This window comes from Aquincola agrisoli, assembly GCF_036621135.1.
Lineage (GTDB): Bacteria > Pseudomonadota > Gammaproteobacteria > Burkholderiales > Burkholderiaceae_C > Aquincola > Aquincola agrisoli.
Genome location: NZ_JAZIBG010000019.1, coordinates 170,552 through 225,344 on the forward strand (window position 1 = coordinate 170,552; position 54,793 = coordinate 225,344).

The following is a 54,793-nucleotide window of genomic DNA, read 5'->3' on the forward strand; positions in this document are numbered from 1 at the left end:
ACCTGCACGGCCACCGTCAGGTCGAACACGACCGTCAGCACGAAGGTGCCGAGCAGCGTGGTGCGGTAGGCGAAGGAGAACTGCCGCAGCCGTGCGAACTCGTGCCACTCGCCCATGTTCCAGGCGACGAAGAGCAGGATGCCGGCGAGCACGGCCAGCGGCACGTACAGCGCCAGCGGCGCGGCCAGCAGCACGACGAGCAGCAGCGTGGCGGCGTGCACCATGCCGGCCACCGGCGTCGCGGCGCCGGCGCGCAGGTTGGTGACGGTGCGCGCGATGGTGCCGGTGGCGGGAATGCCGCCGAAGAACGGCGCGACGACGTTGGCCACGCCCTGGGCCATCAGTTCCTGGTTGGGATCGTGGCGCGGGAAGGCCGCGGCACCGAGGCTGTCGGCCACACGGGCGCACAACAGCGACTCGACGGCGCCCAGCAGCGCGATCGTCAGCGTGGGGATAAAGAGCTGCTGCACCGTCTGCCAGCTGAAGGCCGGGAGCGCGAAGGCCGGCAAGGCCTGCGGGATGCCGCCAAAACGCGAGCCGATGGTCTCCACCGGCAGCGCGAGCAGCGTGCTGGCGGTGGTGAGCGTGACCAGCGCGACGATCTGCCCCGGCATGCGCGCCGCGGCCATGAAGAAGCTCGCTTCGGTGAGCCGGCCTGGCAACTGCACGCCCGGCAGCACGTGGCCGCGCCGGAAGAGCCGGGGCCACAGGAAGAGGCCGAGGAAGCACAGCATGCCCAGCGCGAACGCATAGGGGTTGAAGGTGTGCAGCGCCTGGCCGAAGGCGCGCAGCTGCGAGAAGAAGTCTGCCGGCAGCTTGTCGATCTGCAGCCCCAGCAGGTCGCGCACCTGCGACAGCGCGATCAGCACCGCGATGCCGTTGGTGAAGCCGATGACGATGTTCACCGGCACGTAGCGCACCAGAGCGCCCAGCCGCAGCAGGCCCATCACGAACAGCAGCACGCCGGCGAGGATGGTCGAGATCAGCAGGTTGGCCAGGCCGTAGCGTTCGACGATGCCGTAGACGATCACGATGAACGCGCCCGCCGGCCCGCCGATCTGCACGTTGGAGCCGCCCAGCGCGGAGATCAGGAAGCCCGCGATGATCGCGGTGAACAGGCCCGCCTCGGGCTTGACGCCGCTGGCGATGGCGAAGGCCATGGCCAGCGGCAGCGCGACGATGCCGACCGTCAGGCCGGCGCCGGCGTCGGCGGCGAAGCGTTGGCGTGAGTAGCCCTTCAGGCTGTCGAGCAGCCGCGGGCGGAAGCGGTGGAGTGGAACGGGGCGCATGCGGTCTCCAGCAGGTTGGACGGGTGAACACGTTCAACGCGGGGCGCCGGAGGCCCGCAATGGTGGACACGCGCCATGAACCGCCGCCGCCGCGAGGGCGACAGCGTGCGGGAGTCGAAGGAGGCTGGGTGCGCAGGCACGCTCCGATTGTCGCAGTCCGCTTCATCGCGTGGTCACAGGCGCTGGCGAGCATCCCGGCCCGGATCCCCAACCACATGCCTGCCAGGAGAGCACATGACCCGTTTCGTTTCCATGCCCCGCCTGCGCCATCCGCTGGCGGCCGCGGCGCTGCTGCTGGCCGCTCAAGGCGCCTGCGCCGCCGTCTCGTTCGACTACATCGGCCAGGCGGTCCTGTCGACCAGTACCACCTTCGCCGGTACGCGCGTGGGCGGGCTGTCGGGCATCGACTACGACGCCGCCACGCAGACCTACGTGGCCATCAGCGACGACCGCAGCCAGTACAACCCGGCGCACTACTACCGCATGACGCTCGACTACAGCCAGTTCAGCCGTTCCAACACGGCCGGCACGGCGGGCGTACAGTTCACCGGCGTGACCACGCTGCGCGACCCGCAGGGTGAGCCCTTCGGGCTGAACCGGGTCGATGGCGAATCGATCCGCCTGGTGCGGGGCGCCAACGGTCCCACGCTGCTGTGGACCAACGAGGGCCAGCGCACCGGCGCGGGCTTCCAGAACCCGACGCTGCGCGAGGCCTACCTCGACGGCACCCACGCGCGGGAATTCAGCGTGCCGCAGACCTACCTGCCCGTCGGCACGCCGGGCGGCCAGGCGGCCGGCGACAGCGGCATCCGCAACAACCTGGCGTTCGAGAGCCTGACGCTGTCGGCCGACGGCAAATCGGCCTACGTCGCCACCGAGAGCGCGTTGGCCCAGGACGGCGGGATCGCCACCGTCGATGCCGGCACGCAGGTGCGCATCGCGCGGTTCGACTACGCCAGCGGCCAGCGCAACGCCGAGTACGTGTACCAACTCGATGCCATCCCCACCGCGCCGGTGGGCGGCGGCTCAGCCGACAACGGGCTTGTCGAACTGCTCGCCGTGGGCGAGGGCCGGCTCCTCGCCCTGGAGCGCAGCTATGCGGCCGGTGTCGGTAACAACATCCGGCTGTACCTGACGGACACCGCGGGCGCGACGGATGTGGCGGGCTTGTCCAGCCTGGCCGGCGCCGGTTTCGCCAGCATGCAGAAGACGCTGCTGCTGGACCTCGGGACGCTGGTCAATGCCGACGGCTCTGCCCTGAAGCTCGACAACGTCGAAGGCCTGACTTGGGGAGCGGACCACAACGGGGAGAAGACCTTGCTGCTGGTGTCCGACAACAACTTCTCGGGCGGCCAATTTACCCAGTTCATCGCGCTGGGCATCCACGGCGACCTGGCGGTCACGCCGGTGCCAGAGCCGTCGACCTATGCCCTCATGCTGGGGGGCGTCGCGCTGTTGGCTTGGCAACGCCGGCGCGCGGCGGTGCAGCGCTGACACAACGCGGGGAGCGGGAGGCGTGACTTGGCACACGCACTGGAATGCCTGCCGACGCCAACCGTGAAATTGTTCGAGATGCGCATCCATCCAGGGGGTGGAGCGCAGAATTGGACGTGCTTACAGTCCGGATCCTTCCTCGGGGCGCGCTATTTATCAGCCCTGATCACCTTGAAGATCTGGATTCATCAATGAACTTTCAGCCTGCCCGCCTCGTGGCCGCTCTCGCCTTGGGCCTGTCTGCACCCGCATTCGCCACGACCATCGAGGCGACGTTCACCAGGAACGAACATGCCGGCGCCTATTCCGCCACGCTGAGCAACATCCAGTACGCGGCTGGCAGCACCGGAGATCCGCTGCCGTCGTTCAGCCAGGTCATCTGCATTGACTACGGCAATGGGTTCCCGTCATCGGACACGACGCGCACCTACACCCTGCACACCGATGCCACGGGGCTCATCGCCCATCCGGATGCCGGCGCACGCGCGACCGACCTGTTCAACTACGTGGTCGACCGCTACTACGACAGCGCGGTGGTGCATGGCAGCACGGCCGACGACACCGGCTTCCAGTTCAACAAGGTACTGTGGGAAATCGCTACCGATTTCAACGGTTCGAGCGACAGTCTCAGCGCGGGCAGCGGTTGGATCTACGCTGACTATTTGCCGTTGTACGACGCCATCGTCAACGACTTGAGCACCAACTTCTCGACGATCGCCGTGGGCTACCGTTCATCGGCCTACACCGTGTCATTCCTGGACGATCAAGACGGCTACTACCAGTCGATGATGATGTTGACGCCCGTAGCCGCCGTGCCGGAGCCCGAAACCTACGCCTTGCTGCTGGGTGGCCTGGGCTTGCTGGGTGCCGTGGCCCGGCGCCGTCAGGCCCAGCCGCAAGGCTGACGCGACCGGGCGGCCTTGCTGCCGCCCGTCCGCCGGTTCAGCGCACCCGCATGCCGGGCTGCGCACCCGGGCCCGGCTCGAGCACGAAGATGCCGGGCTGGGCTTTTTCATCGGCATGCGATGCGGCCAGCACCATGCCCTCACTCACGCCGAACTTCATCTTGCGCGGCGCCAGGTTGGCCACCAGCACGGTGAGCTTGCCAATAAGATCCTCCGGCTCGTAGGCCGACTTGATCCCGCTGAAGACGTTGCGCGTGCGGCCTTCGCCGGCATCGAGCGTCAGCCGCAGTAGCTTCTCGCTGCCTTCCACGGCCTCGGCGTTCACGATCTTCGCGATGCGCAGGTCGACCTTCGCGAAATCGTCGATCTTGATCTCCGGCGCGATGTCCTCGCCGCCCGGAACGACCTTCGGCGCCAGCGGCGGAGCCAGCAGTTCGTCGAGCTGCTTCGGGTCGACCCGCTGCATCAGGTGCTGGTACTCGCCGATGCGCGTGACCTGCGACGGCCCCGCGCTGAGGTCGAATCGCACGCCCAGGAATGCCGCTGCGCGTGCGGCCGTGACCGGCAGCACCGCCGCGAGCATGCGCGTCAGCAGCTCGAACGTGCGGATCAGCGTGCTGCACACCTCGTGGAGGCGTTGCGCCTGTTCAGGCTTCTTGGCCAGTTCCCAGGGCTTGTTCTCGTCGGTGTAGCCGTTCACCACGTCGGCCAGCGCCATGACGTCGCGCAGCGCCTTGCCGTACTCGCGCTCATCGAAGAGCTTGCAGATGCCCGCCTGGGCTGCCACGAGCTGCTCGTGGATCGCGGCATCACCGGCGGGCAGCTCGGCCACCGGCAGCACGCGGCCTTCGAAGCGCTTGTTCAGGAAGCCTGCGGCGCGGCTGGCGATGTTGACGTACTTGCCGATCAGGTCGCTGTTGACGCGGGCGACGAAGTCGTCGGGGTTGAAGTCCACGTCTTCCACACGGCTGTTGAGCTTGGCAGCCAGGTAGTAGCGCAGCCACTCGGCGTTCATGCCGAGCTCCAGGTACTTCAGCGGCGACAGGCCCGTGCCGCGGCTCTTGCTCATCTTTTCGCCGCTCAGCTGCAGGAAGCCGTGCACGTTGATGTGGTCGGGCGTCTTGCGGCCGCTGAAGTGCAGCATCGCGGGCCAGAACAGCGTATGGAAGTAGGTGATGTCCTTGCCGATGAAGTGCACCTGCTCCACCGACGGGTCGGCGAAGAAGGCGTCGAAGTCGCGGCCGGTCTTGCCGAAGTAGTTCTTCAGCGAGGCGAGGTAGCCCACCGGTGCGTCGAGCCAGACGTAGAAGTACTTGTCGTCGGTGTCCGGGATGCGAATGCCGAAGTACGGGGCGTCGCGGCTGATGTCCCAGTCGGCCAGGCCGCCGTGGCCCTGCTCGTCGACCGCGAACCACTCGCTGATCTTGTTCAGCACCTCGGGCTGCAGGCGGCCGGGCGTGTGCGTCCATTCCTTCAAAAAGTCCAGGCAGCGCTGTGACGAGAGCTGGAAGAAGTAGTGCACGCTGGTCTTCATCACCGGCGTGGCGCCCGAGAGGGCCGAGTACGGGTTCTTCAGCTCGGTGGGCGAATACACGGCGCCGCACACTTCGCAGTTGTCACCGTACTGGTCCTTGGCGCCGCAGCGGGGGCATTCGCCCTTCACGTAGCGGTCGGGCAGGAACATGCTCTTCACCGGGTCGAAGAACTGCTCGATCGAGCGCTCGGCGATCAGGCCGGCCTTGCGCAGCGCGCGGTAGATGTCCTGCGCCAGCTCGTGGTTCTCGGGGCCGTCGGTCGAGTGCCAGTTGTCGAAGCCGATGTGGAAGCCGTCGAGGTACTGCTTGCGGCCCGCGGCGATGTCGGCCACGAACTGCTGCGGTGTCTTGCCCGCCTTCTCGGCCGCGATCATGATCGGCGCGCCGTGCGCGTCGTCGGCGCAGACGAAGTGCACCTCGTGGCCCTGCATGCGCTGGTGCCGCACCCAGATGTCGGCCTGGATGTACTCCATCATGTGGCCGATGTGGAAGGGCGCGTTGGCGTAGGGCAGGGCGGTGGTGACGAAGAGTTTGCGGGTCATGGTGGTGCCGCCCGGCGTTGATGGCTCCGGAACGGCCGGACATTGTAGGAAAGCGGTGCGGCCGGCCCGGGCCTACGGCAACACGCGCTGCGCCACCGGCGGCGGCGACCACTGGTAGAGCCAGGTCTCGCTCAGCGCCCGGCCCCCGCTGCGCAGGTACGCCCGCAGCGTGATCTGCTCCGTGCTGTCGTCAGGGGCGAGGTCGAACATCAGCCGGTAGCCGTTCACCGAAGCCAGCGGCCGCGCCGACGGGATCTCGATGCGCCCGCGCGACGCGGTGATCACCGGCTCCACGTCCGCCGCGTCGCCCAGCTTCGCCAGCTCGCCGCCCGCGAAGTCCACCGCGAAGCGCCACGACCAGTGCGGACGCTGGCGGCCGATCACGCCGCCGAGCCCGGTGCGGGTCGCCACGCAGCGGGCGGCCGGCGGCTGCACCGGCGGCTCCGCGCCCCAATGCAGGCGATAGGCCACCAGCAGCTCCTGGCCGGCCTTCACCGGCGCGGCCGGATGCCAGAACGCGACGATGTTGTCGAAGGTCTCGTCGACCGTCGGGATCTCGACCAGCTGCACCGAGCCGTCGCCCCAGTCGCCCTTGGGCTCGACCCACAGGCTGGGCCGTCGGTCGTAGAACACGCCGTCGTCCTGGTAGTGCTCGAAGTCGCGGTCGCGCTGCAACAGGCCGAAGCCGCGGGGCTGGCGGTCGGCGAAGGCGTTGAAGCCCAGCGAGACCGGGTTCGTCAGCGGCCGCCAGATCCATTCGCCGCTGCCGGTGTGCATGGCCAGGCCATCGGAGTCGTGGATCTCCGGCCGCCAGTCGTTGGCCATGCGACGGTCGTTCTCGCCGGTCTGGTACATGCTGGTGCAGGGCGCGATGCCGAGCCGTTCGATCGGCTTGCGCGGGTACAGCGCGGCGTCGACGTCCATCAGCAGCGTATCGCCGGGCGCGATGGCGAAGCGGTAGGCGCCGGCCACGCTGGGGGAGTCGAGCAGCGCGTACACCACGACCACGTCCGAGCGCGGGTCCGGCCGCTCGAGGTAGAACTCCGTGAAGTCCGGGAACTCTTCCGGCCGCTGCATCGCCGTGTCGATGGCCAGCCCGCGAGCCGACAGGCCGTACTGGCGCGAAGCACCCACCGCCCGGAAGTAGCTGGCACCGAGGAACGCCGCCACGTCGAGCTTGAAGTCCGTGTGGAAGTTGATGCGGAAGCCCGCGAACCCGAGGTCGGCCGGCTGCTTCTCGCCCACGAGGCCGCTCTTGCCGTAGTCGAACATCGCGGGGTCGTAGGCCAGCTCCTGGGCCTGCCCGTCGTGCACTTCGAACATGTGCACCGGTCGCTTGAAGAAGAGCCCGAGGTGGAAGAGCCGCACCTGGAAGCGCAGCGCCTCGTCGGCCCACAGCGCATGGTCGGCCTTGAACTGGATGGCCTGGTACTGGTCCCAGTCCAGCGCGGCGATGTCCGGCGGCAGCACGTTGGCGGGCGCGCGGTACGCCGCGGCGCTCAGCTGCCGGGCCCGTCCCTTGAGCCGGGCATAGTCGAACGGCGCGGCCTTGCCCAGGGGCTTCAGGCCGGCGGCCTGTGCGGCAGGCGACAGCAGCGGGAGGGCACCCAGGCCGGCGGTGGCGCCGAGGGCGCCGAGCAATGTTCTGCGTTGCATGGAGTCCTTGGTGCGAGACAGGCTCCATGCGTGGCAACACGTATGCCCGCAGGCCGCGCGGGTGTCAGAACGGGTGGAACTGGTAGAGCCAGGTCTCCGACAGCGTCTGGTCGCCGCTGCGCAGGTACAGCCGCATGTCGACCGGCGCCGTGCCTTCGGCGGTGAAGTCGAACTGCGCACGCCAGTGGCCCGGCACGCCGTTGGGCACGGCCTCGGTGAAGACGTACGAGAACTTGCCGCTGGCAGCGGACAGCACCGCTTCGGGCTTGACGCCGAACGGAAGGTCTTTCAGCGGTCCGCCGATGAACTCGACCATGAACTTGCGCACCCCCGGCGGCCGCGGCTGGCCGGGCTGGCCGCCACGGCCCAGGCGGGTCGCCACGCACTGCGCCAGCGGGGTGGGGAAGGGCTCCTTGTCGGTCCAGTGCAGGCGGTAGCGCAGCTGGTAGCTGCTGCCGGCGGTGGCGGGCGCCTTGGGCACCCAGCACGCGACGGTGTTGTCGTGGATCTCGTCGTCGGTCGGGATCTCGATCAGCTGCACCGCGCCTTCGCCCCAGTCGCCCAGAGGTTCCACCCACAGGCCGGGGCGGCGGTCGTAGGCGACGCCGTCCAGGTAGTGGTTGAAGTCGCGGTCGCGCTGCCAGAGGCCGAAGCCGCGCGGCCGCGTGTCCCCGAAGGACGAGGCGATCGTCTGCGCGGGGTTGTTCAGCGGCCGCCAGATGCGTTCGCCGCCGCCCGTCCAGAGCGCGAGGCCGTCCGAATCGTGGACTTCCGGCCGCCAGTCGATCGCGGTCGGCTTGACGGTCTCGGAGTACCAGTACATCGACGTCAGCGGCGCCAGCCCCAGCCGCGCGACGTCGCGGCGCAGGAAGAGCTGGCAGTCCACGTCCATCACGACCGCGGCGTCGCGGCGCATCGCGAAGCGGTAGGCGCCGGTGATGCTCGGGCCTTCCAGCAGCGCATGGACCGTGACCACCGAGCCGCCGTTCGCGGGCGGCTCGAAGTAGAAGTGCGTGAAGGCCGGAAACTCCTCCGCCACTCCCGGCACGGCCGCGTCGACGAGCACGCCGCGCGCCGACAGCCCGTATTGGTACAGCTCGCCGATGGCACGGAAGTAAGAGGCGCCGAGGAAAGCGACCCAGTCGTTGTTCTTCCAGTCGAGCTTGGACTGGTCGCCCAGCCGGCTTTCCTGGAAGCGGAAGCCCGCGAAGCCTGCGCCCTCGGGCAGCTGGCGCGCCGGGCTGTCGGCCGGCATGTCGAAGTAGGCCGGCGAGTAGAGGATCTCGCGGGAAGCGAATCCGGCGCCCTGCGCCTGCAGCACGTGCATGTGCACCGGCGCCTGGAAATAGCGGCCGAGGTGGAAGAACGTGACGGGGAAGGCGCCGGGGCCGTCCCTGAACAGTGCCTTCGAGGTGTCGAACCGGATCTTGCCGTGGGCTTCGTAGTCGATGCGTTCCAGCACCTCGCGCGGCAGGGCCGGCGCAGGCGCCTGCGGCCGCACCGCGAGGGCCCGCGCCTGCGCCACCAGGGCGTCGAAGGAGAAGTTCTGCGAGGGCCCGAGCCGCAGGCCGCTGCTGGCCAGCGCCTGGGCGGGCCAACCCAGGCTGGCCAGCGCGAGCGAGGCGCCGCCGGCTGCCACGAAGGTGCGTCGATCCAGGGAGGACTTTGGGTTCATGCGTTTGCTGTGGGGTGGGTGGTTCTTCAAGACGGCGGCTGAGGCCGGGCCGGCGAGCATAGACGCGATGCGCCGGGGGCCTGTGAGCACCTGCAAGCCCGGTGCCGGCGCCGCAGCCGGCGCAAGGCCCTGGTCCGTGCCGATGCGGCGCTTTCGTTAGACTGCTTCGCACATCGTTCCTTGACCGGCCTGCGGCCGCCCTCCATGTCCAGCCCCACCGAAACTGCGCTGCTCGAAGCCTTGAAGTCCGTCGTCGATCCGCATACCGGCCAGGACTTCGTTGCCACCAAGCAGCTGCGCAACCTGCGCGTCGACGGCGCCGACGTATCCTTCGATGTGCAGCTCGGCTACCCGGCGCAGAGCCTCTTTCCGGCGCTGCGCAAGGCGCTGGTGGCGGCGGCCCGGGCGGTGCCCGGCGTCGGCAACGTCAGCGTCAACCTGTCGAGCGCGGTCGTTGCGCACGCGGTGCAGCGCGGCGTGCAGCTGCTGCCGGGCGTGAAGAACGTGATCGCGGTGGCCTCGGGCAAGGGCGGCGTGGGCAAGAGCACCACCGCGGCCAACCTTGCCCTCGCGCTGGCAGCCGAAGGGGCGAGCGTCGGGGTGCTCGATGCGGACATCTATGGCCCGAGCCAGCCGATGATGCTGGGCATCGACGGCCGCCCCGAGAGCCTGGACGGCAAGACCATGGAGCCGCTGCGCGGCCACGGCGTGCAGGTGATGTCCATTGGCTTCCTCGTCGAGCCCGACCAGGCCATGATCTGGCGCGGACCGATGGTCACGCAGGCGCTGGACCAGCTGCTGCGGCAGACCAACTGGCAGGCGCTCGACTACCTGATCGTCGACATGCCGCCTGGCACCGGCGACATCCAGTTGTCGCTGTGCCAGCGCGTGCCGCTGACGGGCGCGGTGATCGTCACCACGCCCCAGGACATTGCGCTGCTCGATGCTCGCAAGGGCCTGAAGATGTTCGAGAAGGTCGGCGTGCCCATCCTCGGTGTCGTCGAGAACATGGCGGTGCACGTCTGCTCCAACTGCGGGCACGCGGAACACATCTTCGGTGCGGAAGGCGGCAAGAAGATGGCGGCGGAGTTCGGCATCGACTACCTCGGCGCGCTGCCGCTGAAGCTGTCGATCCGCGAGCAGGCCGATTCGGGCCGGCCCACCGTCGTCAGCGAGCCCGACGGCGAGGTAGCGGCGCTCTACAAGGCCGTGGCGCGCCGCGTGGCGGTGACGGTCGCCGGCAAGGCGAAGGATTTTTCGTCCAAGTTCCCGACGATCACCGTCTCGAAGAACACCTGAGCGCTCGGCGCGGGCTACCGCAGGAGCGCCGGCACGCGCAGGGTGCAGCGGCCGGCGGTGCACACCGCGCCCGGGTCGGGCACGATGGAGCAGGTCGACATGCGGCCCGACTCCTGCACGGCCGCGCTGCTGGCCTGCGTGTAGCGGGCCGCGGCTTGGGCGATGCGCGCGCCGTCGCCCTGCGCCGTCGACCAGGCCCACCAGGCCTGCGGCCCGCCGCAGGCCTTGCGCCCGACCGGCACCGTGCGGCACTGGACGTCTTCGGTGCAGGCGGCATCGCCGATCGCGGCGGCCAGGGCATCCCGTTCGGGCGCCGCGCCCGCGGCCCGCGGCGCGGCGGGACCGACGGCCGGTGCCGCGCAGGCGGCCAGCCCTGCGGCACCGAGGGCGGCCCAGGCCGCAAGCGCCATCAGCTGCTTCATGCCGGGCTGTGCAGGTCGCGCAACGCCGTGGGGCCGGCGCGCCGCTCGATGTCGGCCAGCAGCGATCGGCAGTACCCGAGGGCGAAAAGCGCCTCCGCCGCGACGAACATCGGCCCGACGAGCAGGCCGGTGATGTCGTCCACGAAAGCGGGCTTGCGGCCCTCGTAGTAATGGCCGATGAACTGGATCAGCCAGCCCAGCAGGAAGCTGCCGAGGCCCCAGCCCAGCCATTGAACGACGCTGCCGCCGGCCATGGCGTGGGCCAGCACCAGCAGGACGCCGTTCATCAGGCTGACCGCCGCACCCACCGCCAGGTGGCCCCGCGTGAGGTACCAGAGTGTCGCCAGCGCCCAGGCCAGCCATGCCGGCGTCAGCGGCAGCAGCCCGGTCTCGACCTCGGGCCGCGCGAGCAGCACGCCGATGGCGAAGACGATCAGCGGGATGCCGACGAAATGCGTCGCAATGTTGCGGGGGTCGCGGTGGAAGGTGGCGTAGTGCACCAAGAGATCGTTGGCCTTGCGCATGGCGGTGTCTCCAGAAAACGTGTGCGTGATGGCGGTGACGATAGCAGCGCTGCGCTTCCGACGCGACCAGGAACTTCCTCGCCGTGTGCCGATCCGCCAGAACTTGCCTAGATGCGGGAGCGCATGGATGTCCGACCGGGATTTGTTCGAAGTGTTCAACGCATCGGAGGGCCTGCACGGCGGCTGGCTGCTCCTGTTGCGGTGGCTGTCCAGCCATGTCGCCTGGATGGCGCTGGTGGCCGTGGGCGTCACGCTGGTGGTGGGGCCGGCGGCGGTGCGGCGATCGATGGCACGGGTGATGTTTGGGGCCGTGCTCGCCGCGGTGCTGGCGTTGCTGATCGCCCTGGTGTTCCCGCAGCCCCGGCCGGCCGATCTCTCGCTGGGCCACCAGTACCTGCATCCGCTGCTGCCGTCGGGGTTCCCGAGTGTGCACGTCACCGTGCTGTGGAGCCTCGCGTTCGGCGCCCTCGTGCTTCGGCCGACCCTGGCCGCCCTGGGCGGCGTCCTGCTGCCGCTGGGGTTGCTGGTGGGGTGGTCCCGCGTCTACCTGGGGGTCCAGTTCCCGTCGGACGTGCTGGCGTCGGCCTTGGTGGCCGCCTGCGCCGTCGGGATCGTGCACCTGCTGCGGCGGCCGATCGAGATCGAGCTCACCGGCCCGTTGATGCGTTCGATCGACGCCCGGACCGCCCGCTGGCGCCGCCTGCGCGCCCCGCGCCGCTGAGCCGGGCCCGGGGCGCTGCCTACAATCCGGCCTTCTCAGGAGCAGCCCCCGCATGAGCATCAAGAGCGACCGCTGGATTCGCCGCATGGCCGAGCAGCACGGCATGATCGAGCCGTTCGAGCCCGGGCAGGTGCGCCAGTCCGCCGACGGCCACCGCATCGTCAGCTATGGCACCAGCAGCTACGGCTACGACATCCGCTGCGCGCCCGAGTTCAAGATCTTCACCAACATCAACTCGACGATCGTCGACCCGAAGAACTTCGACGAGAAGAGCTTCGTGGATTTCGAGGGCGACGTGTGCATCATCCCGCCCAACAGCTTCGCGCTGGCGCGCACGGTGGAGTACTTCCGCATTCCCCGCAACGTGCTCACTATTTGCCTGGGCAAGAGCACCTATGCACGTTGCGGCATCATCGTTAACGTCACCCCGTTCGAGCCCGAGTGGGAAGGCTACGTGACGCTGGAGTTCAGCAACACCACCCCGCTGCCTGCGAAGATCTACGCGGGCGAGGGATGTGCGCAGGTATTGTTCTTCGAGAGCGACGAGGTCTGCGAAACCAGCTACAAGGATCGCGGTGGCAAGTACCAGGGCCAGCGCGGCGTGACACTGCCGAAGGCCTAGGGCTTGCACCTTTCGCCCGCGGCGGTGATAACCCAGGCGGAAGGAGGCGACGATGAAATGGGAAGGTGAGCGGCAGAGCAGCAACGTCGAAGATCGGCGTGCTGGCGGCGGTGGTGGCAGGCTCGGCGGGCGCAGCATCGGCCTGGGCGGCGTCGCCGTCGCGCTGGTGGCCGGCTGGATTTTCGGCATCAATCCCTTGACGATCCTCGGCTTGATGGAGGGCGGCGGCGGCGCGCCGACGACCCAGCAGGGCCCGGCCGCCGCGCCGCCGGCCACCGACCGCGCGGCGGCCTTCGTGTCCACCGTGCTGGCGGACACCGAAGACGTCTGGCGCGCCCAACTCCGTCGTGGCGGTGCGGAATACCGCGAGCCCAAGCTCGTGCTGTTCCGCGGCGCCGTGGGCACCGCCTGCGGAACGGGCCAGTCCGCGATGGGCCCGTTCTACTGCCCGGGCGACCAGAAGGTCTACATCGACCTCGATTTCTTCGATACCTTGCAGCAGCGGCTCGGCGCCCCGGGCGACTTTGCCCAGGCCTACGTCATCGCCCACGAGGTGGGCCACCACGTGCAGAACCTGCTGGGCATCTCCGGCAAGGTCGATGCCATGCGCGGCAAGGTGTCGGAAGCGCAGATGAACGCGCTGTCGGTGCGGCTCGAACTGCAGGCGGACTGCTTGGCCGGCGTCTGGACGCACGATTCGCAGCAAGGCAAGGGCTGGCTCGAGCAGGGCGACGTCGAGGAGGCTCTGAACGCGGCCTCGCGCATCGGCGACGACACCTTGCAGCGGCAGTCGCAGGGCACCGTGGTGCCCGAGAGCTTCACCCACGGCACCAGCGCGCAGCGTGTATCGTGGTTCAAGCGGGGGATGACGTCCGGCAACATGAACGACTGCAATACCTTCGACGCACGCAATCTCTAGCAGGACAGAAGAGAGCTTCATGCGTCACCTGGTGCGCTCCGCCGCCTTGATCGAGGCCTGGTTCGACATGCTGCCGCCGCAGCACCAGCCTGCTGCGCGCAGGCTGCAGGCCCTGGTGCTCGCGGCTTCGCCGTCGCTCGGGCAGGCGGTGAAGTGGGGCAACCTGATCTTCACCGTCAACCATTTCCACGCGCTGGCGATCGCGCCGTACAAGACGCACCTGCACCTGCAGGTGTTCCGGGGCGCGGCGCTGATGCACCGGTTTCCGATGCTGGAGGGCACCGGCCGCGGCCTGCGCCACCTCAAGTGGCGTTACAGCCAGCCGCTGGACGAGGAACTTATCGCGGATCTGGTGCTGGCCACCGTCGCGCTGATCCGCCAAGGCCCGCCCCCGGGGGCGGGCGAGGGCTGATCAGGCCTGCACGACGCCCGTGGAACTGCCGCGGTCGGCGGCGCCGTTGGCGCCGTAGAGGCTGGCGTTGTTGCCCTGGCCTGGCATCAGCGTGTCGATGGCGCGGTCCAGCGCCGCCGTGGCGCGGGCCAGGCTCTCGCGTTGTGCGGCCACACGGCCGCTGGCCTGAGCCAGCCGCTCGCGCAACGCAGGCGGCACGCCGCCCTGGCGGGCCGCCTGCGCAAAGCGGTTGACCGCCGTGGCCAGCGAGCGGTGCAGTTCGCTGGCCTGCAACTCGATGGCGGAAGCGTTGCTGTCGTGCAGCGCCTGCCCCAGGCTCGTCAAATGCCGTTCCACCGCAGCGAGCGCGACCTCCAGATCCAGGCTCTTCGACGAGGGACCGGCGGTGGTGGCGGGGTTCAGCATGGTGACTTCGGGTTACAGGTGCTGCGAGGCGTGATGGGGCGAGCGCTGCCGGCGCACAGGGCGCCGCCAGCGCGGGTGGCGGGCGATGGGTGCAACGCTCAGCGCGCGTTGCGGTTCAGCAATTCCTGGGCGTTCGAGATGAGCTTGTCGGCGATCGCTTCGGCGTTGACCTGGAACTTGCCGTCGCGGATCGCCGCCGAGATGCGTTCGACCTTGGCGGCGTCGAACTCGGCACCCGTGTCGCCCAAAGACGTGGCGGTCGGCGACAGCGTGACCTGGGTGCTCGACTCCGGCGCAGACTTCTCGGTCTTGGCCGCGGGAGCCGGCGTGCGTTCGCCGGCAAGCGGCGTCAGCGCCTTGTTCTCGAGGGAACCGATCTTCATGGAGTGCTCCTGACAGCGGGGAGGGGCCGCCTTTTCAACATGGTCGTTGTATCGGTGGCCGCTGCCGCGACTTTAGGGCCTGCTCCCAGAATTTTCTTCAAAGGGTGATCTCCACCTGGCGTTCGGCGACGGCGACACCGCTCAGGATGCGGCCCGAATCGGTGCGCACGCGCACGGATTGGCCTTCGATCCCCGCCGACATCGCCAAGGCTTCGCCCGCCACGCGGTAGCCGCTGCCCTGCGCGACGACGCGCACGACCTCGCCTGCCGCGAACCATTGGCGTGCCCGCAGGTCGCGCTGGTGCAGGCCGTCGCCCGCGGCCAGCGGCCGGGCGAGCGTGCGCCCGAGGGCGATGCCTGCTTCCCGTACGGCCGGGGAGCCTTCGGCCGCGATGTCGATCTCGGCGGGCGCGAGGTCGCCGATCTCCAGGGTGGTGCCGGTGGCCAGCGCCCGCGTGGCGACCAGGGACTGCGCGAACACCTGTACCGTGATCGGCAGGTAGACGTTCCAGCGTGTCGGCCCCTGTAGGCAGCGCAGGCCGATCCGGGCCTTGCCCCACAGCCGCACGCCCGGCGGCAGGTAGGGCTGCACCTGCTGGCAGGGGGCGAGCCGCAGCCGAGGGTCGAGTTCCCCGAGTCCGATCTCCACCCGCATGCCCGGGACGGCGGCGCGCGAGGCCGCGGCCGCCAGTTCGCGCACCTGGCCCGCCAGCGCGGCGTCCACGCCGCGCGGTGCCTGCTGGGCATGGGCCGGGGCGAGCAGGGCGATCCAGGCGGCCAGCAGCATCAGCATGAGCATCAGCGCGCGCGCAGCACCGCGCACCCGTTGCGCGGCGGCGCTGCGGCAGGGTCGGTCCACTGCGGGGAAGGAGGCTTGTTCCACGGCGGCCAATGTAGGTTCGGCGGGCGGGCCCGCAGGCAGCGAAGTAGCCTCGATTGACCTTGCTATTCGCGCTGATCCGCAAGGGGGGGCTGTCGACAATGGCCGCACAGCCCGGCAGGCCTTGCCGCAGGGGACCTTGCATGATTGATCGCCTCACCGACACGCTGAACTTCCAGGCGCAGGCCTTGACGCTGCGCTCGGAGCGCCATCAGCTCATCGCCAGCAACATCGCCAACGCGGACACGCCGGGCTATGTGGCGCGCGACATGAACTTTTCGCAGGCTTTGCGCAGCGCCATCGGCGACCGCAGCGCGGCATCGCAGCTCAAGGCCACGGCCGCGGGCCACCTGCAGGCTTCGGGCGGCATGGCCGGCGGCCCCGAGATGCGCTACGCCGCCGCCAGCCAGACCAGCCTCGACAGCAACACGGTCGACATGGACCGCGAGCGCGCCACCTTCGTCGACAACACCCTGAAGTACGAGGCCGCGCTGCGCTTCCTCGGCGGCAGTGTGCGCACGATGGTCGACGCGATCAAGGGCCAGGCGCAATGACGCGGCGCGCGCGTCACGGGGAGCTCCCATGAGCATGTTCCAGATCTTCAACGTGTCCGGCAGCGCGGTCAGCGCGCAGAGCCAGCGGCTCAACACCGTGGCCTCCAACCTGGCCAATGCCGACACCGTGGCGGGACCCGACGGCACCGCCTACAAGGCGCGCCAGGTGGTCTTCCAGACCGAGCTGATGGGGGCCCAGGCCGTGCAGGGCGGCTTGCCGCCCGACGGCGTGGCCGCTGCCGCCGGCGTGCGCGTGTCCACCGTGGTGGAGGACAACACGCCCGGCCGCCGCGTGCACGACCCGAAGAACCCGAGCGCCGACGGCGACGGCTACGTGACGTACAGCAACGTCAACGCGGTCGAGGAGATCGTCAACATGATCTCCGCCTCGCGTTCCTACCAGAACAACATCGAAGTCATGAACACCGCCAAGTCCCTGCTGCAGAAGACGCTGCAGATGGGCCAGGGCTGAAGCTGAGGAACGTCCCCGATGAGCACATCTCCTGTGGCCGGCGTCAGCTACGACGGCAACGGCTTCAACTACGGCGGCGCCACGACGACCAAGGAGTCCGACGGCAGCGACCGCTTCCTGAAGCTGCTCGTCGCCCAGATGCAGAACCAGGATCCGCTGAACCCGATGGACAACGCGCAGGTGACGAGCCAGATCGCGCAGATCAACACCGTCACCGGCATCGAGAAGCTGAACACCACCGTCGACGGGCTGAACGCGCAGTTCGTCCAGATGCAGGCGCTGCAGGGCGCGACGCTCGTCGGCACCGACGTCATCGTCGCCGGCAACAAGCTGTCGACCAACGACGCCGGCGTGGTCCAGGGCGGCTTCGACCTGGGCGGCGCCGCCGACTCGGTGAAGATCGAGATCCTCAGCGGCAGCGGGCAGCTGCTCGACACGGTCAACCTCGGCGCGCAGACAACGGGCCGCCACAGCTTCGACTGGAAGCCTCCCGAGGGCGTCGCCGCCTCCAACGGGCAGAGCTTCCGCGTCGTCGCCAAGAGCGGCGCCAGCACCGTGACCGCGACGCCGCTGATGCGCGACACGGTCGACGCCGTGAGCACCGGCGATTCCCTGCAACTGCAGCTCAGCCGCTCCGGCACCGTGAAGTACACGGACATCAAAGCCTTCAACTGACGCCTCGACCCACAGGACCCCACCATGAGCTTCCAACAAGGCCTGTCGGGCCTCAACGCCAGCAGCAAGAACCTCGACGTCATCGGCAACAACATTGCCAATGCCAACACCTACGGCGCCAAGACCTCGCGCGCCGAGTTCGCCGACATGTACGCCAGCGCCCTCAACGGCGCCGGCGCCAACCATATCGGCATCGGCGTGAACCTGCAGACCGTGGCGCAGCAGTTCACCCAGGGGAACATCACCACCACCGACAACGGGATGGACATCTCCATCAACGGCGGCGGCTTCTTCCAGGTCACCGACGGCAAGAACCCGACGATGTACACACGCAACGGCCAGTTCAAGGTCGACCGCGAGGGCTACATCGTCAACAACGACAAGCTCAACCTGCTCGGCTATCCCGCCGACGGCGCGGGGGTGATCCAGCCGGGCCTTTCGCAGCCGCTGAGGCTGCCCACCGCCGGCATCAGCCCGCAGGTCACGACCTCGATCGACCTCGAGATGAACCTGGATTCGCGCCTGGGCGCCACCGCACCCGCCAGCGGCACCGGCATCGACTTCAACGACGCCAAGACCTACAACAACGCGACGTCGCACACGCTGTACGACGCCAAGGGCCAGCAGGTCGCGATGACCTACTACTTCCAGAAGGCGGCCTCGCCGGCGGACACCTGGAACATCTACGCCACGGCCAACGGCACCTCGGTGGCGGGCACCAACGCGGCGCCGCAGCCGCTCACGACCGTCACCTTCAGCACCGACGGCGGCACCATCACCAGCCCGGCGGGGCCGGTGACGATCGACATCCCGGCGTCGACCAACACCGCAGGCGCGGCGACGCTGCCCATCACCGGGATCCAGTTCGACCTGTCGAACTCCACGCAGTACGGCTCGGCCTTCGGCGTGTCCGACCTGCTGCAGGACGGCTATGCCGCCGGCACGCTCTCGGGCGTCGTGGTCGAGGACAACGGCATCGTGCTGGCGCGCTACTCCAACGGCGAATCCAAGCCCGTGGGCCAGATCGAGCTGGCCAACTTCCGCAACCCGCAGGGGCTGCAGCCGCTGGGCGGCAACCTGTGGGCGCGCACCTACACGTCGGGCGATCCGGTCGTCAACGTGCCCGGCGAGGGCAACATGGGCGGGCTGCAGGCCGGGGCGCTGGAGGAGTCGAACGTCGACCTCACCGGCGAGCTGGTCAACATGATCACCGCCCAGCGCATCTACCAGGCCAACGCGCAGACGATCAAGACGCAGGACCAGGTCCTGCAGACGCTGGTCAGCCTGCGCTGACGCTCAGCGCAGCCACGCCGGCGGCTGACGACGGAGGAACCGAATGGACCGCATGATCTACCTGTCGATGTCGGGCGCCAAGGCGACCCTGCAGCGGCAGGACGTGCTTTCGCACAACCTGGCCAACGCCACCACCACGGGCTTCCGGGCCGAGCTGCAGGCATTCCGCGCCGTGCCCGTGCGCGGCGACGGGGCGAGCACGCGCGTGTATTCGCTGGAGTCTACCGTCGGCTACAACGACCTGCCCGGGGCCGTGCAGGCGACGGGCCGCGACCTCGACGTCGCGATGAAGGGCAACGCCTGGCTCGCGGTGCAGGGGCTGGACGGCACCGAGGCCTACACCCGTGCCGGTGCGCTCGACGTCACCGCCGAGGGCACGCTGGTGACCCAGGGCGGCCTGACCGTCATGGGCGACGGCGGCCCGCTCACGGTGCCGCCGAACAGCCAGGTCAGCATCGCCCCCAACGGCACGGTGAGCGCGAAGACGCCGGGCCAGGCGGCGGTGGAGGTCGGCCGGCTGAAGCTCGTGACGCCCGAGGGGCCGATGACACGCGGCGACGACGGGCTCTTCCGCGCGCCGCAGGGCGACCTCGCGGCCGACGATGCAGCGCGCCTGCAGGATGGCGCGCTGGAAGGCTCCAACGTCAGCGCCGTCGAGACGATGGTCGCGATGATCTCCGCGGGCCGGCAGTTCGAGCAGCAGATGAAGCTGCTGCAGACGGCGGAACGCCAGGGCACGACCGCCGCCAAGCTGCTGTCGACCAGCGGCTGATCAGGGCTTCTTCTCGAGACGCAGCGTGTCGTTGAGCTGCTTCATCTGGAAGCGGCTCAGGAAGCTGTTGCCCAGCAGCACGTAGGGCATCTGCGCCGGCAGCACGACCGCCGGCACCTGGTACACCTCCACGCCGCCGACGCGCACCGAGGTCAGCGTGACCAGGTTCACCGGCACGGGGCCGTTGGCCGTCTGCGTCATGCCGCGCTGGCCGCGCCGGTAGTCCAGGCCGATCCGGTCCGCCTCCGCCTGCGACAGCGACACCATCGTGGCCCCGGTGTCCACCATGAACTGCACCGTCTTGCCGTTGATCTGCCCGCCGGACATGAAGTGCCCGCCGGTGCCGGCCGTCAGCACCACGTCGCCCGCGGTGTCCGCAGCCGATTTGCCCGCCAGGCTGACCGGCGCGGCGCCGATGCGCAGCAGCAGCTGCGAGCCGGCGATCTCCACGCGGGCGCCCTCGGGGCCGACGGCCAGCAGCTTGACGGCGCCGTGCGATGCACCGACGGCCAGGGTGCGGGGCTGGCCGTCGATCACGAGCAGCGCGGCGCGTTCGCCCATGCTGCCGTTGAACGTCACGCTCTGGGCGCCGGCGTGCAGGCTGGCCGCCGCGGCCAGGACCGGCAGCAGCCCGCGGGCGGCGCGCAGGGCGGACCGCATCAGTCGCGGAAGTTGTTGAAGGACAGCGGCACGTCCACGTCCTTCTTCAGCAGCGCCATCGCGGCCTGCAGGTCGTCGCGCTTGGCGCCGGTCACGCGCACCGTGTCGCCCTGGATCGCCGCCTGCACCTTCAGCTTGCTCTGCTTGACGATGCCCTGGATCTTCTTGCCCAGCTCGGCGTTGATGCCCGCCTTGAGCACCAGCACCTGCTTGACCTTGTCGCCGCCGATCTTCTCGATCTTGGCGCTGTCGTCGATAAAGCGTGCATCGACGCTGCGCTTGCTGAGCTTGGCGACCAGCACGTCCTTGACCTGGCCGATCTGGAAATCGCTGTCGCCGTAGAGGGTGATCGTCTTTTCGGTGGGCTTGTCCGCCAGTTCCACGCGGGCGCTGGAGCCCTTGAAGTCGAAGCGGGTGGCAATCTCCTTGCCGGCCTGGTCCACGGCGTTGCGCACCTCGACGAGGTTGGGTTCGAGAACGGTGTCGAAACTCGGCATGGGAAGCACCCGCTACGGAGTGGAGAAAGGGTTGGGAGGGAGGAATCGGCGAAAATTCTGCCATGCAACGCTTGGCAACGGCCTTACAGATCGAGCACGACGCGAGCCTGCGCACGCTCAACACCTTCGGCCTGCCGGCCGTGGCGCGTACGCTGGTGCGCATCGACAGCGCCCGGGCCGTGCGCCGGGTGGTCGACCACCCCGAGTATGGCCGCGCGCCCAAGCTGGTGCTCGGCGGCGGCAGCAACATGGTCTTCACGCGCGACGTGTCGCCCGTCGTCCTGAAGGTCGAGGTGCGCGGCCGCCGCCTGGTCGAGGAGCGGCCCGATGCCTGGATCGTGGAAGCGGGTGCCGGCGAGAACTGGCACGACTTCGTCGCCTGGACGCTCGCCCAGGGCTGGCCCGGCCTCGAGAACCTCGCGTTGATCCCGGGCACCGTGGGCGCCGCCCCGGTGCAGAACATCGGGGCCTACGGCATCGAGCTGAAGGACCGCTTCGAGTCGCTGAGCACCGTCGACCTGGTCACCGGCCGCAGCGTCACCCTCGACGCACGCACCTGCGCCTTCGGCTACCGCGACAGCGTCTTCAAGCAGGAAGGCTTCGGCGGGCTGGCGGGCAAGAGCGTCATCACCCACGTGCGCTTCCGCCTGCCCAGGCCTTGGCAGCCGGTGCTCGGCTACCTCGAGCTCGAGCGCCGGATGCACGAGACCGGCAACTTCGCACCTGACGCGCAGACGGTGTTCGGCTGGGTGTGCGACATCCGGCGCGGCAAGCTGCCCGACCCGAGCGACGTCGGCAATGCGGGCAGCTTCTTCAAGAACCCGGTGGTCACGGTGGAGCAGTGCCGCGACATCATCGGCCGCGATCCGGCCGTGGTGCACTACCCCATGCCCGACGGCAGCGTGAAGCTGGCCGCCGGCTGGCTGATCGACGCCTGCGGCTGGAAGGGCAAGAGCGTGGGCCGCGCCGGCGTCTACGAGAAGCAGGCGCTGGTGCTGGTCAACCGGGGCGGCGCGAGCGGGGCCGAGGTCGTGACGCTGGCGCGCGCGATCCAGGAGAGCGTCTACGGCCGCTTCGGCATCCGGCTGGAGCCCGAGCCCGTCATCGTCTGAGCCGGCTCAGGCGCCGGCCGGCTGCGGCATCAGGCCTTCCTGCTGCAGCGCGTCGGCCGTCGATCGCCTCACCGCGTCGAAGTGCCGCACACGCCGCAGCAGTTCGTCAGCGTCTCCCTGGGGCGCGGCTTCGCGCACCGCCTGTGCGGCGCAAGCCAGGCGCTGGAGGCCGAGGTTCAGCGCCGCGCCCTTGGTGCCGTGCATCGTGGCGCGTATCGCCTCGATGCTGCCCTGCACCGCGGCATCGACCATCTGGGGCACGATGGCGGCGCAGTCCTGCAGGAAGCCCTCGGCCAGCAGCGCGAAGCGGTCGCGCGTCATCACGCCGATCACGCTGTCGAGCACCTGGCGGTCGAGCAGCGGCTCTTCCGCGGGCGGCACGGCCGGGGAACGCGCGGGCCCCCCCGGCGGCACCGCGGCGCCGCCGGCGTGCTCCGCCAGCACGCGGGCGAGCTGGCGCGCTTCGACCGGCTTGGTCAGGAAGGCGGTCATGCCGGCGGCCAGGCAGCGCTCGCGGGTCTCGGCGAACGCGTCGGCGGTCAGCGCGATGATCGGCACGCGGCCGTGGTCGCCGCCGAGTGCGCGGATCGCCAGCGTGGCGCCCACGCCGTCGAGCTCCGGCATGTGGAGGTCCATCAGCACGGCATCGAAGCGCCGGGCGCTGGCGGCGCGCACGGCCTCCTGCCCGTTGGCCGCGAACGAGACCGTGTGCCCGAGCCGCCCGAGCAGCGCTTCCAGGTACTTGCGGTTGACGGCATGGTCCTCCGCGACCAGCACCTGCAGCGACGGCCCGAACGACGGTGGGGGCGATGCCGCGTCGCCCGCACCGTCCTGGTCCTGCGCCGCATGCAGCGGCAGCACGAAGACGAAGGTGCTGCCTTCGCCGGTGCGGCTGCTGACCCGGATGTCGCCGCCCATCAGTCGTGCCAGGTTGCGCGAGATCTCCAGCCCCAGGCCCGTGCCGCCATGGCGCCGCGAACGCGAGGTGTCGCCCTGCGTGAACCGCTGGAAGAGGCGCGCCATCGTCTGGTCGTCCATCCCGATGCCGGTGTCGGCGACGGTGAAGGCCAATTGGCCGTGCGAGAGGCCGGCGCTGAGCGTGACCGAGCCGTGGTCGGAGAACTTGATCGCGTTGCTCGTCAGGTTGAACAGCACCTGCTTGACGCGCGTGGCGTCGGCGACGATGCGCTGCGGCACGCCGGGCGCGATGTCGATGCGCAGCGCGAGCCCCTTCGCCGCGGCCTGCGGCTTCATCAGCGCTTCGATGTCGCCGAGCAGCCGGGGCACGACGACCGTGTCCGACACCAGCGTCAGCGTGCCCGATTCGAGCTTGGACATGTCGAGGATGTCGTTCAGGATCGCCAGCAGGTGGTCCGCCGACTCGGTCGCGGTGCGCAGGTAGTCGAGCTGCATCGCGTTGAGCCGCGTGTCGCGCAGCAGCGAAAGCATGCCCAGCAGGCCCTGGAACGGCGTGCGGATCTCGTGGCTCATGTTGGCCAGGAACACGCTCTTGGCCTGGCTGGCGGCCTCGGCGTCGAGCCGCGCGTCGCGCAGGCGCGCGGCGAGCGCTTCCAGGCCCAGCTGGCGGCGCTCGAGCTGGCGCATCTGCCGCACGGCGATCAGCGCGAAGACCAGCGTGCTGACGCACAGCACCAGCGTGAGCGCCACGCTGACGATGTTGTGCTCCCGGACCGTCTGGTTGCGCCGCGAGATCTGCGCCGCCACTTCGTGCGACGCGGAGATCGACAGTGAGTGGATCGGATCGGTCAGCGCCTCGAGATCGCGCAGCAGCGTGCGCAGCGACGCCTCGTCGAGCTCCCGGACCGGCTCCGGCCCCAGGTAGCGGTCGGCCTCCGCCACGAACGCCTGCAGCTGGTGCGTCGTCCTGTCCAGCTTGCTGCGGTCCCGGATCAAGCGGGCGGCCCGCTCGGTCTCCAGCAGGTTGGCCATGCTCACGAAGATGTCATAGCGCAGCTGCAGGGCGTCCCGGTCGAGCGGCTTCTGCTGCGCCGCCTCGCGCCACTGCATCTGCAGCCGCATGTATTCGACCTCCAGCTGGTTCAGGTTGACCAGCAGGAAGTCGCCCTGGAACTGGATCGCCGCATTCAGCGAGCGGAACTGGTGCCACTGCACCGTGGCCGCGAGCGCGAAGGCGGCGACCAGCACCGCGCCGACCATGCCGATCAGCCAGCCACGTCGGGGCTGGGGGGCGCCGGCGCTGCGGCTCGTCACAGGACTTCGAGGCCGGTCAGCTGCCAGGCGCAGCGGCTGAAGTACACCGCGGTGCGCAATTCGGGCTGGCGGTCGAAGGGGTACATGATGAACAGCGGACCCTTGTCGCGCACCGGCATCGGCTTGCCGTCCAGCAGGTGGGCGAGCACCACGTCGTAGCGCACGAGGTCGTCGAAGGGGATCTCCACCCGGTAGTCGTTCAGCGCGATGGCCTGCACCTTCTGGCCGCGCGCGCCGGCGGCGGCCAGCACGTCGCGCACCAGCGGTCCGGTGAACTTGCGCGCCGTGCTGTACCACGGCGTCCGGGTGAAGATGTCGGCCTGCTGCATGCGGCGCAGCATCCCGGTGTCGAACACCGCCTTGTCGCCCCGGTTGGGCGAGCGGACGCGGCCGACGACGGTGAGCAGCGGCTCGGCGCTCGGCACTTCCAGGGCCCGGGCCCGCCGCCAGGCCCCACAGCCCAGGGCCAGCCCGCCGATCAGCGTGGCGCGGCGTCGCGGCGACATCGGCGCGTGACGAACTTCTTCAGCCCCGGAAAGCGCACGGGGCCAGGTCAACGGTGCAGAGGCCATGGGACATGCTGAGGTCAAAGCGGGGAGGGCGCCGACGGACGAGCCGTGGCCGCTGCAGTGCATTCTAGGGACTGAGCCCGCACGCACGGGCTGCGCCGCACGCCTTACGGACGGCGCCGCCTGGAACTGGGTATAGGCTACGCCTGTCGCCCGGTGCGCGGCCTGGCGTTGCCGGGCCGCCGCACCGCAGCCGCGGCCTGGGCTGCCGAGCCGGCAGCGCATCTGTCTTCCACTGCCATGAAAGAGCCAAGCATATGAGCAACCGCGATGTAGTGATCCTGGGCGCAGCCCGTTCCGCGGTCGGCGCGTTCGGCGGCGCCCTGTCAGACACCGAGCCGGCCGAACTGGCCGGCACCGTGATGAAGGCGGCCATCGAGCGCTCCGGCGTCGATCCGAAGGCCATCAACTACGTGACCGTCGGCAACACCATCCCGACCGAGAGCCGGTTCGCCTACGTCGCCCGCGTGGCGTCGATCCAGGCCGGCCTGCCGATGGACTCGGTGGCCATGTCCGTCAACCGGCTGTGTTCGTCGGGCCTGCAGGGCATCGTCACCACCGCGCAGAACATCCTGCTCGGCGACTGCGACTACGGCATCGGCGGGGGTGTCGAGGTGATGAGCCGCGGCGGCTACCTGTCGGCCGCCATGCGCAGCGGCGCCCGCATGGGCGACACCAAGCTGGTCGACATGATGGTCGCCACGCTGACCGATCCGTTCGGCGTCGGCCACATGGGCATCACCGCCGAGAACCTGGCCGCCAAGTGGGGCATCAGCCGGGAGGAGCAGGATGCGCTGGCCGTCGAGTCGCACCGGCGCGCGGCGGCCGCCATCGCCGAAGGCCGCTTCAAGTCGCAGATCGTGCCCATCGTCAAGCAGACCCGCAAGGGCGAGGTCGTCTTCGACACCGACGAGCACGTGAAGCCCGGCACCACGCTCGAGGCCCTGGCCAAGATGAAGCCTGCGTTCAAGAAGGACGGCTCCGTCACCGCCGGCAATGCCTCGGGCATCAACGACGGCGCCGCGTTCTTCGTGCTGGCCGATGCCAAGGTGGCCGCGGCCGGCGGCCACAAGCCGATCGCGCGCCTGGTGTCCTACGCCGTGGCGGGCGTGCCCAACGAGATCATGGGCGAAGGCCCGATCCCGGCCAGCAAGATGGCGCTGAAGAAGGCCGGCCTGACGCTCGACAAGATCGACGTGATCGAGAGCAACGAGGCCTTCGCGGCGCAGGCCATCGCGGTGGCGCGCGGCCTGGAGCTGGACATGGCCAAGACCAACGCCAACGGCGGTGCGATCGGCCTGGGCCACCCGATCGGCGCGTCGGGCGCCGTGATCGCGACCAAGGCGCTGTACGAGCTGCAGCGCACCGGTGGCCGCTATGCATTGGTCACCATGTGCATCGGCGGCGGTCAGGGCATCGCGGCGGTCTTCGAGCGGCTCTGACCGGCGGGGCCCGCGGCGCCCGATGACAAAACTGTCATCGGGCCGTCAGCCTGCCGGCCGGGCCCGCTTCCTAGGATGCCTTCACGCATCGGGCACCACGCCTTCCATCGGAGAAGAGGGCGTTGCCCGGGGCGCAGGGGCCGCTGCCTGGCGGCGGCCGCTTCCCTCCCGCTCATCGTGAAAGGCATCCCATGAAAGCAAAGTTCACCTTCGGCCTGGCCGTGCTCGGTTTCGCCGGCCTGACGACCCTCTCGCACGCCGCCCCGGCACAGCCGGCGGCCCAGGGCGCCGCGGCGCCGCTCACACGCGCCGAAGTGCAGGCCGATGCGGCGCTGTGGCGCCGCGCCGGCCTCGACCTGCTGTCGCAGCTCGAGAGCTACGACCCGCAGAGCGCCGACGTGCAGCGCCGCCTGGCGCTGTACCAGCAGTGGCGTGGCGGCCCGGAATTCCGCGCCGAGCTGGCGCGCCTGCAGGGCACCACCAGCGAAGCCCGCGCCGCGTCGGCCACGTCGGCGAACTGACGGGCGGTGCCGGCCCGGTCCGTCCCCGGACCGGCTGGCTAGACTGACGCCATGCGCGTACTCATCGTCGAAGACGAGGCTAAGACCGCCGACTACCTGCGCCGCGGCCTCACGGAGCAGGGCCATGTGGTCGACGTGGCCACCAATGGCATCGACGGCCGCCACGCGGCGCTGGAAACCCGTTACGACGTGATCGTGCTGGACGCGATGCTGCCCGGCATCGACGGCTTCGAGGTGCTGCGCGACGTGCGGCGCACCAAGCAGGTGCCCATCATCATGCTGACGGCGCGCGACCGCATCGAGGACCGCGTGCGCGGCCTGCAGGACGGCGCCGACGACTACCTCGTCAAGCCGTTCTCGTTCCTGGAGCTGAGCGCGCGGCTGCATGCGCTGTCGCGCCGCAGCCGCCAGCTGGAGCCCACCACGATCACCGTCGGCGACATGACGCTGGACCTGCTGGGCCGCAAGGTGCACCGCGGCGGCGACCGGATCGACCTCACGGCCAAGGAGTTCGCGCTGCTCACCGCGCTGGCACGGCGTGCCGGCCAGGTGCTGTCGCGCACCGAGATCGCCGAGCTGGTGTGGGACATCAACTTCGACAGCAACACCAACGTCGTCGAGGTGGCCGTCAAGCGGCTGCGCGGCAAGCTCGACGGCCCCTATCCGCGCAAGCTGCTGCACACGATGCGCGGCATGGGCTACGTGCTCGAGGAGCGCGAAGGCGACGCGCCATGACGCGTTACCTGTCCATCCGGCTGGCCGCGATGTTCGCGGGCTGTGCGGCCGTCGTCTTCCTGCTCGCCGGGCTGGCGCTGTACCAGGTGCTCGAGGAGGGCATGGCGCGGCAGGTGCGCGGGGAGGCCAAGCTGCGCGGCTCGTGGGTCGAGTCGGAGGTCGCACGCGTGCAGAGCGAGTCGCAGTGGCGGCTGTGGCTGGCGCCCAAGCTCGGCGCGGCCGACCTGGAGCGCAACGGCACCCGGCTGTGGATCGTCAGCGGCAACGCGGCCTTCCGCTACGGAACCCCGACGCCGGAGATCGAGGCGCTGGCCCGCGCAGGGGGCTTCGGCACGCTGGCCGAGGCGGGCCATCCCTGCCTGCTGGTCACCTGGGCGAAGACGGTGCCGGGCGACGGCGACCGGCCCGAGGTGACGATCGTGCTGGCCAAGGACCCGCTGCGGTTCTGGGAGACGCTGGCCGCGTTCCGCCTGGCGCTGATCGGCTTCGGCGCGGCCGGCGTGCTGGCGGTGGCCGCGCTCGGCCTGGGCATCGCGCGGGTCGGGCTGCGCCCGCTCAAGCGGCTGTCGGGCCAGGCGCAGGCGCTCGATCCGAACCACAAGCACCAGCGCCTGGCGCTGGCGCCGATGCCGGCCGAGCTCACCGACCTCACCGCGTCCTTCAACGGCGCGCTGCAGCGGCTGGAGGCGGCGTACCAGCAGCTCGAAGCCTTCAATGCGGATGTCGCGCACGAGCTGCGCACGCCCCTGGCCAACCTGATCGGCCAGACCCAGGTGGTGCTCACGCGCCGCAGGGACGCCGCCGAGCTGGCGGAGGTGCTGCACTCCAACCTCGAGGAGCTGGAGCGGCTGAAGGCCATCGTCAACGACATGCTGTTCCTCGCCCGGGTCGACCAGGGCGCGGCAGCCTCGCACCCGTCGGAAGTCTCGATCGCGGCGGAGGTGGCCAGGGTGGTGGACTTCCTCGATGCGCTGATCGAGGAGCGCGGCGTGCGCGTCACCGTGCACGGCGATGCCCGCGGCTGCGCCGAGACGGCGCTGCTGCAGCGCGCGCTGGGCAACCTGCTGGGCAACGCCATCGAGCACTCCGCCGCCGGCGACGAGATCACCGTGGCCATCTCCCGCGCGGGCGAACACGTCACCGTGGCCGTCAGCAACCCCGGCCGTGCCATCGAACGCCAACACCTCGCGCACCTGTTCGACCGCTTCTACCGCGTCGACACGGCGCGCCGCAACAGCGGCGGCAACCACGGCCTGGGCCTGGCCATCGTCAAGGCGATCGCGGCGATGCACCGCGGCTCGGTGTTCGTGCGCTCCGAGCAGGGGCTGAACACCTTCGGCTTCACGCTGCGCGCGCCTGCCTGACGCGCGCCGGTCCGGGGTCCGCCCGGTCGACCGGGGCCTCCGGTTCGATGCATCATCGGGCCGGGAATGTCCACGCCAACCGACAGGGGTTCCATGACCGACGCCTCGATGCACGCCCGGCCCGATGACGATCCGCAGGAAAGCGCCGAGTGGCGCGAGGCGCTGCAGGCGCTGCTGGAAGCGGCCGGGCCCGCGCGCGTGCGGCAGATCATGGACCTGCTCGCCGAGGCGGCCCGCGAGCCGGCGGTCGGTTGGCAGCCGGTGCGCGGCACGCCCTACGTCAACACCATCCCCGCCGAGCGGCAGCCGCCGTTCCCCGGCGACCTGGCGATCGAGGAGCGGCTCGCCTCGCTGATGCGCTGGAACGCGCTGGCGATGGTCGTGCGCGCCAACCAGGCCTACGGGGAACTGGGCGGCCACATCGCCAGCTATGCGAGCGCGGCCGACCTGTTCGAGGTCGGCTTCAACCACTTCTTCCGCGCCCGCGACGCGCGCTTCGGCGGCGACCTGGTCTTCTACCAGCCGCATTCGGCGCCCGGCGTGTATGCGCGGGCCTTCCTCGAGGGCCGGCTGAGCGCCGACGACCTGGCGCACTACCGGCAGGAGATCAGTGCACGGCGCGCCGGCGTGCAGGGCCTGAGCAGCTACCCGCATCCGTGGCTGATGCCGGCCTTCTGGCAGTTCCCCACCGGCTCGATGGGGATCGGTCCCATCAGCTCGATCTACCACGCCCGCTTCATGCGCTACCTGCAGCACCGCGGCGTGCTGGATGCGCAGGCCCCTGCCAGCGGCCCGGCCAGCCGCAAGGTGTGGGGCGTGTTCGGCGACGGCGAGATGGACGAGCCGGAGAGCATGAGCGCGCTGACGCTGGCCGCGCGCGAGCGGCTCGACAACCTGATCTGGGTCGTCAACTGCAACCTGCAGCGGCTGGACGGCCCGGTGCGCGGCAACGGCCGCATCGTCGACGAGCTGGAGGCGCTGTTCGCGGGCGCGGGCTGGAACGTGATCAAGCTCGTCTGGGGCTCGGATTGGGACGGCCTCTTCGCGCGCGACCGCGAGGGTGCGCTGGCACGCGCCTTCGCCGGCACGGTCGACGGCCAGTTCCAGACCTTCGCCGCCAAGGATGGACGCTACAACCGCGAGCACTTCTTCAACCAGAACGATGCGCTGCGGGCATTGGCCCAGGGGCTGACCGACGAGCAGATCGACCGGCTCAAGCGCGGCGGCCACGACCTCGTGAAGATCCACGCCGCCTACCACGCGGCGGTGCGGGCGGAGGGCCGGCCGACGGTGATCCTCGCGCAGACCAAGAAGGGCTACGGCATGGGCGAGGCGGGCCAGGGCCGCATGACCACGCACCAGCAGAAGAAGCTCGACCGCAGCGACCTGATCGCGTTCCGCAACCGCTTCGACCTGCCGCTGTCCGACGAGCAGGCGGCCAGCCTCGCGTTCTACAAGCCGGCTGCCGACAGCGCCGAGATGCGCTACCTGCTGGCCCGGCGCGCGGCACTGGGCGGCTTCGTGCCCTCGCGCACGGCGGCGCACCAGGCGCTGGCGGTGCCGCCGGTCTCGGGGTATGCCGGGTTCGCGCTGCAGGCCGAGGGCAAGGAGATGAGCACGACGATGGCCTTCGTGCGCATGCTCGCCGGCCTGCTGAAGGACCCGGGCCTGGGCCCGCGCGTCGTGCCCATCGTCGCCGACGAGGCGCGCACCTTCGGCATGGCCAACCTGTTCAAGACCATCGGCATCTATTCCAGCACCGGCCAGCAGTACGAACCGGAAGACATCGGCTCGGTGCTCAGCTACCGCGAGGCGAAGGATGGCCAGATCCTGGAGGAAGGCATCAGCGAGGCGGGCGCCGTCAGCTCCTGGGCGGCCGCGGCCACCAGCTACTCCGTGCACGGCACGCCGATGCTGCCCTTCTACATCTTCTACTCGATGTTCGGCTTCCAGCGCGTCGGCGACCTGATCTGGGCGGCCGCCGACCAGCGCGCCCGGGGCTTCCTGCTCGGTGCGACCGCCGGGCGCACCACGCTGGGTGGCGAGGGCCTGCAGCACCAGGACGGGCACAGCCTGCTGATGGCCGCCACGGTGCCCAACTGCCGCATCTACGACCCCGCGTCGGCAGGCGAATTCGCGGTGATCCTCGACGACGGCATGCGCCGGATGCTGGTGCACGGCGAGGACTGCTTCTACTACGTCACGCTGATGAACGAGAACCAGGCCCAGCCCTCGCTGCCCGACGGCGTGGCGCAGGACGTGGTGAAGGGCCTGTACCGGCGCGCTGCCGCACCCGGCGGCAGCGCCGCGGTGCGGCTGCTGGGCTCGGGCACCCTGCTGCAGGAGGTGGAAGCCGCGGCGAAGCTGCTGGCCGACGACTGGGGCGTGCCGGCCGAGGTCTGGAGCGCGACGAGCTACAGCGAGCTGGAGCGCGATGCCCGGGCCGCAGCGCGCCACGCCCGGCTGCACCCCGGCGAGCCGCCGCGGCGCAGCCATGTCGAGCAGTGCCTGGGCGGCGCGGCACCCATCGTCGCGGCCAGCGACTACCTGCGCGCGTGGCCGCAGCTCATCGCGCCCTACCTCGAAGCGCGCTTCACCGTGCTCGGCACCGACGGCTTCGGCCGCAGCGACACCCGCGCCGCGCTGCGGGCCTTCTTCGAAGTCGACCGCCATCACGTCGTGCTGGCGGCGCTGGACGCGCTGTCGCGCGCCGGCACGGTCGACGGCGGCCTGTGCGCGCAGGCCATCGTGCGCTACGGGTTGCGCACCGGCGATCCGGCACCCTGGACGTGCTGAGTCAGTCGAACGCCGCGCGCTGCGAGCGCAGCCAGGTGTAGGTCACGCCCACGCCCACCGACGCGCCGGTGTTCTGGCGCACCAGCGGGCTGCCGCGGTTGGCTGCGCCCTCGACGGTGTCGATGCGCGCGAATCCGAACAGCCGCCAGTCCCGCGCGGGCTGGTAGGAGAAGGAGGCCCCCAGCCGCCAGGCGATCAGGCCGCTCCCGGCGGCGTACGCCGGCCGGTCGGGCCGGGCATGGACGGGGGCGACGCCGTAAAGGGTGTCGGCCAGGCGCCGGTCGCCGATGACGGCGCTGGCCGACGCCGAGTAGGCCCAGCGGCCCGACGCGCGCCGCTCGTAGACGATCTCCGGCTCGAAGGCCATGCCGCGGTGCGCCAGGCGGTCGCTGAGATCGAACACGCCGCGCAGCGGCAGCTCGAGCCGCCAGCGGCCGCCGGCCGGACCGTCGCCGAGCTGCCATTTGATGCGCGGGCCGAACTCGACCAGCGTGCCCAGGTCCGGCATGCCGCGCCGGGCCTCGACCTCGTCGGAATCGGCCCCGAAGGCGCCCGCGAAGCCGATGTCCAGCTCCATCCGGCGGGTCTTGACCGCGCGCAGCCCGGCGGTCTCCCGGTCGGCGCGCAGGAACTGGCCGCGGTAGATGAGGAACGGCAGCACCAGGCCGCGGTTCACCTGCTCGTCGGCACCCGGGTATGCCTGCTGGGAGACGCCGAAGCCGAGCGCGCCGATCTCCCACAGCGGCAGTGCGGCCGCAGGGCCATCCTGCGCCTGGACGGCGGGCAGGGCGGCCAGGCAGGCCGCCACGCCGCAGAACTTGGCGAACAACGCGGATGAACGCACCGTGAACTCCTCGTGCCAAAGGGGGAGCGGGGCATCGTAGCCGCAGGCAAATCGTTACGTCTTGCGAGGGTCCGCACTGCTCAAGCCGTGCTTGCCGCCGCCGAAGACCGTGGCATGCATCCCCGCGACTTCGAACTGCAGAACCTCACCGAGAACCACCGCGGTGTGCGCCGGCATCGCTTCATGGAATCGGCCGACATCAATGCCGCGTTCCTCGCGGTGTTCGCACCACTGCGCTCGAACATCCGGCGGGGCCGCAGCATCGGGGGCCAGATCTTCGCGATCGAGATGGACGCGTGCATCCCCGGCGAGTTGCTGGGCACCAGCTGGATACCCGCGGCCACCTACGGCATCGCCGATCCCGAGGTGCTGGCCGACGAAGCCCGGCGGCAGGCGCTGTTCGCCCGGTTGCTGGCCGAGCGCCGCGCCGAGGCGCTGTTCGCCTACATCTGCGAGCGCATACCGGCGGCCGGCGAGCCGCTGCTGTACGTGGAGATCGTCTCGGCGGACGGCCGCTACGCCGCGGAGCACCCCATCGTGGAGGGCGGCGGCTGGCACCTGCGCGAGCTGCACCGCGGCGCGCACCGCCGGCTCGGGCCCTCCGGGACGCGCTGAACCCGCCGCGCCCGCACGGCTTCAGCGGCGCCACCAGGCGCAGGCGAGCACCAGCGCGGCGAGCCACAGCGTCTCGGCCAGGATCAGCACGAACGGGCGCCAGCCGGCGCTGGCCAACTGCCTGAACGAGGTCTTCATGCCCAGCGCCGCGATGGCGACGACCAGGCAGCCGCGCGACACGTCGTTCAGCGCGCCCTGGACCTGCGTGCCGAGCGCGCCCAGCGAGTTCAGCAGCACCATCGCGACGAACACCCACAGGAACCACGGCACCAGCGGCTGCCGGGCTTTGCCGCCGCCCTCGGCATGGCTGGCCTCGCGCGCGCGCTTGAAGGCCGTGGACACCACCACCACCACCAGCGCCAGCATGGCCACGCGGAACAGCTTGACGATGGTGGCGATGTCCCCCGTGGCCGGCCCGAGCATGTAGCCCGCGCCCACCACCTGCGCCACGTCGTGGATGGTGCCGCCGATGAAGAGCCCGGCCAGCTCCGGCGGCAGGTTCAGCACGCGCGCGACGCTCGGGTAGAGCACCATCGCGACGGTCGACATCACCGTCACCGTGACGACGACCATCAACGTGAAGCGCTCGCCCTCCTTGTCGCGCGGCAGCACGGCGGAGATGGCGAGCGCCGCCGAGGCGCCGCAGATGGCCACCGAGCCGCCGGAAAGCACGCCCTGCGCCCGGGTCATGCCCAGCCAGCGCGCCAGCAGCAGGCCGGCGCCGATCGTCGTGACGACGCCGGCCACGACGATCAGCGCCGTCGACCAGCCGAGGCCGACGATCTGCGTCGCCGTGATGCGAGCGCCCAGCAGCCCGACCCCGAAACGCAGCAGCGTGCGCGAGCAGAACTCGATGCCGGGCTTGGTCTTGCCGTCCTGGCTCAGGTAGTGGAACGCCACGCCGAAGAACAGCGCGTACAGCAGCTGCGGGCCGCCATGCAGCGTCGACACGAAGGTGGCGGCCAGCGCGATGACGGCGGTGAGCGCCGAGCCCGGCAGCCACGAGAGCACCTGCTGCGCCCAGGCCCTGGCCCGCGGGGCCGGTGCGCCGGCCAGCGCGGAGGGTTCGCTGGAGGGGCCGCTCACGAGGGCCTCGACAGCAGGTTCACGTAGTCGTGCCGCGTGGTGTCGATGGTCGACACCCGGTGCTCCACCGGCTTGTCGCCGAAGGTGAGCGCGGTCCGCTGTACCGACATCACCGGCATGCCCTGCGCCACGCCGAGGATGCGCGCCGCCGTGCGGTCTGCGGCCACGGCCCGGGCCCGTTCCTGCGCGCGCACGACCGTGATGCCGAACTCCGTCTGGTAGAGGTGGTAGATCGTGCTGGGCCGCTCCCGGAAGCGCTTCTCGGTCAGCCCCTTGAACAGCAGCGAGGGCAGCGTGAGGCGGTCGTGGATCACCGCCTTGCCCTGCAGCAGCAGGCGGTTGTCGATCTGGATGACGGGCTCGCCGGCCTTCATGCCCAGCGCCTGCGCGATGTCCGCATCCACACGCAGGCGCTCGAATGCGACCAGCTCGACCTTGGGCGCTTCGCGCAGCCCGTCGCTGCGCTCGACGTGGAAGAACTGGAACAGGAAGCGGTCGGTGTTGTGCATGGCGACGAAGGTGCCGCGGCCCTGCCGGCGCACGAGGATGTGCTCGGCCACCAGTTCGTCGACCGCGTGGCGCAGGGTGCCGATCGACACGCCCAGGGCGGCCGCCAGCCCGGTCTCGCTGGGCAGCGCACCGCCCGCGGGGTAGGTGCCGGCCTCGATGGCGCGCAGCAGCGAGCGCTTGACGACGCGGTACAGCGGCGCGCCCGCCGCGTCGGGCGCGATGGGAGCGAAGTCGGCGGCCGTCGCCACGGACGCCGGGGGGGACGCAATGAGTGCCATGGCGCCATTGTCGTCCGGCGCGCCGGATTCATCCAAGTCATATAAATGACCTGTTTGACACTCCGAGAAGCCGGCTCCGACACTGCGTTCCGTTGAAACCCAACGTGGAACAGGAGACAGCACATGATTCACTTCGTACTGCACGACGCCAAGGACACCGTGGCCGTCGTCGTCGTCGAGGGTGTGAAGGCCGGCATGCAGCTCAATGGCTGGATCATGGACGAGGACAAGATGATCAGCGTCGATGCCAAGCAGGACATCCCCATCGGCCACAAGGTGGCGCTGCGCGACATGGCCACCGGCGACACGGTCTGGAAGTACGGCATCGACATGGGCAAGGTGGTCGCGCCGATCAAGGCCGGCGAGCACGCGCACGTCCAGAACATCAAGACCAAGCGGTGGTGAGCCCACCCCCGGAGCGGCTTCGCCGCACCCCCTCGAGGGGGCGGCACCGGCAGACCGGCGCAGCCGGATCTGCGGTGCCTGCTTGAGCCAGTCACACAGTTTGGAGACCATCAGATGAGCATCATTTCCACCGACACCACCTTCCTGGGCTACCGCCGCGAGAACGGCCGCGTCGGCGTGCGCAACCACGTCATCATCCTGCCGCTCGACGACCTGTCGAACGCGGCGGCCGAGGCGGTGGCGCACAACATCAAGGGCGCGCTGGCGATCCCGCACCCCTACGGCCGCCTGCAGTTCGGCGCGGACCTGGACCTGCACTTCCGCACGCTGATCGGCGCGGGCTGCAACCCCAACGTGGCGGCGGTGGTCGTCATCGGCATCGAGGACGGCTGGACGAAGAAGGTGGTCGACGGCATCGCCGCCACCGGCAAGCCCGTGGTGGGCTTCGGCATCGAGGGCCACGGCGACCACGACACCATCATGAAGGCCAGCAAGGCGGCGCGCGAGTTCGTGCAGTGGGCCAGCGAGAAGCAGCGCGAGGTCTGCCCGATCAGCGAGCTGTGGGTCTCCACCAAGTGCGGCGAGAGCGACACCACCAGCGGCTGCGGCGCCAACCCGACGGTCGGCAACGCGTTCGACAAGCTCTACGAAACCGGCAACACGCTGGTCTTCGGCGAGACCTCCGAGCTGACCGGCGGCGAGCGCATCGTGGCCGAGCGCTGCCGCACGCCCGAGGTGAAGGAGCGCTTCATGTTCATGTTCAACCGCTACCAGGACATGATCAACCGCCACAAGACGAGCGACCTCTCCGACAGCCAGCCGACCAAGGGCAACATCGCCGGCGGCCTGACGACCATCGAGGAGAAGGCGCTGGGCAACATCCAGAAGATCGGCAAGAAGTGCCTGGTCGACGGCGTGCTCGACAAGGCCGAGGTGCCGACCGGCCCGGGCCTGTGGTTCATGGATTCGTCGAGCGCCGCGGCCGAGATGGTGACGCTGTGCGCGGCCTCGGGCTACGCGGTGCACTTCTTCCCGACGGGGCAGGGCAACGTGATCGGCAACCCGATCCTGCCCGTCATCAAGATCTGCGCGAACCCGCGTACCGTGCGGCTGATGAGCGAGCACATCGACGTCGACACCTCAGGCCTGCTGCAGCGCGACATCACCCTCGACCAGGCCGGCGACCAGCTGCTGGAGTGCATGCTGCGCACCGCCAACGGCCGCCTCACCGCCGCCGAGGCGCTGGGCCACCGCGAGTTCGTGCTGACCCGCCTGTACGAGTCCGCATGATGGCCAGGGCCGAGCGCCGGGCCGCTCCCAAGCCGGCCCGTGTCCCCTTGGGGGACCGGTCGACGTACTCGTCGAACGAGGGGCTGGCATGAGCCGAGTTGTCATCACGGAGTTCATGGACGAGCCCGCGGTCGCGAGGCTGCGAGCGGCCCATGACGTGCTTTACGACCCGAAGCTCGTCGACGACGCCGTGCGGCTGCATGCCGAGGCGGCCTCGGCCGACGTGCTGATCGTGCGCAACCGCACGCAGGTGCGCGGCGAGCTGCTCGCGTCGATGAAGCGCTGCCGGGTCGTCGGCCGGCTCGGGGTCGGGCTCGACAACATCGACGTGCCGGGCTGCGAGGCCCGCGGCATGCGCGTGATCCCGGCCGCCGGGGCCAACGCGCTCAGCGTGGCGGAGTATGTGATCGGCACGGCGATGCTGCTGCTGCGCGGCGCCTACCAGTCGACGGCCGACGTGGCCGCGGGCCGCTGGCCGCGGCCGGCGCTGAGCAACGGGCGCGAGGTGGGCGGCAGGACGCTGGGGCTGATCGGCTTCGGCTCGATCGGCCAGCTCACCGCGCGGCTGGCGCAGGGCCTGGGCATGCGGGTCATGGCGTACGACGCCATGCTGGATGCGGACCATCCTGCCTATGCAGCTTCGGGCGTGTCGCCCGCGGGGCTCGACGCGCTGATCGCCCAGGCCGACGTGATCAGCCTGCACGTGCCGCTGGTCGATTCGACGCGCGGGCTCTTCGGAGCCGGGCGCATCGCGGCGATGAAGCGCGGCGCGGTGCTGGTCAACACCGCGCGCGGCGGCATCGTCGACGAGTTGGCGGTGGCCGAGGCGCTGCGCAGCGGGCACCTGGGCGGCGCGGCGCTCGATGTGTTCGATGCCGAGCCGCTGGCTGCGGCACCGCACTTCACGGGCTGCCCGAACCTGGTGCTCACGCCGCACATCGCCGGCGTGACGGCCGAATCGAACGAGCGCGTCAGCAGCCTGATCGCCGACAAGGTGCTCGAGGCGCTGAACGGGACACCGTGAAAGGACCGCAATGAGGGAGATCCACTGATGCCGATGCTCACTCTGCAGCAGGCGCGCGAGGCCGTGGCCGCGGCGCTGCGTGAGGCCGGCGCCGGCGAGGCGATGGCGCAGGCCACCGCGCGTGCGCTGGTGCTGGCCGAGGCCCAGGGGCTGGGCTCGCACGGGCTCAGCCGCATTCCGCAGTACACCACGCACCTGCGCAACGGGCGGGTCGATGGCGCCGCGGTGCCCGAGGTGCGGACCGGCAACGGCCGGCAGCGCGCGGCGTTCATCGTCGACGCGGGCGAGGGCCTGGCCTTCCCGGCCTGCGAGCTGGCGGTGGCCGAAGCCGTGGCCCGTGCGCGCGAGTTCGGCATCGCCATCGCGGGCGTGGCCAACAGCCACCACTGCGGTGTCGTCGTCGACCACCTGCGTGCCGCGGCCGAGGCCGGCATGGTGGCGCTGGGCTTCGCGAATTCGCCGGCCGCGATGCCGGCGGCCGGCGGGCGGCATCCGATCTTCGGCACCAACCCGGTGGCGGCGGTGTTCCCGCGCCGCGGGGCCGACCCGCTGATGATCGACCTGAGTCTGAGCGAGGTGGCGCGCGGCAAGCTGATGGTGGCGGCCAAGGAAGGCCGCAGCATCCCGCCGGGCTGGGCGCTCGATGCAGACGGCGAACCGACCACCGACCCTAAGGCGGGCATGGCGGGCTCGATGCTGCCGATCGGGGCGGCCAGCAGTTCCAAGGGCGCGATGCTGGCCCTGATGGTGGAGCTGCTGGTCACCGCGCTGGTCGGCGCGCAGTTCGGCTTCGAGGCGTCGAGCTTCTTCGTCGACGAAGGCAACCGGCCGCGCATCGGCCAGGCCTTCATCGTGATCGACCCCGGCGCGCTGGCCGGCTCGAACGCCTACCTCGACCGCATCGAGGTGCTGGTGGCCGAGATGCTGAGCGACGACGGCGTGCGCCTGCCCGGTGCGCGCCGCGAGCAACTGCGCCGCCAGGCCGAGCGCGAGGGCATCGCGGTGCCCGATGCGCTGCTGGCTTCTTGGAGCAAGTCATGACTGGCTGACACCCCCAGAACCTTGGCGCGGCCCCCCGCCGCGCCTTCCGTCGGCCTCCACGCAAAAACCTCATCGGCCCATTCCCCGGGTCCGATGTTCATAACGGAGACAAAGGCATGCAACGACGAGACATGATGCGGCGCACGACCGCGCTGGCCGGCGCCGCGATGGCGCTGGCCCTGGGCACCGGCCCCACCTGGGCCAACGATGCGGACTACCCGAAGCCGGGTGCGACGCTGCGCTACGTGGTGCCGTTCCCGCCTGGCGGGCTCACCGACATGATGGCGCGCACGGTGGCGCAGCAACTGGGCGAACGCTGGAAGGTCAGCGTCGTCGTCGACAACAAGCCGGGCGGCGGCGGGCAGATCGGCGCCGACGCGGTGGCCAAGGCGCCGCCCGACGGCAACACGCTGCTGGCGATCACGCTGACGCACGCGGCCAACGTCACGCTGTTCCCGAAGGCGTCGTTCAACTTCCAGAAGGACCTGCGGCCGGTCGCGCTGCTGGCCGGCAGCCCGATGCTGGTCGTCGTGCCTGCGGCCAGCCCGATCAAGGACCTGAAGGACCTGGTGGCGCAGGCGAAGCAGCGCTCGCTGAACGCCGGCTCCAGCGGCAACGGCACGCCGCCGCACCTGACGCTGGCGCTGTTCAACGACATCAACAAGACGACGATCCAGCACGTGCCCTACAAGGGCGGCGCGCCGTCGATGACCGACCTGATCGGCGGCCAGCTCGATGTGATCTTCTCGAACTTCCCCGAGTCGGTGGCGCACGTGAAGAGCGGCAAGCTGCGCGCGCTGGCCGTCTCGACCGAGGCGCGCTACCCGTCGCTGCCCGATGTGCCCACCACCGCCGAGGCCGGCATGCCGGGCCTGGTGGTGGAGAACTGGACGGCGCTGATGGTGCCCGCCGGCATGGCGGAGCCGGCCGTGCAGAAGCTGGGCGCCGAGGTCGTGAAGATCATGAAGCAGCCCGACATCGAGGAGCGGGCGAAGCAGCAGGGCTTCCGCGTGGATGCACGCGGCCCCGAGGCCTTCTCGGCGTTCCTGAACGCCGAGGTGGCGCGCTGGGGCGGCGTGATCCACAAGGCGGGCATCCGGCCGGATTGAGGCGGCCGGCGAGCGGCGCCTGGGCTACCGGGGCCGCGGCAGCACGCCTGTCGCCAGGCTGGTGCCCAGCAGGATGACCGCGCAGCCCGCCACCATCGTGCCGGTCAGCGGCTCGCCCAACAGCATCCAGCCCCACAGCACCGCGAAGGCCGGGATCAGGAAGGTCACGGTGATCGCGTTCGCCGGCCCGACGTTGGCGATGAGGCGGAAGAACAGCAGGTACGCCACGCCGGTGCACAGCACCGCCAGCATCGCGGCGGCGGCCCAGTCGCCCGCGGCGGGCGGTTGCGCCGGCCAGGCCAGGGCGGCCGGCAGCGCCAGCGACAGCGTGGCGCCCAGTTGGCTGCCCGCCGCCACCGGCATCAACGGCACGCCCGTGAGCCAGCGCTTAGTGCAGCTGGCGCCCAGGCCGTAGAAGAAGGCGGCCAGCAGGCAGGCGGCGATCGCCGCGGCGGGGCTGACGCCGTGGTCGCCGGGCTTGAGGCTGGCCTTGTCCCATGCCAGCCAGGCCACGCCGGCGAAGCCGATCGCCAGGCCGATCACGCGCGAGCGGGGCAGCTTGTCCTTCAGCCACACCCGCGCCACGAGCGCGGCCCACAGCGGCGCGGTGGCGTTGAAGATCGACGACAGGCCGGCGCTGATCGCCAGCGCGGCGTAGCTGAACAGCAGGAACGGCAGCGCCGAGTTCACCACGCCCACCGCCAGCACCGGCCGCCAGTGCGCGCGCAGGGCCGGCAGCTCGCGCCGCCATGCCAGCAGGGGCAGCAGGAAACACGCGGCGCCGCCGACGCGCACGGCGGCCAGCGCCACCGGGCCGAAGGCCGCCGCGCCCATGCGCATGAAGAGGAAGGCGGCGCCCCACAGCGCCGCGAGCATCGTCAGGTCGAGCAGATCACGGGGGCGCATCGTCACGCGAACAGCTCCTCGTTGCGCGAGCCCGCCGGCACCGCGCCTTCGAGCGCCAGCAGCGCCCGCTTGCGGTCGAGCCCGCCGGCATATCCGGTAAGGCTGCCGTCGCGGCCGACCACGCGGTGGCAGGGCACGATCACGCTCACCGGGTTGCGGCCGATCGCCGCGCCCGCGGCCCGCACCGCGGCAGGCGCCCCGGCCAGTTCCGCGATCTCGGCATACGTGCGTGTGGTGCCGGGTGCGATGTGCTGCAGCGCCATCCACACCGCACGCTGGAAGGGTGTGCCCAGCAGGTCCAGCGGCACGCCGAAGGGCTCGCTCGCGTCGCCCGCCCAGTAGCGGCGCAGCGCGTCGCGCGCCTGCACGATGAAGCGGTGGCGGTCGTCGACCGGCGCGGTCAGCACGCCCGGGTGGTGCGACTGGCCATCGAACCACAGGCCGGCGAGCCCGAGTTCGGTGACGGCGATGGTCAGCGGGCCCAGCGGCGTGGTCAGCCGCGACTGCGCGCTGAGGCGGGGGAGTTTGGCGTGGGTCATTTCAGTGTCTCGAGGTGTTGCCAGAGGCGCATCACGGCGTAGCCGCGCCACGGGCGCCAGGCTTCGGCCTGCGCCAGCACGGCGGCCACGTCGCGGGTGCCCAGGGCGTTGAGCAGGCCGATGTCGGTGGAGGGGAAGGCGTCGGGCCAGGCCAGCGCGCGCAGCGCGATGAGCTGGGCCGTCCATTCGCCGATGCCGGGCAGCGCCTGCATCGCGGCCATGGTGGCGGCCAGCGGCGCGCCGCGGTGCAGCGCGATGCGGCCGGCGTGCACCTCGGCGGCCAGCGCCTGCAGGGCCCGCACGCGCTGGCGCACGATGCCCAGCCGGCCGATCTCCTCGGGGTCGGCCTGGGCGATGGCGGCCGGGGTGGGCGGCAGGCGCACCAGGTCGGCGAAGGGTGTCTCGATCGCTTCGCCGAAGCGCTCGGCGATGCGCCTGGCCAGCGTGCGCGCCGCGGCCACCGTGACCTGCTGGCCCAGCACCACGCGCATCGCGGTCTCGAAGCCGTCGAAGCTGCCGGCCAGGCGGATGCCGGGCACGGGCACCATCGGCAGCGTCGCGAGCACGGGGTCGACCAGCGCCGGGTCGGCGTCGAGGTCGAGCGCATGCCGCACACGCTGCAGCGCCGCGCCGAGCACCGGCACGAACGCGGGCGAGAGGGTCACGTGCACCTCGTGCCGCTCGGGCACGAAGCGTAGCTCGAGCCAGCCGGCGAGGGCCTCGGCGCCGTGCGGCATGACCAGCGTGCGGCGCAGCGAGAGGCCGTCCACCGCCTCGATGCCGGGCACCGCGCGCTGCGCGAAGAAGCGCAGAACGCCCGGCACATCGAACGGCGGGCGGTAGCCCAGGCGAAGCACGGGCTGCGCCGGCGATGGCCGTGCGCGCCCGCGGCCGGCCGGCATGGCGCCGCGCGGGCTGCGGACCGGTGCACCGGCTTCCGGGCCGGCGGGTTCGCGGCGCAGCGCGCTCGGGCTCAGCCGGTAGCGTTCGGCGAAGGCGGCGTTGAAGCGCCGCACGCTGCCGTAGCCGCTGGCCAGCGCCACGTGCGTGACGGGCATCGCCGTGTCCGTCAGCAGCCGCTTGGCGAGCAGCAGGCGCTGCGTGGTCAGGAAGTCGATCGGCGAGACGCCGTGCGCCTCCTGGAAGATGCGGCGCAGGTGGCGGTCGGTCACGCCCAGGCGGCCGGCCACGCCGGGCAGCGAGACGGGCTGGCCTTCCATCACCGCCTGCTCCATCAGCCGCGCCGCGTGCTGCGCCAGCACCTGCGACGAATCGGTGAACGACAGGCCCGGCGCCAGCTCGGGGCGGCAGCGCAGGCAGGGGCGGAAGCCGGCCTGCTCGGCGCTGGCGGCGTTGCCGAAGAAGCGGCAGTTGCGCTGCAGCGGCAGGCGCACGCGGCACACCGGCCGGCAATAGATGCCGGTGGAGGTGACACCGACGAAGAAGCGCCCGTCGAAGCGCGCATCCCGCGCCGCGAGCGCGGCGTAGCGGGCGTCGGGCGTGTCGGCTTCGGCAGGGGCGGCTGCGGTGTCCATGGCGTGATTGTCGACGCCGCGGCCGGCACGACTCGCCGTTTTCGGACCTGTGCCCGGCCTCCGGGAAAACGCCAAGCGCTGCCTACAATGGTCCGCACGGAGGATATGAATGAACGTGACTGCTTCGGCCTTCAAGGCCTACGACATCCGCGGCATCGTCGGCCAAGCCATCGACGAGACTTTCGCAGAACATCTGGGCAAGGCCTTTGGTACCGAAGCAGTCGCCGCCGGTGAGAAGGCGGTCGCCGTCGGGCGCGACGGGCGCCTGTCGGGCCCCGGCCTGGCCGCCGCGTTGATCCGCGGCCTGGCGTCCACCGGGCTCGACGTGGTCGACCTCGGCGCCGTCACCACGCCGATGCTGTACTACGTGGCGGCCACGCGCGGCCGCCATGGCTGCAACAGCGGCATCCAGGTCACCGGCAGCCACAACCCGAAGGACTACAACGGGTTCAAGATGGTGCTGGCCGGCCGCGCCATCTACGGCGACGAGATCCAGGGCCTGCGCCGGCGCATGGAGGCCGAGGACTACACCGTCGGCAAGGGCCGCTCGGCCGCGATGGACATCGTGCCCGAGTACATCGCCCGCATCGTCGGCGACTGCAAGCTCAAGCGCCCGCTGAAGGTGGTGGTCGATTCGGGCAACGGCATTCCCGGTGCCTCGGCGCCGCAGCTGCTGAAGGCGCTGGGCTGCGAGGTCATCGCGCTGTACAGCCGGGTCGACGGCGATTTCCCGAACCACCACCCCGATCCTTCCAAGCCCGAGAACCTGCAGGACCTGATCCGCACGGTGCACGCCGCCGAGGCCGACATCGGCCTGGCCTTCGATGGCGACGGCGACCGCCTGGGCGTGGTGACGAAGGACGGCCAGATCATCTACCCCGACCGCCAGCTCATGCTGTTCGCGCAGGACATCCTCACCCGCGTGAAGGGCGGCACCATCATCTTCGACGTCAAGTGCACGCAGCGCCTGGCGCCGGCCATCAAGGCCGCCGGCGGCGTGCCGCTGATGTGGAAGACCGGCCACTCGCTGGTCAAGGCCAAGATGAAGGAAGTGAAGGCGCCGATCGCCGGCGAGATGAGCGGCCACGTGTTCTTCGGCGAGCGCTGGTACGGCTTCGACGACGCGAGCTACACCGCGGCGCGTCTGCTGGAGATCCTCTCCCGCCACGACGACCCGAGCGCGGTGCTGAACGCGCTGCCCACCAGCTTCAGCACGCCCGAGCTGAACGTGGCCTGCGCCGAAGGCGAGCCGCGCGAGGTGATCGAGAAGCTGCTGGCCAACGCCGACTTCCCCGGCGCCGAGGTGGTCACGACCGATGGCCTGCGCGTGGATTTCGACGACGGCTTCGGCCTGATCCGCGCCTCCAACACCACGCCGGTGCTGGTGCTGCGCTTCGAGGGCCACACCGAAGAGGCCCTGCACCGCATCGAGTCGGACTTCATGGCGCGCTTGCGCGCCGTCAAGCCCGACGCGCAGGTGGCCGCCTCCGCGCACTGAGCGCCGGGCGGTCCTCCATCGACGGGTTCTTCCTGCAGGGCGAATGTCCCACTGGCTTGCGCGACAGCTGTACGGCGCGCTGCTGACCGTCCTCACGCCGCTGTACCTGTTGCGGCTGTGGTGGCGGGGCCGCCGGGAGCCCGCCTACCGACGGCGCGTGCGCGAACGGCTGGGCTTCTACCGCACGCGCCGCCGCGCCATCAAGGGCCGCGTGATCTGGCTGCATGCCGTGTCGCTCGGCGAGACGCGCGCCGCTGAGCCGCTGATCGCCGCGCTGCGGGCGCACATGCCGGGCATGCGGCTCGTGCTCACCTGCAGCACCGCCACCGGCCTGGAAGCCGGCCGGGCGCTGCTGGGCGAGGAGGACGTGCAGACCTGGCTGCCCTACGACACGCCCGGGGCCACGCGGCGCTTCCTGCGCCGCTACCGGCCGCTGGCCGGCGTGCTGATGGAGACGGAGATCTGGCCCAACCTGCTGCAGGCCGCGCGGCAGGCGCGGCTGCCCATCGTGCTCGCCAACGCCCGCCTGTCCGAGCGCAGCCAGCGCAAGGGCGAGCGGTTCGCACTGCTGCTGCGCCCCGCGGTGCAGAGCCTCACGCGCGTGCTGGCGCAAACCGACGGCGATGCGCAGCGCCTGCAGCAGGCGGGCGCACCGCGGGTCGAGGTCTGCGGCAACCTGAAGTACGACGTCGCGCCGCCGCCCAAGCTGCTGGCGCGCGGCCTGCAATGGCGCGAGCCGCTCAACCACGGCCCGCGCGCGGTGGTGCTGGCAGCCAGCACGCGCGAGGGCGAGGAGCACATGCTGCTGGCCGCCTGGCGTGCGCTGCCCGCGCCGCGCCCCTTGTTGCTGATCGTGCCGCGCCATCCGCAGCGCTTCAACGAGGTGGCGCTGCTGGTCGACAACAGCGGCTTCACGCTGGCGCGCCGCAGCAGCTGGGGCGATACCCCGCCGGCGGAGGCGGCGCAGGCCGACGTGTGGCTGGGCGATTCGATGGGCGAGATGCCGCTGTACTACGCGCTCGCCGATGTGGCGCTGCTGGGCGGGAGCTTCGCACCGCTGGGCGGGCAGAACCTGATCGAGGCCGCCGCCTGCGGCTGCCCCGTCGTGATGGGCCCGCACACCTTCAACTTCGACGAAGCGGCGGAGCTGTCGCTGCGCGCGGGCGCGTCGGTGCGCGTGGCCGAGATGAGCGACGGCGTGCAGCGCGCGGCGGCGCTGGCCTCCGACCCGCAGCGCAATGCCTGGGTGCAGAACGCCTTCGAGTTCGCCGCGGCGCACCGCGGCGCCACCGAGCGCATGGCGCGGCGCATCATCGAGGTGGTGATCGCCGGGCGGCCCCCCGACGCCTGATCAGCCCGCCCCGCCCGGCAGCGCCGCCAGCGGCGGCGGATCGAAGTCGGACCGCAGCGCCCGCCACACCCGCTCGGACGTGACCGGCATCTGGATGCGCTCGGCGTCGCGCCCGAGGCCGGCGTGGTCCAGCGCATCGATCACTGCGTTGACCACGGCGGGTGTCGCGCCGATGGTGCCGAGCTCGCCCACGCCCTTGACGCCCAGCGGGTTGGTGAGGCACGGGATGGAGGTGTCGAACCGCGTCTTGAAACCGACGAAGCCGTCGGCGTGCGGCATCGCGTAGTCGAGGAAGCTGGCGGTCAGCAGCTGGCCGGACTCGCGGTCGTAGACGACCTGCTCCGACAGCGCCTGGCCGATGCCCTGCACCGCGCCGCCCTCGATCTGCCCGCGCACGATCGCAGGGCTCACGACGCGGCCGATGTCGTTCACCGACGCATACGCGACGATCGCCACCTCGCCGGTGGCGGGGTCGATCTCGACCTCGCAGACGTGGCAGCCGTTCGGCCAGCTCGGGGCGCTCGCGGCGTGGGTCACGTCGACGCGGATGCGCCGGTCGGGCTGCCGCCCGGCGAGGTCGAACAGGCCGATGCCGAGGTCGGTGCCGGCCACCGTCAGCCGGCCGGCGCGGTACTCGATGTCGGCCGCCGGCGCCTCGAGCGTCTCGGCCGCGAGCTCCCGGGCCTGTTCGACGGCGCGCTCCGATGCGAGCTGCACCACGGAGCCGCCAGTGAAGAGGGAGCGCGACCCCGCGCTGCCGAAGCCGTTGGCACGGTCGGTATCGCCCTGCAGGATGCGGATGCGGTCCATCGGCACGCCGAACACGTCGACGGCCAGCTGGGTGTAGCTGGTCGCAATGCCCTGGCCCATGGCCTGGGTGGCGGAGCTCACCTCGATGTAGCCGTCGGCCGTGACGTCGATCGCGACGCGCTCTTCCAGGGCATTGCCGCCGGTCCATTCGAGGAAGGTGGCGATGCCGCGGCCGCGCAGCCGGCCGCGGGCGCGGCTCGCTTCGCGGCGGGCGCCTAAGCCGTGCCAGTCGGCGAGCTCGAGTCCCTGGTCGAGGATCTGCTCGAAGCGGCCGCTGTCGTAGGTCTGGCCCATCGGGTTGCGGTACGGCATCTGCCCGGGCCGGATCATGTTGCGCCGGCGCAGCTCCGCCGGATCGAGCTGGAGCGCACGGGCGGCGGCGTCCATCAGCCGCTCCATCACGTAGATCGCCTCGGGGCGGCCCGCGCCGCGGTAGGCCCCGGTGGGCGCACGGTGGGTCAGCACCGCGGTGAAGTGCAGGTCGATGGTCTGCAGGTCGTAGATGCTGGTCGACACCCACGGCCCGATGAGCACCTGGATGGCCACGCCCGGGGCGGTGGCGTGCGCGCCGACGTTGGCCAGCGACCGCACGCGCAGCGCCAGCGCGCGGCCGTCCGCGTCGAGCGCGAGTTCGGCGTGCGTGAGCACGTCGCGGCCGTGCGTCGACGCGAGGAACTCCTCGATGCGCTCGGCCCGCCAGCTCACCGGCCGCTTCAGCGCGAGTGCCGCGTGCGCCACGGCGATGTCCTCGGGGTAGAGGCCGGTCTTCATGCCGAAGCCGCCGCCGACGTCGTCAACGAGCACGCGCACGTTGTCGCGCGTGAGGCCGGGCAGGGCGTCCGCCAGGCCGTTGCGCACGGCGGTGGGCATCTGGTTGGACAGCCGCACGGTGAGCCGGCCGGCGGCGGCGTCCCATGCGGCCTGCGTGCAGCGCGGCTCCATCGGGCTGGCGGCCAGTCGCTGGTTCACGATGTCGACCGAGACGACGTGCGCGGCCCGGGCGAACGCGGCCTGCGTCGCGGCGGCATCGCCGTGGCGCATCTCGGCGGCGACGTTGTCGGGCGCCTCGGCGCAGAGCACCGGTGCGCCGGGCGTGACGGCCTGCACCGGGTCGGTGACGGCGGGCAGTTCCTCGTAGTCGATCCACAGCGAGGCCGCGGCCTCGCGCGCAGCCTCGCGCGTCTCGGCGACGACGGCGGCAACCGCCTCGCCGACGAAGTACACGGTCTCGTGCGCGAGCGCGCGCCGCGGCGGGGTGGCGCCGGGGCTGCCGTCGGGCCGCTTGAAGGCGCCGATGCCGGGCATCGGCGCGACGCCCGCCGCCGCCAGGTCGGCACCGGTGTAGACGGCGAGCACCCCGGGCAGGGCGAGCGCCGGGGCGGTGTCGATCGACACGATGCGTGCATGCGCATAGGTCGACCGCGCGAACGCCAGGTGCACCTGGCCGGCGGGGGCCACGTCGTCGGTGAAGCGGCCGCGGCCGGTGACCAGCGCCGGGTCCTCGACCCGGCGCACCGTGTGGCCGCTGCCGAAACGGCCGGTGTCGACGGGGGCGCTGCTCATGGGACTGCCCTCCGCACTGCGTGCTCCGGGATGAGCGCTTGGGGAGCGGCCCGGCGCGCTCATGGCTGGCTGCCTTGCGCGATCGCGCGCGCGGCGACCTGCACCGATTCGACGATGTTGGCGTAGCCGGTGCAGCGGCACAGGTTGCCTTCCAGCGCGTGCGCGATGCGTTCGGCGCTGGGCCGAGGATCGGTCTTCAGCAGGCAGACGGCGGTCATCACCATGCCCGGGGTGCAGAAGCCGCACTGCAGGCCGTGGCAGGCGACGAAGGCCTCCTGCACCGGGTGCAGCGGGCCACCTTCGGGCGCGAGGCCCTCGATGGTCGTGACCGAGCGCCCCTCGGCCTGCACCGCCAGCACCGCGCAGCTCTTGACGGCCTCGCCGTCGAGCAGCACGGTGCAGGCGCCGCACTGGCTGGTGTCGCAACCGATGTGCGTGCCGGTCAGGCCCAGCGGGCCGCGCAGCAGGTCGACGAGCAGGGTGTTGGGTTCGGCGGCGGCCGCCGCGGGCCGGCCGTTGACGCGGAGTTGCAGCTGACGCATGGGTTCCCTTTGCGATGGCCCGTGCATGCTAGCGGCTGCGGGCCGGATGCGCCGGCCGCGGGGTCAGCGGGTCAGCAGGGCATTGATGGCGAGCAGGTCTTCGCCGCCGAGCTGGCCGGCGGCCTGCTTCAGCCGCAGCGTGCCGAGCAGCACGTTGTAGCGCGCGAAGGCCAGGTCGCGCTGCGTGGTGAAGAGCTGCGTTTGCGCGTTGAGCACGTCGAGGTTGACGCGCACGCCGACCCGGTAGCCGAGCTGCGTCGCTTCCAGCGCGAGCTTGCTCGAGGTTTCGGCGGCTTCCAGCGCGCGCACCTGCGCGAGGCTCGACTGCACCTGGAAGTACGCGGTGCGTGTGGCGGTGGCCACCGCCCTGCGGGCGGCTTCGAGGTCGTTGCGTGCCTTCTCTTCCAGCGACAGCGTTTCCTTGACCCGGTTCTGCACGGAGAAGCCCGCAAACAGCGGCAGGTTCATCTCCACCCCGACGGTGGCGGGCACGCTGTTGCCGGGCAGCTCGGCGGCGTTGCCGCGCTGGCGCTGGCCGCCGAAGCGCGCCACCAGCTCCACGGTGGGCAGGTGGCCGGCCCGGGCCTTCTCGGTTTCGAGCTTGGCGTTGTCCAGGCCGGCCTGTGCGCGCCGGATGCCCGGGTGCACCTGCCATGCGCTGTTGACCCAGGCTTCCGCATCGGCCGGCCTGGGCTCGGGCAGCATCACCGGCTGGGCCAGCGGATCGGGCTGCACGTTGCTGCGGCCCACGAGCTGGTCGAGCACGACGCTCTTGGTGCGCAGGTCGTTGTCGGCGGCCAGCTCCTGCGAGGTGGCGAGGTCGAAACGCGCCTGCGCTTCGCGCGTGTCGGTGATGGTGGCGGTGCCGACCTCGAAGTTGCGCTTGGCGGAGGCGAGCTGCTCGCCGATCGCCTGTTTGTTGGCCCGCGCGGTGGACAGCGTGTCCTGCGCGGCCAGCACGTCGAAGTACGCCTGGGCCACGCGGACCACCAGGTCCTGCTCGGCGGTTTCCAGCTCCGCGCCGCTGGCCTCCAGCAGCACCCGCGCCTGGCCGATGGTGGCGTCGTTGGCCCGGTTGAACACCGTCTGCCGGCCGTTCAGCGCGGCCGCGGTCGTGTGGGTGCGCAGCGTGGCGCCGCGGGTGCGCCAGTCGGTGTCGGAATCGGTGTACGAAGCGCCGAGCCCGAGGCTGGGCAGCCTCAGCGCATCGGCCTGCGCCGCGCGGTACTGCGCCGAATCGGCCTGCGCTCGCGCCGCCAGGTAGGTGGCGTCGTAGGGCCGGGCGGCGTTGTACAGCTCGATCAGCGACTGCGCGTGTGCGCTGCCGGCGGCACCCGCCGCCAGCGCACACGCCAGCGGCAGGGCGTCGGCCGGCCTGCGCAGCAGGCGGCGAAACAGGGAACGGCGCATGGAGAACTCCTTTTTCAGGGCGTTATCGGGCATGCGACAACCTGCACGTCGCGGGCCGTGGGCGGGGGTGATTGCAGCGAAGCCGGGCCGGCCGCGCATGCGTTCAGAAGCTGAAGCGCGTCGGTTCGCCGAAGCCCGACAGCCGGGGCGCGACCGTATCGAAGAGTTCCTCGCGCTGGTAGGCGGCCGCCCCCGTGCGCGTGATCAGCACGGCGCGCATCACGGGCTCCTGGCCGACGATGGCGGCCAGCCTGCCGCCTTCCTTCAACTGCGCCAGCAGGACCTGCGGCACCGCGGAGACCGAACCCGACAGCAGGATCACGTCGAACGGTGCTTCGGCGGGCAGGCCGCCGACGCCATCGGCCTCGACGACCTTGGCGTTCAGCACGCCGGCGCGGCGCAGGTTCTCGCGCGCCAGGGCGGCGAGCTCGGGATTGATCTCCAGCGTGGTCACGCGCTGCGCCTGCGCGGCCAGCAGCGCGGCCATGTAGCCGGAGCCGGCACCGATCTCCAGCACGCGGTCGGAGGGCCGGACCTTGAGTTCCTGCAGCAGGCGGGCCTCGATCTTGGGCTCGAGCATCGACTGCCCCCCGGGCAGCGGCACCTGGGTGTCCATGAACGCCAGCGCGCGGTGCGCCTGCGGGACGAACGCTTCGCGCTGCACCCGCGTCAGCAGGGACAGCACATCCTGGTCGAGCACGTCCCACGGGCGGATCTGCTGCTCGATCATGTTGAAGCGGGCTTGTTCGATGTTCATGGCGTTGGGCGCGAAAGTCGGCGGAAATGCGGGCGAAGCGTGGAAGTTTATTTCGGCAGCGGCGCGTCGATCCGAAGCGAACGCACCACCAGCGCGATGTGGTCGTCGATGAAACGGTGCGGATCGACCATGTCCTCGGCCTCGTGCATGCAGGCGCCCAGGGCGTGCTTGTGCAGGCACAGCATCACCAGCGGCAGCAGCAGCGAATGGGTCACGTGCGCGATGGTGGCGGGCCGCAGCTGGCCCCTGGCGATGCCGCGCTCGATCATCTGGCCGATCAGGCGCTCGCCTGGGACCATGACCTCGCTGACGTAGAACGCGGAGATCTCCGGGAAGTTGCGCGCCTCGGTCACGATGAGCTTGAACACGCCGGAGGCGGGGCTGTCGTACATGCGCTGCCACCAGCGTGCCAGCACGCCGAACGCCACCTCCGGGTCGTCGTCGGCGTGCTGCGCGATCTCCGCCCCTCCGGCGGCGACCTCGTCGCCCAGGTAATGCCGGATCACGGCCTTCAGCAGTTCTTCCTTGCTGGGGTAGTAGAGGTACAGCGTGCCCTTGGACACGCCCGCACGCGCGGCGACCTCCTCGGACCGGCTGTTGGCGAACCCCTTCTCGACGAACACCTCCAGCGCGGCGGCCAGCAGTTCCTGGGGACGCGCTTCCTTTCGGCGTTGACGGGGTGCGGCACTCGGCGCGGCAGCAGGGGACATCGGGAGGGCTTGTTACTGACTGGTCGGTCAGTAATGTAGCCTCTGCCGTCCGGCGGGGTCAACCGCGGCGGCCGGCTTCGGTAAGCTGCGGCGCATGGCACCTCGACACCCCCGACGTTTCTGGATCGCCGCGATGGTCGCTGCGGCGATCACCACCGGCTGCATGCCCCTCGGCCTGCCGCGCACGATCGTCATCACCGAAGCCCAGCTGCAGGAGAAGCTGGCCGAACACTTCCCCGTGCAGCAGCGGCTGATGGCGGTGCTCGACATCGAGGTGCAGCGGCCCCAGGTGCGCCTGCTGCCCGAGCGGGGCCGGGTGGCCGCGGTGCTGAACGTGGACGCCACCGAGCGCCTGTCGCGCAAGCGGCTGCGCGGCCGCCTGGATGCGGACAGCCAGCTGCGCTTCGATCCGCGGGACATGGCGTTGAAGCTCTCGGGCGTGCGCGTGTCGACGCTCGACGTGCAGGACGCGGGCGGCAATTGGCCCGCGCCCCTGCACAACGCGGCGCTGCTGCTGGCCGAGCAGCTGCTCGAAGGCCAAGTGGTCTGGCGGGCCTCGGCGTCGCAGGCCGAACGGCTGGCGCGCCTGGGCGTGCAGGCGGTCGACGTGCAGGTCACGTCCCGCGGCATCGAGATCACGCTGGACGCGGCGGCGGCTGGGGCTCTCCCGGATTGACATCCGCGCATGGCGTGCAGGCCGTCACGGGCCGGCCGCTATGATCGCCGGCTGTTTGGAGCCGAGCGCTTGGCAAGGAGGCCTGTACGTGGATGTGATGTTGCTGGTGAAGGCTGCGGTGATGGGCCTGGTCGAGGGCTTCACGGAGTTCCTGCCGATTTCTTCCACGGGCCACCTGATCCTGGCTGCATCGCTGCTGAAGTTCCACGGCAACGCGGCCAAGGTGTTCGAGATCGCCATCCAGACCGGCGCGATGTTCGCGGTGGTCTGGGAGTACCGCGAGCGGCTGGGCCGCACCGTCTCGGGCATCACGCACGATCCGGTGGCGCAGCGCTTCGCGCGCAACGTGCTCATCGCCTTCATCCCGGCCGTGGTGCTGGGGCTGGCGTTCGGCAGCGCGATCAAGGCCAGCCTGTTCCATCCGGTGCCGGTGGCCATCGCGTTCATCGTCGGCGGGCTGGTGATCCTGTGGGTCGAGCGCCGGCACCGCAGCCGCTTCGGCGAGCGCGATCTCGAAGGCGTGCGCCACGCCCGGGTGGAGACGGTCGACGACATGACGGCGCTGGATGCGCTCAAGGTCGGGCTCATCCAGTGCGTCGCGCTGGTGCCCGGCACCAGCCGGTCGGGCTCCACGATCATCGGCGCGATGATCTTCGGCTTCTCGCGCAAGGCCGCCGCCGAGTTCAGCTTCTACCTCGGGATCCCGACCTTGATGGGTGCCGGCGCCTATTCGGTGTGGAAGGAGCGCGCGGCGCTCAGCATGGCCGATGCGCCGATGTTCGCCGTGGGGCTGGTCTTTGCCTTCATCAGCGCGCTGCTGTGCATCCGCTGGTTGATCCGCTATGTCTCGTCGCACGACTTCACGGTCTTCGCGTGGTACCGCATCGTCTTCGGCGGCATCGTGCTGCTGACGGCCTGGAGCGGCTGGGTCGACTGGTCGGCCTGACCCGTCCGCGCGCGCCGCGGCCTTGCGCCCTGCGCATCACTGCGATGCGGAGATTTCATGCCCGGGCAAGCCGCGCCGCACCGGTGTGCGGGGCTAGCATGGCCGCCCCAAGGAGAGGACACCATGCTGCAACTCGTGATCGGCAACAAAAACTATTCGTCGTGGTCCATGCGCCCCTGGGTGTTGCTGCGGCACTTCGGCATTCCGTTCGAGGAACGCCGGCTGCGCTTCGACCAGGATCCGGGCGCCGCCTTCTTCACGGAGCTGGCCAGGATCTCGCCGGTCGCCCGCGTGCCGGTGCTGGTCGACGAGGGACTGGCGGTGTGGGATTCGCTCGCCATCGTCGAGTACCTGGCGGAGCGCCACCCCGAGCACCCGGTGTGGCCGCGCGCTCGCGGGGACCGTGCCCGCGCGCGCAGCCTGTGCGCCGAGATGCATGCCGGCTTCGGCGCGCTGCGTGAGCACTGGCCGCAGAACATCGAGGCCTCGCTGCCCGACGTCGGCGCGCGCGTGCTGGCCGCGCAGCCCGGCGTACGGCGCGACCTGGACCGCATCGTGCAGATGTGGTCGACGGCACTGCAGGCCAGCGCAGGGCCGTTCCTGTTCGGCGACTTCAGCGCGGCCGACGCGTACTACGCGCCCGTGGCCGGCCGGCTGCGCACGTACGGCGTGGCGCTGCCCGAAGCGGTGCAGGCCTATGCCGACCGCGTGTGGGCCTCGCCCGGCGTGGCGGCCTGGGTGGCGGAGGCCGTCGCCGAGCGCGACTTCCTGCAGTTCGAGGAGCCGTACCGCACGGCGCGCTGATCAGGCCGTGGCTGCGGCGGCCGGTGTGCGCGTGAACACCAGGTCCCACACGCCGTGCCCCAGCTTCAATCCGCGCTGCTCGAACTTGGTGAGCGGGCGGTAGTCGGGCCGCGGCGCGTAACCCTCGGCCGTGTTGCGCAGCGCGGGTTCGGCGCCAAGCACTTCCAGCATCTGCTGCGCGTAGTCTTCCCAGTCGGTTGCGCAGTGCAGGTAACCGCCCGGCGCGATGTGGCGCACGAGCCGGGCGACGAACTCGGGCTGCAGCAGGCGCCGCTTGTGGTGGCGCTTCTTGTGCCATGGGTCCGGGAAGAACACGTGCACCCCGGCCAGCGAGGACTCGGGGATCATCGTGCGCAGCACTTCCACCGCGTCGTGCTGCACGAGCCGCAGGTTGGTCAGGCCCTGTTCGCCGATGTGCTTGAGCAAGGCGCCGACACCCGGCTCGTGGACCTCCACGCCGATGAAGTCGGTGTCCGGCCGGCCGGCCGCGATCTGCGCCGTCGCGCCTCCCATGCCAAAACCGATCTCCAGCACCACCGGGGCCCGGCGGCCGAACACGGCGGCGTAGTCGAGCGGATGCGGGCCGTAGGGCAGCAGGAAGCGCGGCCCCAGTTCCGCAAGCGCCCGCTGCTGGCCCGTGCCCATGCGGCCGGCGCGCAGCACGAAGCTGCGGATGGGGCGGCGGGGGGCGAGTTCGTCGGTCATGGCGGCAGGATCGGCAGGGGCACGGATGCGAGGGGCGGCATTGTCTCGCAGCGGCCGGCCGCCTGCGTCCGGCGCGTGTCACGGCAGCGTGTCGAGGCCCTCGAGGACGATCGCCACCTCCTGGGCCAGCACCTCCACGGCGGCCTCGATGTCACCGCGCGCGGCGTGGCGCCGCAGCGCGTCCTCCAGCGCCTGCGCCGCGAGCTCCACGCCGCGGGCGCCGATCGTCGCGGCGGTGCTGCGCAAGGTGTGCACGACGCGAGCCGCCGAGGCGCCATCGCCCGCGTCGTGGGCCGCGCGGAATTCGTCGATCACGTGCCGCTGGCCCTGGCCGAACATGCGCAGCATGCGCCGGTACAGGCCTTCGTTGCCCAGCGTGCGGGCGCGACCGGTATGCAGGTCGATCCCGGGCAGGGCGTCGAGCGGCGGCAGGCCGGCCGCGGTGCCGGGGGGCGCCGGCAG

General features: G+C 70.8%; 55 protein-coding genes (2 of these 55 cut by a window edge). 29 read left to right on the top strand and 26 right to left on the bottom strand.

Translation table 11 applies throughout. The annotated features are described in order from the left end of the window. A protein-coding gene (locus V4F39_RS07040; RefSeq protein WP_332288604.1) for a SulP family inorganic anion transporter crosses the window boundary here: on the bottom strand, window positions 1-1,289 show its 5' portion. Its footprint begins 469 nt before the window's first position; 1,289 of the gene's 1,758 nt are visible here — the first part of the coding sequence; its start codon is at window positions 1,287-1,289; its stop codon lies beyond the left edge, outside the window. Between the two features lie 234 nt (window positions 1,290-1,523). Here V4F39_RS07040 and V4F39_RS07045 point away from each other — a divergent pair, with 234 nt between their 5' ends. Continuing rightward, complete coding sequence (locus V4F39_RS07045; RefSeq protein ID WP_332288605.1) at window positions 1,524-2,783, top strand: esterase-like activity of phytase family protein; 1,260 nt, start codon at window positions 1,524-1,526, stop codon at window positions 2,781-2,783. A 191-nt stretch (window positions 2,784-2,974) separates the two neighbouring features. Next, complete coding sequence (locus V4F39_RS07050) at window positions 2,975-3,688, top strand: PEP-CTERM sorting domain-containing protein (protein ID WP_332288606.1); 714 nt, start codon at window positions 2,975-2,977, stop codon at window positions 3,686-3,688. Window positions 3,689-3,725: 37 nt separating this feature from the next. Here V4F39_RS07050 and metG read toward each other — a convergent pair whose 3' ends face one another. The 3 genes from metG to V4F39_RS07065 all read right to left on the bottom strand — a co-directional run bounded on the left by metG (window position 3,726) and on the right by V4F39_RS07065 (window position 9,096). Next, window positions 3,726-5,765: a methionine--tRNA ligase gene (metG, locus tag V4F39_RS07055; protein ID WP_332288607.1), complete on the bottom strand. Its 2,040-nt coding sequence runs from the start codon at window positions 5,763-5,765 to the stop codon at window positions 3,726-3,728. Window positions 5,766-5,837: 72 nt separating this feature from the next. Beyond that, on the bottom strand, window positions 5,838-7,421 hold the full coding sequence (locus V4F39_RS07060) for an OpgD/OpgG family glucan biosynthesis protein (protein WP_332288608.1): 1,584 nt from the start codon (window positions 7,419-7,421) through the stop codon (window positions 5,838-5,840). 64 nt (window positions 7,422-7,485) lie between these two features. Next, entirely contained in the window at window positions 7,486-9,096 is a 1,611-nt protein-coding gene (locus tag V4F39_RS07065; RefSeq protein WP_332288609.1) for an OpgD/OpgG family glucan biosynthesis protein, read from the bottom strand. 204 nt (window positions 9,097-9,300) lie between these two features. Here V4F39_RS07065 and apbC point away from each other — a divergent pair, with 204 nt between their 5' ends. Then, the gene (gene apbC, locus V4F39_RS07070) at window positions 9,301-10,395 is read left to right on the top strand and encodes an iron-sulfur cluster carrier protein ApbC (RefSeq protein ID WP_332288610.1); all 1,095 of its coding nucleotides are present in this window, start codon (window positions 9,301-9,303) and stop codon (window positions 10,393-10,395) included. A gap of 14 nt (window positions 10,396-10,409) precedes the next feature. On the opposite strand, the gene V4F39_RS07075 is transcribed toward apbC, so the two are convergent. Both V4F39_RS07075 and V4F39_RS07080 read right to left on the bottom strand, forming a co-directional pair. Next, entirely contained in the window at window positions 10,410-10,817 is a 408-nt protein-coding gene (locus tag V4F39_RS07075; protein ID WP_332288611.1) for a hypothetical protein, read from the bottom strand. After that, complete coding sequence (locus V4F39_RS07080; protein ID WP_332288612.1) at window positions 10,814-11,341, bottom strand: Mpo1 family 2-hydroxy fatty acid dioxygenase; 528 nt, start codon at window positions 11,339-11,341, stop codon at window positions 10,814-10,816. The genes V4F39_RS07075 and V4F39_RS07080 overlap by 4 nt, the downstream gene beginning before the upstream one ends. Before the next feature lie 127 nt (window positions 11,342-11,468). Between V4F39_RS07080 and V4F39_RS07085 the strand changes: the two genes are divergently transcribed. From V4F39_RS07085 to V4F39_RS07100, 4 genes are read left to right on the top strand one after another with little or no spacing between them, the layout of a single operon-like run. Then, complete coding sequence (locus V4F39_RS07085) at window positions 11,469-12,062, top strand: phosphatase PAP2 family protein (protein WP_332288613.1); 594 nt, start codon at window positions 11,469-11,471, stop codon at window positions 12,060-12,062. Between the two features lie 52 nt (window positions 12,063-12,114). After that, window positions 12,115-12,684 (top strand): dCTP deaminase, encoded by a 570-nt coding sequence (gene dcd, locus V4F39_RS07090; protein ID WP_332288614.1) that lies wholly within the window; start codon window positions 12,115-12,117, stop codon window positions 12,682-12,684. A 52-nt stretch (window positions 12,685-12,736) separates the two neighbouring features. Beyond that, entirely contained in the window at window positions 12,737-13,603 is an 867-nt protein-coding gene (ypfJ, locus tag V4F39_RS07095; protein ID WP_332288615.1) for a KPN_02809 family neutral zinc metallopeptidase, read from the top strand. Between the two features lie 19 nt (window positions 13,604-13,622). After that, window positions 13,623-14,015 (top strand): DUF1801 domain-containing protein, encoded by a 393-nt coding sequence (locus tag V4F39_RS07100; protein WP_332288616.1) that lies wholly within the window; start codon window positions 13,623-13,625, stop codon window positions 14,013-14,015. Here V4F39_RS07100 and V4F39_RS07105 read toward each other — a convergent pair whose 3' ends face one another. From V4F39_RS07105 to flgA, 3 genes are all read right to left on the bottom strand, one after another. Beyond that, complete coding sequence (locus V4F39_RS07105; protein ID WP_332288617.1) at window positions 14,016-14,420, bottom strand: hypothetical protein; 405 nt, start codon at window positions 14,418-14,420, stop codon at window positions 14,016-14,018. It abuts the gene before it with no gap. Window positions 14,421-14,518: 98 nt separating this feature from the next. Then, window positions 14,519-14,803, bottom strand: coding sequence for a flagellar biosynthesis anti-sigma factor FlgM (gene flgM, locus V4F39_RS07110; RefSeq protein ID WP_332288618.1), 285 nt, complete (start codon window positions 14,801-14,803; stop codon window positions 14,519-14,521). Window positions 14,804-14,900: 97 nt separating this feature from the next. Beyond that, window positions 14,901-15,686 carry a flagellar basal body P-ring formation chaperone FlgA gene (gene flgA, locus V4F39_RS07115; protein WP_332288619.1) on the bottom strand — a complete coding sequence of 262 codons (786 nt, stop codon included), beginning with the start codon at window positions 15,684-15,686 and terminating at the stop codon, window positions 14,901-14,903. A 140-nt stretch (window positions 15,687-15,826) separates the two neighbouring features. Between flgA and flgB the strand changes: the two genes are divergently transcribed. Genes flgB through flgF form a run of 5 tightly spaced genes read left to right on the top strand, consistent with a single transcriptional unit; the run spans window position 15,827 to window position 19,449 of the window. Then, window positions 15,827-16,237 (top strand): flagellar basal body rod protein FlgB, encoded by a 411-nt coding sequence (gene flgB, locus V4F39_RS07120; protein WP_332288620.1) that lies wholly within the window; start codon window positions 15,827-15,829, stop codon window positions 16,235-16,237. 28 nt (window positions 16,238-16,265) lie between these two features. Then, on the top strand, window positions 16,266-16,709 hold the full coding sequence (gene flgC, locus V4F39_RS07125) for a flagellar basal body rod protein FlgC (RefSeq protein WP_332288621.1): 444 nt from the start codon (window positions 16,266-16,268) through the stop codon (window positions 16,707-16,709). A gap of 18 nt (window positions 16,710-16,727) precedes the next feature. Continuing rightward, on the top strand, window positions 16,728-17,384 hold the full coding sequence (locus V4F39_RS07130; protein ID WP_332288622.1) for a flagellar hook assembly protein FlgD: 657 nt from the start codon (window positions 16,728-16,730) through the stop codon (window positions 17,382-17,384). A 24-nt stretch (window positions 17,385-17,408) separates the two neighbouring features. Next, window positions 17,409-18,677, top strand: a complete 1,269-nt coding sequence (gene flgE, locus V4F39_RS07135; RefSeq protein ID WP_332288623.1) for a flagellar hook protein FlgE — start codon at window positions 17,409-17,411, stop codon at window positions 18,675-18,677. A gap of 43 nt (window positions 18,678-18,720) precedes the next feature. After that, window positions 18,721-19,449 (top strand): flagellar basal-body rod protein FlgF, encoded by a 729-nt coding sequence (flgF, locus tag V4F39_RS07140; protein ID WP_332288624.1) that lies wholly within the window; start codon window positions 18,721-18,723, stop codon window positions 19,447-19,449. On the opposite strand, the gene V4F39_RS07145 is transcribed toward flgF, so the two are convergent. Both V4F39_RS07145 and V4F39_RS07150 read right to left on the bottom strand, forming a co-directional pair. Beyond that, the gene (locus tag V4F39_RS07145; RefSeq protein WP_332288625.1) at window positions 19,450-20,109 is read right to left on the bottom strand and encodes a retropepsin-like aspartic protease family protein; all 660 of its coding nucleotides are present in this window, start codon (window positions 20,107-20,109) and stop codon (window positions 19,450-19,452) included. Beyond that, the gene (locus tag V4F39_RS07150; RefSeq protein WP_332288626.1) at window positions 20,109-20,606 is read right to left on the bottom strand and encodes a YajQ family cyclic di-GMP-binding protein; all 498 of its coding nucleotides are present in this window, start codon (window positions 20,604-20,606) and stop codon (window positions 20,109-20,111) included. The genes V4F39_RS07145 and V4F39_RS07150 overlap by 1 nt, the downstream gene beginning before the upstream one ends. Before the next feature lie 62 nt (window positions 20,607-20,668). Between V4F39_RS07150 and murB the strand changes: the two genes are divergently transcribed. Continuing rightward, on the top strand, window positions 20,669-21,718 hold the full coding sequence (gene murB, locus V4F39_RS07155) for a UDP-N-acetylmuramate dehydrogenase (protein ID WP_332288627.1): 1,050 nt from the start codon (window positions 20,669-20,671) through the stop codon (window positions 21,716-21,718). A gap of 6 nt (window positions 21,719-21,724) precedes the next feature. Here murB and V4F39_RS07160 read toward each other — a convergent pair whose 3' ends face one another. Beyond that, the gene (locus V4F39_RS07160; RefSeq protein WP_332288628.1) at window positions 21,725-23,950 is read right to left on the bottom strand and encodes an ATP-binding protein; all 2,226 of its coding nucleotides are present in this window, start codon (window positions 23,948-23,950) and stop codon (window positions 21,725-21,727) included. Further along, window positions 23,947-24,456, bottom strand: coding sequence for a putative pterin-binding protein (locus tag V4F39_RS07165; protein ID WP_332288629.1), 510 nt, complete (start codon window positions 24,454-24,456; stop codon window positions 23,947-23,949). Before V4F39_RS07165 ends, V4F39_RS07160 begins: the two co-directional genes overlap by 4 nt. Window positions 24,457-24,776: 320 nt before the next feature. Between V4F39_RS07165 and V4F39_RS07170 the strand changes: the two genes are divergently transcribed. The 5 genes from V4F39_RS07170 to mdeB all read left to right on the top strand — a co-directional run bounded on the left by V4F39_RS07170 (window position 24,777) and on the right by mdeB (window position 31,377). Next, entirely contained in the window at window positions 24,777-25,961 is a 1,185-nt protein-coding gene (locus tag V4F39_RS07170; protein WP_332288630.1) for an acetyl-CoA C-acyltransferase family protein, read from the top strand. Window positions 25,962-26,152: 191 nt separating this feature from the next. Then, window positions 26,153-26,482, top strand: coding sequence for a DUF4148 domain-containing protein (locus V4F39_RS07175; protein WP_332288631.1), 330 nt, complete (start codon window positions 26,153-26,155; stop codon window positions 26,480-26,482). A gap of 51 nt (window positions 26,483-26,533) precedes the next feature. Beyond that, window positions 26,534-27,217 (top strand): heavy metal response regulator transcription factor, encoded by a 684-nt coding sequence (locus V4F39_RS07180; protein ID WP_332288632.1) that lies wholly within the window; start codon window positions 26,534-26,536, stop codon window positions 27,215-27,217. Further along, complete coding sequence (locus V4F39_RS07185; RefSeq protein WP_332288633.1) at window positions 27,214-28,581, top strand: heavy metal sensor histidine kinase; 1,368 nt, start codon at window positions 27,214-27,216, stop codon at window positions 28,579-28,581. The genes V4F39_RS07180 and V4F39_RS07185 overlap by 4 nt, the downstream gene beginning before the upstream one ends. Window positions 28,582-28,674: 93 nt before the next feature. Further along, entirely contained in the window at window positions 28,675-31,377 is a 2,703-nt protein-coding gene (gene mdeB, locus V4F39_RS07190) for an alpha-ketoglutarate dehydrogenase (RefSeq protein WP_332288634.1), read from the top strand. A 1-nt stretch (window position 31,378) separates the two neighbouring features. Here mdeB and V4F39_RS07195 read toward each other — a convergent pair whose 3' ends face one another. Continuing rightward, complete coding sequence (locus V4F39_RS07195) at window positions 31,379-32,221, bottom strand: MipA/OmpV family protein (protein ID WP_332288635.1); 843 nt, start codon at window positions 32,219-32,221, stop codon at window positions 31,379-31,381. Between the two features lie 114 nt (window positions 32,222-32,335). On the opposite strand from V4F39_RS07195, the gene V4F39_RS07200 reads away from it, so the two are divergent. Then, a complete protein-coding gene (locus tag V4F39_RS07200) occupies window positions 32,336-32,836 on the top strand; it encodes a hypothetical protein (RefSeq protein ID WP_332288636.1) in 501 nt (166 codons plus the stop codon). Between the two features lie 21 nt (window positions 32,837-32,857). Here the strand turns inward: V4F39_RS07200 and V4F39_RS07205 are convergent, their stop codons facing one another. After that, on the bottom strand, window positions 32,858-33,922 hold the full coding sequence (locus tag V4F39_RS07205) for a YeiH family protein (protein WP_378235069.1): 1,065 nt from the start codon (window positions 33,920-33,922) through the stop codon (window positions 32,858-32,860). After that, a complete protein-coding gene (locus tag V4F39_RS07210) occupies window positions 33,919-34,710 on the bottom strand; it encodes a GntR family transcriptional regulator (RefSeq protein ID WP_332288637.1) in 792 nt (263 codons plus the stop codon). The genes V4F39_RS07205 and V4F39_RS07210 overlap by 4 nt, the downstream gene beginning before the upstream one ends. Before the next feature lie 123 nt (window positions 34,711-34,833). Between V4F39_RS07210 and V4F39_RS07215 the strand changes: the two genes are divergently transcribed. From V4F39_RS07215 to V4F39_RS07235, 5 genes are all read left to right on the top strand, one after another. Next, on the top strand, window positions 34,834-35,115 hold the full coding sequence (locus tag V4F39_RS07215; RefSeq protein WP_332288638.1) for a flagellar biosynthesis protein FlgA: 282 nt from the start codon (window positions 34,834-34,836) through the stop codon (window positions 35,113-35,115). 114 nt (window positions 35,116-35,229) lie between these two features. Then, complete coding sequence (locus V4F39_RS07220) at window positions 35,230-36,405, top strand: UxaA family hydrolase (protein WP_332288639.1); 1,176 nt, start codon at window positions 35,230-35,232, stop codon at window positions 36,403-36,405. Window positions 36,406-36,493: 88 nt separating this feature from the next. Continuing rightward, window positions 36,494-37,429, top strand: a complete 936-nt coding sequence (locus V4F39_RS07225; RefSeq protein ID WP_332288640.1) for a hydroxyacid dehydrogenase — start codon at window positions 36,494-36,496, stop codon at window positions 37,427-37,429. Window positions 37,430-37,456: 27 nt separating this feature from the next. After that, window positions 37,457-38,470, top strand: coding sequence for an Ldh family oxidoreductase (locus V4F39_RS07230; RefSeq protein ID WP_332288641.1), 1,014 nt, complete (start codon window positions 37,457-37,459; stop codon window positions 38,468-38,470). A gap of 116 nt (window positions 38,471-38,586) precedes the next feature. Continuing rightward, entirely contained in the window at window positions 38,587-39,579 is a 993-nt protein-coding gene (locus V4F39_RS07235) for a Bug family tripartite tricarboxylate transporter substrate binding protein (protein WP_332288642.1), read from the top strand. 24 nt (window positions 39,580-39,603) lie between these two features. Here the strand turns inward: V4F39_RS07235 and V4F39_RS07240 are convergent, their stop codons facing one another. From V4F39_RS07240 to V4F39_RS07250, 3 genes are read right to left on the bottom strand one after another with little or no spacing between them, the layout of a single operon-like run. Continuing rightward, window positions 39,604-40,485, bottom strand: a complete 882-nt coding sequence (locus V4F39_RS07240) for a DMT family transporter (RefSeq protein WP_332288766.1) — start codon at window positions 40,483-40,485, stop codon at window positions 39,604-39,606. 2 nt (window positions 40,486-40,487) lie between these two features. Beyond that, the gene (locus tag V4F39_RS07245) at window positions 40,488-41,024 is read right to left on the bottom strand and encodes a methylated-DNA--[protein]-cysteine S-methyltransferase (protein ID WP_332288643.1); all 537 of its coding nucleotides are present in this window, start codon (window positions 41,022-41,024) and stop codon (window positions 40,488-40,490) included. Further along, a complete protein-coding gene (locus tag V4F39_RS07250; protein ID WP_332288644.1) occupies window positions 41,021-42,559 on the bottom strand; it encodes an Ada metal-binding domain-containing protein in 1,539 nt (512 codons plus the stop codon). The genes V4F39_RS07245 and V4F39_RS07250 overlap by 4 nt, the downstream gene beginning before the upstream one ends. Window positions 42,560-42,668: 109 nt before the next feature. Between V4F39_RS07250 and V4F39_RS07255 the strand changes: the two genes are divergently transcribed. Together V4F39_RS07255 and waaA are read left to right on the top strand one after the other, a co-directional pair. Continuing rightward, window positions 42,669-44,057, top strand: coding sequence for a phosphomannomutase/phosphoglucomutase (locus V4F39_RS07255; RefSeq protein WP_332288645.1), 1,389 nt, complete (start codon window positions 42,669-42,671; stop codon window positions 44,055-44,057). Window positions 44,058-44,100: 43 nt separating this feature from the next. Further along, window positions 44,101-45,408, top strand: a complete 1,308-nt coding sequence (gene waaA / locus V4F39_RS07260; RefSeq protein WP_332288646.1) for a lipid IV(A) 3-deoxy-D-manno-octulosonic acid transferase — start codon at window positions 44,101-44,103, stop codon at window positions 45,406-45,408. On the opposite strand, the gene V4F39_RS07265 is transcribed toward waaA, so the two are convergent. The 5 genes from V4F39_RS07265 to V4F39_RS07285 form a co-directional block, all read right to left on the bottom strand. After that, the gene (locus V4F39_RS07265; protein ID WP_332288647.1) at window positions 45,409-47,781 is read right to left on the bottom strand and encodes a xanthine dehydrogenase family protein molybdopterin-binding subunit; all 2,373 of its coding nucleotides are present in this window, start codon (window positions 47,779-47,781) and stop codon (window positions 45,409-45,411) included. Window positions 47,782-47,840: 59 nt separating this feature from the next. Continuing rightward, entirely contained in the window at window positions 47,841-48,323 is a 483-nt protein-coding gene (locus V4F39_RS07270; protein WP_332288648.1) for a (2Fe-2S)-binding protein, read from the bottom strand. 63 nt (window positions 48,324-48,386) lie between these two features. Beyond that, window positions 48,387-49,733 (bottom strand): TolC family outer membrane protein, encoded by a 1,347-nt coding sequence (locus V4F39_RS07275; RefSeq protein ID WP_332288649.1) that lies wholly within the window; start codon window positions 49,731-49,733, stop codon window positions 48,387-48,389. Window positions 49,734-49,836: 103 nt separating this feature from the next. Further along, window positions 49,837-50,490, bottom strand: coding sequence for a protein-L-isoaspartate O-methyltransferase family protein (locus V4F39_RS07280; protein ID WP_332288650.1), 654 nt, complete (start codon window positions 50,488-50,490; stop codon window positions 49,837-49,839). 47 nt (window positions 50,491-50,537) lie between these two features. After that, window positions 50,538-51,200, bottom strand: a complete 663-nt coding sequence (locus tag V4F39_RS07285) for a TetR/AcrR family transcriptional regulator (RefSeq protein ID WP_332288651.1) — start codon at window positions 51,198-51,200, stop codon at window positions 50,538-50,540. Between the two features lie 94 nt (window positions 51,201-51,294). On the opposite strand from V4F39_RS07285, the gene V4F39_RS07290 reads away from it, so the two are divergent. The 3 genes from V4F39_RS07290 to V4F39_RS07300 all read left to right on the top strand — a co-directional run bounded on the left by V4F39_RS07290 (window position 51,295) and on the right by V4F39_RS07300 (window position 53,626). Next, window positions 51,295-51,876, top strand: a complete 582-nt coding sequence (locus V4F39_RS07290) for a DUF1439 domain-containing protein (protein WP_332288652.1) — start codon at window positions 51,295-51,297, stop codon at window positions 51,874-51,876. 88 nt (window positions 51,877-51,964) lie between these two features. Further along, window positions 51,965-52,822: an undecaprenyl-diphosphate phosphatase gene (locus tag V4F39_RS07295; protein WP_332288653.1), complete on the top strand. Its 858-nt coding sequence runs from the start codon at window positions 51,965-51,967 to the stop codon at window positions 52,820-52,822. A 123-nt stretch (window positions 52,823-52,945) separates the two neighbouring features. After that, window positions 52,946-53,626: a glutathione S-transferase family protein gene (locus V4F39_RS07300; protein WP_332288654.1), complete on the top strand. Its 681-nt coding sequence runs from the start codon at window positions 52,946-52,948 to the stop codon at window positions 53,624-53,626. Here the strand turns inward: V4F39_RS07300 and trmB are convergent, their stop codons facing one another. Together trmB and V4F39_RS07310 are read right to left on the bottom strand one after the other, a co-directional pair. Beyond that, on the bottom strand, window positions 53,627-54,331 hold the full coding sequence (trmB, locus tag V4F39_RS07305; protein ID WP_332288655.1) for a tRNA (guanosine(46)-N7)-methyltransferase TrmB: 705 nt from the start codon (window positions 54,329-54,331) through the stop codon (window positions 53,627-53,629). A 78-nt stretch (window positions 54,332-54,409) separates the two neighbouring features. Beyond that, on the bottom strand, window positions 54,410-54,793 hold the final stretch of the coding sequence (locus V4F39_RS07310) for a response regulator (protein ID WP_332288656.1). Its footprint extends 2,331 nt past the window's final position; the window shows 384 of its 2,715 coding nt (coding positions 2,332-2,715); the start codon falls outside the window, past its right edge; the stop codon is at window positions 54,410-54,412.

Coding starts and splice junctions, on each gene's coding strand:
- V4F39_RS07100 (WP_332288616.1), top strand. CDS start 13,623: ATGCGTCACCTGGTGCGCTCCGCCGCCTTGATCGAGGCCTGGTTCGAC.
- V4F39_RS07215 (WP_332288638.1), top strand. CDS start 34,834: ATGATTCACTTCGTACTGCACGACGCCAAGGACACCGTGGCCGTCGTC.
- V4F39_RS07075 (WP_332288611.1), bottom strand. CDS start 10,817: ATGAAGCAGCTGATGGCGCTTGCGGCCTGGGCCGCCCTCGGTGCCGCA.
- flgM (WP_332288618.1), bottom strand. CDS start 14,803: ATGAAGATCGGTTCCCTCGAGAACAAGGCGCTGACGCCGCTTGCCGGC.
- V4F39_RS07105 (WP_332288617.1), bottom strand. CDS start 14,420: ATGCTGAACCCCGCCACCACCGCCGGTCCCTCGTCGAAGAGCCTGGAT.
- V4F39_RS07065 (WP_332288609.1), bottom strand. CDS start 9,096: ATGAACCCAAAGTCCTCCCTGGATCGACGCACCTTCGTGGCAGCCGGC.
- flgE (WP_332288623.1), top strand. CDS start 17,409: ATGAGCTTCCAACAAGGCCTGTCGGGCCTCAACGCCAGCAGCAAGAAC.
- V4F39_RS07130 (WP_332288622.1), top strand. CDS start 16,728: ATGAGCACATCTCCTGTGGCCGGCGTCAGCTACGACGGCAACGGCTTC.
- V4F39_RS07285 (WP_332288651.1), bottom strand. CDS start 51,200: ATGTCCCCTGCTGCCGCGCCGAGTGCCGCACCCCGTCAACGCCGAAAG.
- murB (WP_332288627.1), top strand. CDS start 20,669: ATGCAACGCTTGGCAACGGCCTTACAGATCGAGCACGACGCGAGCCTG.
- V4F39_RS07255 (WP_332288645.1), top strand. CDS start 42,669: ATGAACGTGACTGCTTCGGCCTTCAAGGCCTACGACATCCGCGGCATC.
- V4F39_RS07240 (WP_332288766.1), bottom strand. CDS start 40,485: ATGCGCCCCCGTGATCTGCTCGACCTGACGATGCTCGCGGCGCTGTGG.
- dcd (WP_332288614.1), top strand. CDS start 12,115: ATGAGCATCAAGAGCGACCGCTGGATTCGCCGCATGGCCGAGCAGCAC.
- V4F39_RS07050 (WP_332288606.1), top strand. CDS start 2,975: ATGAACTTTCAGCCTGCCCGCCTCGTGGCCGCTCTCGCCTTGGGCCTG.
- V4F39_RS07060 (WP_332288608.1), bottom strand. CDS start 7,421: ATGCAACGCAGAACATTGCTCGGCGCCCTCGGCGCCACCGCCGGCCTG.
- V4F39_RS07245 (WP_332288643.1), bottom strand. CDS start 41,024: ATGACCCACGCCAAACTCCCCCGCCTCAGCGCGCAGTCGCGGCTGACC.
- ypfJ (WP_332288615.1), top strand. CDS start 12,737: ATGAAATGGGAAGGTGAGCGGCAGAGCAGCAACGTCGAAGATCGGCGT.
- V4F39_RS07235 (WP_332288642.1), top strand. CDS start 38,587: ATGCAACGACGAGACATGATGCGGCGCACGACCGCGCTGGCCGGCGCC.
- mdeB (WP_332288634.1), top strand. CDS start 28,675: ATGACCGACGCCTCGATGCACGCCCGGCCCGATGACGATCCGCAGGAA.
- trmB (WP_332288655.1), bottom strand. CDS start 54,331: ATGACCGACGAACTCGCCCCCCGCCGCCCCATCCGCAGCTTCGTGCTG.
- V4F39_RS07210 (WP_332288637.1), bottom strand. CDS start 34,710: ATGGCACTCATTGCGTCCCCCCCGGCGTCCGTGGCGACGGCCGCCGAC.
- flgC (WP_332288621.1), top strand. CDS start 16,266: ATGAGCATGTTCCAGATCTTCAACGTGTCCGGCAGCGCGGTCAGCGCG.
- V4F39_RS07270 (WP_332288648.1), bottom strand. CDS start 48,323: ATGCGTCAGCTGCAACTCCGCGTCAACGGCCGGCCCGCGGCGGCCGCC.
- V4F39_RS07045 (WP_332288605.1), top strand. CDS start 1,524: ATGACCCGTTTCGTTTCCATGCCCCGCCTGCGCCATCCGCTGGCGGCC.
- V4F39_RS07180 (WP_332288632.1), top strand. CDS start 26,534: ATGCGCGTACTCATCGTCGAAGACGAGGCTAAGACCGCCGACTACCTG.
- V4F39_RS07165 (WP_332288629.1), bottom strand. CDS start 24,456: ATGTCGCCGCGACGCCGCGCCACGCTGATCGGCGGGCTGGCCCTGGGC.
- V4F39_RS07290 (WP_332288652.1), top strand. CDS start 51,295: ATGGCACCTCGACACCCCCGACGTTTCTGGATCGCCGCGATGGTCGCT.
- V4F39_RS07300 (WP_332288654.1), top strand. CDS start 52,946: ATGCTGCAACTCGTGATCGGCAACAAAAACTATTCGTCGTGGTCCATG.
- V4F39_RS07280 (WP_332288650.1), bottom strand. CDS start 50,490: ATGAACATCGAACAAGCCCGCTTCAACATGATCGAGCAGCAGATCCGC.
- V4F39_RS07250 (WP_332288644.1), bottom strand. CDS start 42,559: ATGGACACCGCAGCCGCCCCTGCCGAAGCCGACACGCCCGACGCCCGC.
- V4F39_RS07150 (WP_332288626.1), bottom strand. CDS start 20,606: ATGCCGAGTTTCGACACCGTTCTCGAACCCAACCTCGTCGAGGTGCGC.
- V4F39_RS07230 (WP_332288641.1), top strand. CDS start 37,457: ATGCCGATGCTCACTCTGCAGCAGGCGCGCGAGGCCGTGGCCGCGGCG.
- V4F39_RS07220 (WP_332288639.1), top strand. CDS start 35,230: ATGAGCATCATTTCCACCGACACCACCTTCCTGGGCTACCGCCGCGAG.
- metG (WP_332288607.1), bottom strand. CDS start 5,765: ATGACCCGCAAACTCTTCGTCACCACCGCCCTGCCCTACGCCAACGCG.
- V4F39_RS07275 (WP_332288649.1), bottom strand. CDS start 49,733: ATGCGCCGTTCCCTGTTTCGCCGCCTGCTGCGCAGGCCGGCCGACGCC.
- V4F39_RS07265 (WP_332288647.1), bottom strand. CDS start 47,781: ATGAGCAGCGCCCCCGTCGACACCGGCCGTTTCGGCAGCGGCCACACG.
- V4F39_RS07225 (WP_332288640.1), top strand. CDS start 36,494: ATGAGCCGAGTTGTCATCACGGAGTTCATGGACGAGCCCGCGGTCGCG.
- V4F39_RS07080 (WP_332288612.1), bottom strand. CDS start 11,341: ATGCGCAAGGCCAACGATCTCTTGGTGCACTACGCCACCTTCCACCGC.
- V4F39_RS07145 (WP_332288625.1), bottom strand. CDS start 20,109: ATGCGGTCCGCCCTGCGCGCCGCCCGCGGGCTGCTGCCGGTCCTGGCC.
- V4F39_RS07185 (WP_332288633.1), top strand. CDS start 27,214: ATGACGCGTTACCTGTCCATCCGGCTGGCCGCGATGTTCGCGGGCTGT.
- V4F39_RS07175 (WP_332288631.1), top strand. CDS start 26,153: ATGAAAGCAAAGTTCACCTTCGGCCTGGCCGTGCTCGGTTTCGCCGGC.
- flgF (WP_332288624.1), top strand. CDS start 18,721: ATGGACCGCATGATCTACCTGTCGATGTCGGGCGCCAAGGCGACCCTG.
- waaA (WP_332288646.1), top strand. CDS start 44,101: ATGTCCCACTGGCTTGCGCGACAGCTGTACGGCGCGCTGCTGACCGTC.
- flgB (WP_332288620.1), top strand. CDS start 15,827: ATGATTGATCGCCTCACCGACACGCTGAACTTCCAGGCGCAGGCCTTG.
- apbC (WP_332288610.1), top strand. CDS start 9,301: ATGTCCAGCCCCACCGAAACTGCGCTGCTCGAAGCCTTGAAGTCCGTC.
- V4F39_RS07170 (WP_332288630.1), top strand. CDS start 24,777: ATGAGCAACCGCGATGTAGTGATCCTGGGCGCAGCCCGTTCCGCGGTC.
- V4F39_RS07200 (WP_332288636.1), top strand. CDS start 32,336: ATGCATCCCCGCGACTTCGAACTGCAGAACCTCACCGAGAACCACCGC.
- V4F39_RS07085 (WP_332288613.1), top strand. CDS start 11,469: ATGTCCGACCGGGATTTGTTCGAAGTGTTCAACGCATCGGAGGGCCTG.